Raw genomic sequence first — 46,333 nt, 5'->3', positions numbered from 1 at the left:
GGGGTTGAAGCGATGGCCCGCATCCGGCTCGTAGGGGCCGTGCACGCGGTAGCCGTAGATCGCGCCCGGTTCGAGATCGGGCAGGAAGACGTGGAAGATCTCGTCGGTGTACTCGGGCAGCTCGATGCGTTCGAGTTCGCGCAGGCCGGTCTTGTCGAACAGGCAGAGTTCGACTTTCTTCGCATTCGCCGAGAACAGCGCGAAATTCACGCCGCGCCCTGTCCAGGTCGCGCCATGCGGGAACGGCTGGCCTTCGGCGATGCGGGTGGCGGTTTTCTTGCTCATGGGGCCTCGCGGGTGGCGGGTTCGGGGCGCGCCTCGCCTGAGTGAGGCCGCCGGGGAGGCGCTGCGTCAGGCGCTGCGCCGCAGATCGGCTAGCGCGCGGCGATGGCGCTGCGCCGCAGATCGGCTAGCGCGCGGCGATGGCGCTGCGCCGTGCTCGTGCGGCGCGCCTGGGGCGCGGCATTCGCGTGACGCGGCGCGCGCGCGGGTGGTGCGCTCGGCGCGCCGGTCAGCGCGCGGTAGAGATCGTGGTAGCGCGCGGCTGGCGCGTCCCAGCTCGAATCGCGCAGCATCGCGTTGCGCTGGAGCACACGCCAGCACGGTGGATGCGCGAAGGCGTCGAACGCACGGCCCAGCGCATGGAAGAGGTCGCTTGCGCGTTCGCCGTCGAACAGGAAACCGGTCGCGTGGCCAACCGCATGGCCCTGCGCGAACGGCGCGCCGATCGACTGGCAATCGACGATGGTGTCGGCAAGGCCGCCCACGCGCGAGGCCACCGGAATCGTGCCGTAACGCATTGCGTAGAGCTGCGTGAGGCCGCACGGCTCGAAGCGGCTGGCATGCAGCAGGATATCGGCGCCTGCGTGCAACTGGTGCGCGCGCGCTTCGTCATAGCCGATATGCACGCCCAGTCGTCCCGGCCAGGCGGCGGCAAGCGCGCGCAAGGTCTGCTCGATGGCGGCGTCGCCCTGGCCGAGCACGGCGAACTGCACACGCGGCCAGCGCGCGAGCGCGGCAGGCAGCGCTTCGCAGACCACGTCGGCGAGCTTCTGCGTGCTCAGGCGGCTGCCGATTGCCACGAGCGGCGCGAACGGATCGCTATGCAGTCCGTAGCTTTGCTGGAGCGCCTTCTTGCAGGCATGCTTGCCCGCGAGATCGTCGGGGCCGTAGGGCTGCGCGATCATCGGGTCGTCCTGCGGGTTCCACAACGCATCGTCGATGCCGTTGACGATGCCCGTGAGCTTGTGTGCGTGCGCGGCCAGCACGCCTTCCATGCGATTGCCGAAGTGCGGCGTAAGGATCTCGCGCGCGTAGCGCTCGCTCACGGCATTCAGGCTGTCGGCATGGACGATGGCGGCTTTCATGAAGCTGAGCGTGTCGTAGAACTCGATGCTGCGCGGCTCGCGAGGCGCGGGCGCGAGGAGCTCGGACGGGATGCCCGCATAGGGCGCGAGGCCGAGCGGATAGTTGCCCTGGAACGCCAGGTTGTGGATCGTGAACACGCTGCGCGCCGACGCGCCCGCGAGCTTCATCAGCAGCGGCGTGAGCCCGGCGTGCCAGTCGTGCGCGTGGACGATGCGCGGACGCTTCACGCCGCGCACGCCGATGGCGATTCTTGCCGCCGCCGCGGAAAGCGAGGCGAAGCGCGCGAAGTTGTCGATATAGTCGCGCCCGCACTCGTCCTGATAGAGCCCGCTGCCGCGCCCGGCAAACAGATGATCCATTTGCAGCAGCAGAATCGGCACGTCCGAATCGGGCATGGCGGCGCGCCATAGCCGCGCGTCGCCGCCCGGCAGGTCGCGGATATAGCCAAGCGGCGTGGGCGCGATCACGCGCTCGAACGCACACTCGTACCCCGGCAGCAGAATGGAAGCATCGACGCCACGGCGGCGCAGCGCCGTCGCCTGGGCGCTGACCATGTCGCCGAGACCGCCGCTCTTGGCGAGGGGGGCCGCTTCGGCGGCGACCATCAAAACGTTGAGAACGCTGGGCGACAAGGTGACTCCCCCGGTGAGTGCAGGTGAACAACGCTTGATGCGGGTGCTGGACGGCGCGCGGGAGGCGAAGCGGCTGACGTGACGGCTGATGTGACAGCTGACGTAGCGGTGGCTGCCCGGCGCAGCCCCTTGTCTGATTGAGCAAGGTTCGGGCCAGCGCGGCAGATGAGCGGGGAAATTCAGCGGCTGAGATGTTGCGGCGCGGCGAAACGCCGGTGGCGCAAGGCGTTCGCGGATCGATACAGCGGCGGGGGAAGGGCGCGCGCGGCGGCGCGAGGAACCCGCGCGCCGCGCAGCGTGTAGCTTTGGCGTGGCGCGCGTGCAGTTTTCACTACGGCGGCGCGCTTACTTGACGGTCTGCACGACCTCGAAGCCTTCGAATTCCGGATGGCTCAGGTAGAGCGGGCGGCTTTGTCCTGCATTGCCCGCGTTGCGGTGCGCGGCGCGGAACGCGTCGGAGCGCGTCCAGGCCTCGAAGGCCGCGTGGTTCGCCCAGATCGTGTGGCTCGCGTAGAGCACGTGATCCTCGCGCTGCGGGCCCTTGAGCAGATGGAATTCGACGAAGCCGGGCACTTCCTTGAGATGCGTGTCGCGGCTCGCCCAGACTTCCTCGAACGCGGCTTCCGAGCCGAGGGCGACCTTGAAACGATTCATGGCGATGTACATGCGCTGTTCCTGTGCGGTGATCCTGCTGGGACTATCGGATGGCGGGAGGCCGCGCGCCCGGACTGCGAGGCGCGCGGCGCCCATCGATTATAGGAGCGCGGCGGCTCACTCCACCGGCAGCGCGGCAGGCAGCGAGCGCATGCGATAGAACGACATGGCCTGGATCGCGAGCGTGCAGAGAATCGCGCTGCCGTAAGCGACCACCAGATGCGTGTGCGTGAGCAGGAGGCTCAGCACGAAGAAGAACGCCGCGAAGCCGATCAGCCCCGTCGCCATGCCGCGCATCACCTGCTGCGCGGCGGCCGCGCCGCTGGCGCGATGCGCGAACACCGCGAGGATGATCGCCATGAACGGAAACGATGCGATCACACCGGCTGCGCTTGCGCCCACATAAGGCGCGATCAGCGTCACGCTCACGATCAGGGCGGCGATCAGCACCATGCGCAGCGGCAAGTCCCACCAGGGCGCGTCGATCTTCGCGCTGGCGGCTGCCGTGTTCGGCATGACATTCAGCGCGAGCGTGATGGCGATGAGCGCGAGCAGGAACAGCAGCATCTCGGGCAATGCGCTCCATTGCAGCAGCGCCGCCACGACCACGAACGCACCGGCTGCGCCTGTCAACGCGAGACGCCAGCCCTGAGCCGCCAGGCGGCAATAGACCACGCAAAACGCCACTTGCGCGATGGTCGCGACGAGTGAACCCGCCGTTGCCTGGGTGGCGAAGGCCGGGCCATGCTCCAGCGCGAGAAACACGGACACGGGCCCCGACGTGAGCGGCATGCCGACCAGCAGGCCACCGACTGCCTCGCCCCAGCGGCGAACGGCAAGCGATGCGAGGAGCAGCAACGACGGCGTGACGAACAGCTTGAAAAGCAGGAGATCCATGATGGCGGGACGGCTGATGATGATTGCGATGAGTGTGGCCAGGCACCCATCCTGGCCATCGGCTCGCGAGCTGACAAACCATTTATCGTCATATAATGCGTGAGTTAAACTCACACATGACGCGACCGTGTTCGACCGGCTCCCCCCTCTACAGACACTGCGCGCCTTCGAGGCGACCGGCCGGCACCTGAGCATGACGCTCGCCGCTGAAGAACTGCACGTCACGCATGGCGCGGTGAGCCGGCACATCAAGACGCTTGAGGAGCATCTGGGCGTGGCGCTGTTTCAGCGACTCACGCGTCGCATCGTGTTGACCGAAGCGGGTGCGGAATTCCTGCTGGCCGTCACGCGCATTCTGGGCGAACTCACGAAAGAAGCCGATCGCGTGCGCGGCCATGATGGCGTCGAGCGCTTCAAGATCAACGCGAGCGTATCGTTCGCGAATAAATGGCTTGCGCCCAGGCTGCATCGCTTCAAGACGCGCTATCCGCATCTGGACGTTCACCTGGACGTCACCGATAAATTCGTCGATTTGAATGAAGGCGAAGCCGATGTTGCGATTCGCTACGGGAGTGGACGTTATCCGCGCCTGCTGGCCGAGCGCATTCTGGAAGAAACGGTGACACCGGTTTGCAGTCCGGAATATCGCGAGAAGATGCGTGGTTTGCGTGCGGTCGCGAGTCTGGCGGGATGTACGTTGCTGCACGAAGGCGGGATGCTGGCGAACTGGGAACAGTGGTTCGCGCTGGCGGGCGTCGAGCGTGTGCGCAGCGACCGTGGCCCGGCTTATAGCCACGGGAGTCTCGCGATCGAAGCCGCGATTCGTGGTGAAGGCGTGGCGCTTGGGCGCAGCGTGATTGTTGCGGACGATATTGCGGCGGGGAGGCTGGTCGCGCCGTTCGCGCAGATACGGCTGAAGTCGGAGCGCGGGCATGACCTGGTGTATCGGATTGGTAGCTGTGATGATCCCAAGGTGAGGGCTTTGCGGACGTGGCTCGCCGATGAGATCAGGGTGTTTTGGGAGCAGGTGGAGTGATTCGGGATCGCGCAAAAAGTACGAGTCGTTGCGTGCGCATCTGATTCAAGAATATAAATTCCGGGTGGGTGGTTGAGTCAAATTTTGGGCAGTCTGCTTTGAGGCGGCCGCGCTCATCATGATAGTAAAGAGGATCTTTCTATCTGGAGTGCGAAGAAGTGAAGCGGCTCATTCTCAAACGCTTCGTTATTTTCATCGTGGTCATGGTCGCCGGATTGAGCGTTCTTCAATACGTCTGCGACGCGAGTGCACGAGCCCGTGCGCATGAGTGCATTGCGGTGACTTCGCACAGCGGTCTTTACCGCGCGCAATCGTGCGTGACCGGCATGGACGGCAATGTCGCGTTTTACGTCGGCAAACTCTACGACGCGCATAGCGGCAAAGTTTTCGCGCGAACCGACTTTGATTCGATGGACGGTGGTGATCCGGAATTCACGCCGGATGAAAGCGCGATTTTGTTCCGCGGGTCAGGGGAATCGGGAGAGATTCATATTCCCCCTGATTGGCGCGAGCGTCTGAAAGCCAGAATTCCTTGAAGCATTCGCAAAACCAAAAGGGGACGACTGAAACCAGCCGCCCCCTCAAGCACTTACCGCTTCGCCTCAATCCCCAACTGCGCGCGCACGCGCTTCACATCGGCAGCAGTGACAGCGCTCGCATCATTACCCCACGCCGAACGCACGAAAGTCGCCAGTTGCGCGATTTCATCGTCGTCGTAGCGCCATGCGAACGGCGGCATGGCCAGCGGCGCAGGCGCCGAAGCCGTCGACGGCAGACGCGAGCCCGCCAGGATCACCGCGATCAGCGAATCCGGATGCCCGGCCAGCACAGACGGATTGTTGGCGAGCGACGGAAACACCCGCGCCGCGCCTTCGCCGTTCTGGCGATGGCAGGCCGCGCAGCTATCGATATAGATGCGCGCGCCCACCTCGTTGGCATGCCCCGTCATGATCGTCGTCAGCGTCGCATCGTCGGCCTTGTAAGCAGGCGCGGCCGCATCGTCCGAAAGCGGCGTGAGGCTCTTCAGGAACACCGCAATCGCATGGAGGTCGGCATCGCTCAGGTACTGCGTGCTGTGCTCGACCACTTCGCCCATCGGCCCCGTGACCGCCGAATGCGCCGTGCGGCCCGTCTTCAGCAGCGTGGCGATATCGGCTTCGTTCCACTCGCCCAGCCCCGTGCCCTTGTCGCCGCGCAGATTGACGGGCGAGCTGCCGTCGATGCGCGCACCCGACAGGAAACGCGCGCTGGAGCCGTCCAGGTCGACTTCCTGGAAGCCCACGCCACGCGGCGTGTGGCAAGTGCCGCAGTGCGCGAGACCTTGCACCAGGTACGCGCCGCGATTCCATTCGACGCTATGCGCGCTGTCCTGCTTGAAGCGCGAATCGTCGTGGAAAAGGCGGTTCCAGTAAGCCAGCGGCCAGCGTGTGTCGAGCGGCCACGGAATATCGGCCGGCTCGTTCGGCTGGGCCGACGCATCCACGCGCGTCGTGAAGTACGCGTAGAGGTCGCGCAGGTCGGTGTCGCTGACCTTGGCATAGGCCGTGTAGGGCATGGCCGGATACAGGTGGCGGCCGTCCGGCGTCACGCCTTCGCGCATGGCCAGCGCGAAGTCCTCGAAGCTCCAGTTGCCGATGCCGTGCGTCCTGTCGGGCGTGATGTTGGTCGAATAGACCGCGCCCAGCGGCGTGGCGAGCGGCACGCCGCCCGCGAACGGCGTACCGCCCTTCGACGTGTGGCAGGCCATGCAGTCGCCCGCGCGCGCGAGATATTCGCCGTGTGCGGCGTTGCCCGGCGCGGTGAGCGCCTGGGCGTCGATGGTCAGGGACGGCTTCACCAGGCTGCCGGCCCACAGGCCGCCCACGACCACGACGGCCGCGCCGATTGCTACGGAAAGTTTGCGCATGTCGTGTGGCTCCTCAAACCTGGACCATCGGGCCGGGGTTCTTCAAGTAACGCTCGCGGATATTCGCGGCGGCCCAATAGGCGAGACCGCCGACAAGGCCGGTCGGGTTGTAGCCGATGCCATGTGCGAACACGCTCGCGCCCAGCACGAACACGTTCGACACGTCCCAGCTTTGCAGGTACTTGTTGACCACCGAGGTCTTCGGATCGGCGCCCATCGACGTGCCGCCGTTCACGTGCGTGCTCTGGTATGCGCGCGTGTCCCAGTGCGCGCCCGGTTTCAGGATGCGGCCCGAGATGCTCTTCGGGTTCATCTGCTTGCCGATCTCCATCATCTTGCCGGCTACGTATTCCGAGGCGCGCAGGTCGTTGTCCTGCCAGTCGAGCGTGATGCGCAGCAGCGGCTCGCCATAGGCGTCCTTGTAGGTCGGGTCGAGGTCGGCGAAACAGCCGCGATACGCCATGTTGCTGATCTGCGATTCGATGCGGCCCGTGTGCAGGAAGTTGTCGGCCACGGCCTGCTTCCATTCGCTGCCCCATTTGGGCGTGCCCTTGGGCAGCGGAATGCCGCGCACCGGGCCATTGCCGGTCTGGCGGCCCCAGATAATGCCGCCGCCGATAAAGCCGAGCGCGCCGTGGTCGAAGTTGTCCGCGTTGAACTCTTCGATCGCCTGGCCGCCGCCGCCCGCGCCCATGAACTGGTTGATGTAGACGTCCTTGTCCCAGAACATGTTGACGCTGTTGAGCACCTGGTAGCAGAAGTTGCGGCCCACGGTGCCTTCGCCGGTATCGACGTTGTACGGCTTGCCGATCTTCGACGACAGCATCAGGCGGATGTTGTGCAACTGGAACGCGCCGAGCACGACCATGTTGGCCGGCTGGAATACTTCGTTACCCTGAGCATCGATGTAGGTGACGCCGGTGGCCTGCTTGCCGTCCTTGTCCAGCTCGACGCGCAGCACGTGCGAATTCACGCGCAGCTCGAAATTGCGCTTGCGCAGCAGGGCCGGAATGATGGCCGTCTGCGGCGAGGCCTTCGAGTAGTTCAGGCAGCCATAGTCGCTGCAGAAGCCGCAGAAGTTGCACGGCCCAAGCTGGCAGCCGTATTCGTTCATGTAGGCGCCCGAGGCGTTGCCTGCCGGCAGCGCGAACGGCTTGTAGCCGAGTTCGCGCGCGGCCTTGGCGAACAGGCGCCCGGTCGGGTGATCGGGCAGCGGCGGCAGCGGGAATTCGCGCGAGCGATATGCTTCGAACGGATTGCCACCTTCCTGCGGCTTGCCCTTGATGTTGCCCGCGCGGCCCGAGGTGCCGCACACATATTCCCAGCGGTCGAAGTGCGGTTCGAGTTCGTCGTAGGTCACGCCCCAGTCCTGCAACTGCATGCCCTCGGGGATGAACTTCTCGCCGTAACGCTCTTTCACGCGGCTATGGAGGCGCAGTTCCTCCGGCATCACGCGCGATTGCACGCCCGACCAGTGCGTGCCCGCGCCGCCCACGCCTTCGCCCGGCTTGAACGAGCCGATCTGGCGATAGGGCAGGGCCGTATCGTCCTTCGTGTGGCGCGTGGTGACGGTGGTTTTCGCGAGGTTCTGCAGCAGCGCATTGCGCGCCGAGTATTTGATTTCGTCGACGATCTGCGGATACGCGAAATTCGGGATCGTGTCGCGGCCGTCGCCGCGTTCGAGCGCGACCACTTCAAGGCCCGCGCTGCACAGTTCCATCGCCATGATCGAGCCCGTCCAGCCGAAGCCGACGATCACCGCGTCAACGGATTTTTTTCTGATTGTTGCCATGCTGCTTAACCCCGCTTGCCGTACTGGCTGACCGGACCGTACGGATACGGTTTCGATTCGCTGACCCACTCGACGTAGTCCGCGCGCGCGCCCGGATAGCCGATCATCTTCCACGACCCCATGTCCTTGTTGCCGCCGTACATCGGGTCGCCGAAATAGCCTTCCATGGTGTTCTTGAGCAGGAAGCCGCTGAAGAACGATTTCATGTTGAAGTCGTCCTGCACCTTGCCGCCTTCGACATCCTTCAGGAATGCGATCTGTTTTGCCTTCTCCAGCTGCGCAAAGGTCTTGCCGCCAAAGTGCGCCTTGCAGTACGCATCGATGGCGCGAATGCCGAGGCGGTATTGCTCTTTCGGCGTGAGCTTCGACTGGTAGCCGAACTCCGGTGCGCCCTTCTGGAACGGCCCATGCATGTACCAGCGCGAGGCGTCGCCGTAGCCGGTCTGCAACTGGCGGTCGATGTATTGCGGCACGCCCAGCTCGACGGCGCCGGGGCCGACCTGGTCCTTCGGGATCAGGCAGTCGCACGCGGCGTTCACGAAAGCCCATTCGTCGGGCGTGAAATAGCCGGGCTGATAGTGCTCCTGGGCGGGCGTGTCGGGCGGCGGCGCGGAGCGCTTGATCTCGTCCGCGGTGGGACGCAGCACGGCGGACGCCGTGCCGACGGCGGCAACGGGCACAATCGCGATCGATCCTTTGAGGAACGAGCGACGGCCCGCCTTGTCTGGCGATGTCATGAGGAAGGGGACTCCAGCGAGTGGCGCTGATGCGCTTGTGATACATAGGGCAGGCGCGCGCCTCGCCATGCGGCGAAGGCGCGCGCGCCCGGAGAGCGGGGACGCTGAAACGCCGTGGAGGCGTCAGGCCACCCGGAAAACCTGCACGGTGCTGCTGAGCTTGCTCGACTGCGTGTCGAGCGCCTGTGCTGCGGCCGTGACCTGTTCGACGAGCGCGGCGTTCTGCTGCGTGACCTCGTCCATCTGCGTGACAGCGGTGTCGACCTGCTCGATGCCGCTTTGCTGTTGTTCGGATGCCGAAGCGATTTCGTTCATGATCGCCGTGACCCGCTCGACGGCGGTGTGCAGCTCGGACATCGTCGTGCCCGCCGACGACACCAGCTCCGTGCCGTGCGAGACGGTCTCGACGGAATTCGCGATCAGATCCTTGATCTCCTTGGCCGCCGCCGCGGAACGCTGCGCGAGCGAACGCACTTCGCTGGCGACCACGGCGAAGCCCCGGCCTTGCTCGCCTGCGCGCGCCGCTTCGACGGCGGCGTTGAGCGCGAGGATATTGGTCTGGAAGGCGATGCCTTCGATCATGGCGGTAATGTCGGAAATCTTGCGCGAGCTGCCTTCGATCTCGCTCATGGTGTCCACCACACGCTGAACCATTTCGCTGCCGCGCGTGGCGACGTTAGCCGCCGTGTGCGCAAGATCGCTGCCGGTGCGGGCGTTGTCGGTGTTCTGCTTCACGGCCGAGGTCAGCTCGTTCATGCTGGCCGCCGTTTCCTGCAGCGACGCGGCCTGTTCCTCGGTGCGCGCCGACAGGTCGATCATGCCCGCCGCGATCTGGCGCGTGGCGACCGACACCGATTCGCTGCCCGAGCGCACCGAACCCGTCACGTTGCCCAGTTCCTTGCGAGTCTTTTCGATGCTTTCCAGCAGCAGGCCCATTTCGTCGTTTCGTTGCGCGCGCACCGTTTGGCTCAGGTTGCCCGACGAGATCTGCTGAAGGCTGTCGAGCGCATAGTTGAGCGGGTTCATGATCGCGCGGCGCAGCATGACCCAGCCGAGACCGGCGGCCACGAGGCCCAGTACGACCATCACGGCGCTCACGGTCGAGAACAGATAGAAGTTCGATTCGGCTTCTTCGTAGCGCGTCTTCGCGTTCTCGTAGAGGTGCTTCTTGACCTCGTTATTGGCCGCGCTCATCTTGCTGTAGAGGTCGGAGAGCTGCGTCATCGCGATGTTGTCGGCCGTCTCCTTGTCGCCCGCCTGGAGCGCCCTGGTGAACGCGGACACGGCGTCGCGCATGGCGGTGCGGCGCTCGGTGGTCTTCGCGATCAGCGGCAGTTCGTCCGGCTCGTGCGGCATCTGCTGGAATTTCGTCCACCACTCGTCGGAGTTCTTGAAGAAGCCCGAGGCGCGGTCGAGCTGGTCGGGCACACTGGAAGCTTCCGGATGCAGCGCCACGCGGTCGAGCACGAGGCGCGTGCGCGCGATGTAGATCTCGGCGTTGTCGATCGCCGTGGACTCGGCCAGCTTGTTGCGATAGGTGTCGCGGTTGGCGCTGTTGGCCTTTTCCGTGCTGATGAAGCCGAGCACGCCGGACACGGTGAGCAGGGCGGCGAGAAGGGCGAAGGTGAGTGCGATACGCGCTCGAATAGTGAGTGTCATGCGTCTGTACCGATTTGACCAAGGGTGCGCAGCGCAGTTAACGGCTTCTTGCGGCGGTAGATGGCTGCGGGCGTTCCTCCTTCATATCGTCATTCGTCTGACTATATTTAGGGTGCATATCGAAATTTTTAAGAGACTACTGAATTTCTTCTTTGAAATCAGTCTGTAAGGACGCGAAATTTTTTTCGAAGTGCCGGCGGGCCTTGCCAGGCGGGGAAGTTGAGGTAAGGAAACGTTTGCTATCGCAGATGGCAATCTTTCTGTCTGGTTTGAAGATCATTCAATTTGCAGGGCAATTCTCAAGCAGGACGGCGGGTCGCAGAATGCACTCACACGCACTGCCTGACCCACTCACCGCTCTTGAGGAACCGCCATGAACACGCAAACCGTCCTTTCCGCCGCCGCCCTGACGCTCGCCCTGGGCACCACGTTCGCCGCGGCGCTGCCCGCTAGCGCCGCCGAAGCCACCGCTGCCACCGCTGCCACCGCTGCCGCTGTTGTCGACGCCAGCCTCGTCCAACCGCGCGAACTGATCGTCGATAAAAGCTTGCCCGCGCAACAAGTTCAGCAGCAGATCCGCGCGGCGCGCCTTTACGACACGTTCTGGAGCACAGGCAACGAGGCCCAGGCGCGCGCCGCGCTCGCGCCGGACTTCACGGATCGCACGTTGCCCGCTGGCCGTGCGCAAGGCATGGCTGGGCCGCTGGCCGCGTCGAAGGGCTTTCACGCCGCCGTGCCCGACGTTCACGCCGATGTCGAGCAGATGATCGTCACCGGCGATCGTGTAATCACGCATCTGCACTTCACGGGGCATTTCACTGGCACGTTTAATGGCGTGCAGGGCAAGGGCCAGGCAGTGGATTTCATCGCCACCGATATCTATCGCATTCGCGATGGCCAGATTACCGATAACTGGCATCTGGAAGATAACCTGACGTTTCTGCAGCAATTGGGTGTCGTCGCGAAGTAAGCGGATCCACGCCGAATCAGCCGCAACTTAACGCCCGCTTTCTATACTGTCATGCACGCCATTTAAATGCGGTTCGACGATTATTCAAATCGCATTTAGAGGAGCGGCTTGCCCGGAAAGGGCCGTGCACCGTCCATCAGGTCAGCAAAATATGCCTTCCACGAAGGCATGAAACCTTGCGCTTGAATAGCGGGTAAAAAATGCCTTTAAATATCTCCCATGCATCGCGCGCGGAATAGATTGCTGGAGTTATTCAGGGTGGATTGGTTATCTGTAACAAGATGTAATTGGCCTAAACGTAATGTGACATTGTTCGTATAAATAAAGTGTCGATTCATTTGATGAATTGATTGCGTTCTCTTCCCCGTTTTTTGCAGCCGTTCGCGAGAGTGAATCCGTATGCAGGAGCAAGGTCGATGAAACGAAACCACCTCATAGCTGCCGCCGTTGCCGTACAGATCGCGTTCATGCCGGTTGGCCCGCTCGTTCCGCAGGCAGAAGCGGCGGTGTACTCGAACGGTACCGCCACCGCGACCTTCAATGTCACGCTCACGCTCCAGGCGAATTGCGCGATCACCGCGAATCCGCTGGCTTTCGGGACGAATGGCGTGCTGGGCACGGCCATCAACCAGCAGACCACGCTCAGCGTCACCTGCACGAACACCACGCCATATAACGTGGGGCTCGACGGCGGCAACGTCACTGGGTCGTCGGTCACCAGCCGCCTGATGGCGGGCACGGCCACCGGCAACACCACCACGACCGTCGGCTTCCAGCTCTACCAGGATTCGGGCCGCACGACGATCTGGGGCAATACCCAGGGCACCAATACGGTGGCCGGCACGGGCTCCGGTTCGGCGCAGACGCTCACGGTCTATGGCCAGGTGCCGGCACAAGCGACGCCCAAGCCGGATACCTACCAGACGACGGTCACTGCGACGGTCTACTTTTGAAGCGCGGTCTTGCGGCACGCGCCGCGCCGGGGGCAGCATGGGCCGCCGCGGCGGCTTTGCTGTGGCCGCTCGCCGTTGACGATGCCGCCGCCGCGACGCTGCAGATATCGCCGGTCACGATCGAGTTTTCCGCCGCCGAAGTCGCGACCGGCCTCACGCTGCGCAATCCCGGCGAGACGCCGCTCTATGGCCAGGTGCGCGTGTTCCAGTGGAACGAGGCGCTAGGCGAGGACGTGCTCACGCCCACGGGCGACGTGATCGCGAGTCCGCCGCTCATCGAGATCGCGCCGCACAGCGACCAGCTCGTGCGGCTCGTGCGCGCGAATGCGCCGGGCGCGTCGCCGCCTCAGGGCGCGAGTGCGGCGGCAGTGGCCGAGCAGAGCTATCGCATCCTGATCGACGAGCTGCCCGCGCCGGGCACGCCGGGCGCCGAGGGCGTGACGATCCGGCTGCGCTATTCGGTGCCGGTGTTCGTCGATGCGCCAGGCGCGGGCGTGGCGCGGCCAGTGCTCGCGTGGCGTCTCGTGCATGGGCCGCAAGGCTATGCGCTGCGCGCCGACAACTCCGGCACGAAGCGCGCGCAGATCGCTGCGGTGTCGTTGTTCGACGACGCGGGCCATCGCTGGGACGTGACGCAGGGGCTGCTTGGCTATGCGCTTGCGCGGCAGAGCCGCCAGTGGAGCGTGCCGGTGCCCGCCGATGCGAAGTTCAGCGGCCAGCTCAAGGTGCGGGCGACGGTCAACACACAGCCGCTGGAGGACACGGTGTCGGTCGGGCAGGGAGGCTGAGAGCGCGAGGCTGAAACGCGAGACTGGATCGCGAAACCCAGGCGCGGTGACTCGTCGGCGCAAGCGTCATGAACGCGGCGCGCGCCGGAGGACAGCATGAAACGAACGACGAAGAATGAAACGAACTCGGAGCGCTGTGCGACGTGGCCGGGCGAGGCGCATGCGGTGCGTGAGGCGCGTGATATCGGCGGCGGCGCTGCTGTCGTTCATCGCCGCCGGGGCGCATGCGCAAGGGCAGTTGATCAACGCGGGCGCGATGGATACGCGTGACCTGTATCTCGAAGTCGATGTGAACGGCCAGCGTACTGCCCAGATCGTGCACTTCCGCCAGTTGGGCGGCCACCTCTTCGGGACTGGCGAAGACCTCTCGCAAGTGGGCGTGGCGACGGCGAAGCTCGGCATAGCCGATGACGCGAGCGTCGATCTCGATACGCTGCCGGGCCTCCATTACCGCTACGACGCGCAGCACCAGACCCTGGAGCTGCAGGTGCCGGACGCGATCCGCAAGCCGTTTGCGTTCGATACGCGCGCGGTGACGGCGGTGCCCCCGGCGACCTCGGCGCGCGGCCTCGTGTTCAATTACGATGCCTTCGCGCAGGGCGGATCGGCCTCGGAATTCGCGTTGTGGAGCGAGGAACGCTACTTCGATCCAAAGGGAGTGCTAAGCAATACCGGGGTGGCGTACCTGTACCACGAGCGCAATGAGTACGTGCGCTACGACAGTTCGTGGAGCATGTCGAATCCGTCGAACCTGAGCACCACGCAGATCGGCGACACGATTACTTCCTCGCTGGCGTGGACGCGCTCGATCCGCCTGGGCGGCTTGCAGTACCGCAGCAACTTCGCGCTGCGCCCCGATCTGGTGACGTTCCCGGTGCCCGCGTTGCCGGGCAGCGCGGTGGTGCCCAGCTCGGTCGATCTCTACATCAATAGCATTCGCCAGTATTCGGGCAACGTGCCGAGCGGCCCGTTCATCATCAATGACGTGCCGGGCATTACCGGCGCGGGACAGGCGACTGTCATCACGCACGATGCGCTGGGCCGCACGATTTCAGCTTCGGTGCCGCTGTATGTCGATACGCGCTTGATGGCGCCGGGCCTGTCGAGCTATTCGTTCGAAGCGGGCTTTTTGCGCCGCAATTACGGGCTCGATTCATTCGACTACGATACGCGGCCCGCGGTCAGCGCATCGTGGCGGCATGGCGTGAACGACCATTTCACGCTCGAAGCGCATGGCGAAGCGACGGGCGGGCTCGTCAACGCAGGTGGCGGCGTGCTGTTCGGGCTGGGAACGGCGGGCGTGATCAACGGATCGGTGTCGGGCAGCGGCGGCAAGCTCAACGGCGCGCAGTTGAGCATCGGCTATCAATATGTGTCGCAACGTTTTTCGGTGGATGCGCAGACGATCCGCGCGTACGGCAATTACGGCGACCTGGCGGCGCGCGACGGCTCGCCGGTGCCGGATATCACCGATCGCGTCACGCTGGCGATACCGTTCCTGCGCAACCAGACCTTTTCGCTGAGTTATATCGGCTACAAGATTCCCTCTGCGCCGGTGTCGCAGATCGGCTCGGTGGCGTGGACGTTCAACTTCGGCAACCTGGTGTCGCTGAACCTGAGCGCGTACCAGGATTTTCGCCAGCACAATTCGCGCGGCGTGCTGCTGTCGGCAAGCATCGGGCTGGGCGGCAATGCGTCGATCAATGCAACGGTGGGCCGCCAGGACGGCGCGTCGACATGGAACGTCAACGCCTTGCGCCCGCCCGATTATTCGGGCGGCTGGGGTTGGGGCGTGCAGTCGGGCGGCACCGGCTCGACGCCGTCGCGCCAGGGCCAGTTGCAATACCTGGGCCGCTACGGCGAGGCTACGGCATCGGTGCAATCGGTGGCCGGGCAGACCATCGGCTCGCTCGACCTGACCGGCGCGGTCGTGCTGATGGACGGCACGGTGCAGCCCGCACGGCGCATCGACGACGGCTTCGCGCTGGTCTCCACCGACGGCGTCAAGGGCATTCCGGTGCTGCACGAAAACCGCGTGATCGGCGTGACCGATGGCGGCGGCCATCTGCTGATTCCCGATCTCAACGCGTACCAGCACAACCAGGTGGCGATCGACGCGATGCACCTGCCCGCCGATGCACGCATCGCCGATACGTCGATGGACATGGTGCCGCAGGCCCAGTCCGGCGTGCTCGCGCACTTCGGCGTGACGCGCTATCACGCGGCCTCGATCATCGTGCGCGACGCCGATGGGCAGCCGCTGGCTGCCGGCGCGCGCGTGCATCACGTGGAAAGCGGACACGACACGATCGTCGGCTATGACGGGCTGACGTTTGTCGATGGACTCGCGCCGGAGAACCACCTGCAGATCGAGTCAGGTGACAAGCACTGCGAACTGGTTTTTTCGTGGCACGAGGACAAGGACAATACCTTGCAGACCATCGGGCCGCTGGTGTGCCGCTTGCAGGGCGCCAAGCAAGGGCAGCAAAGCCAGGGAGCGCAGCCTTGAAAGCGATCGTGCGCGCGTTATGGATGCTCGGCGTCACGCTCGTGCTGCTGTTTTCGGCGCGCGGCGCGCACGCGCAGAGCTGCCAGGCGGTCGTGACGCCGGTGGTGTTCGGCTCGGTGAGCCCGATCGCGAACACCACGTTCACAACCACGACGACGATCAGCGTGACCTGCACATGGCCCGCCGTGTCGCTGACACCCGATGTGCTCGTGTGCCTCAACCTCGGCGGCACGAGTCCACGCTCGCTCACCAACGGCACTAATTCGCTGAGCTATGACCTCTTTCGCGACAGCGGGCACACGCAGGCCTGGGGCTCGACCTATTCGGGCTCGACACCCATCTCGCTCACGATGACCAAGCCGAGCGGCACGACGCTCACCACCAGCGTGACGGTCTACGGGCAGGTGAGCGCCTCGCAGACCACGGTGCCGACCGTGAATAACGCGAGCACCGTTTATTCGCAGAGTTTTGGCGGCAATACCACGTCGATCAATTACGGCTTTTATCTGCTGATCGCGCCTACGTGTGGAACGCTTCCCAGCGGCGGGACATTCCCGTTCACGGTGAACGCAACGGTCGTCAACAACTGCAATATCACTGCGACCAACGTGGCTTTTGGATCGGCTGGCGTGTTGAGTTCGGCGCTCAATGCAACGGGGACGATTACCACGGTCTGCACGAATGGCGACGCCTTCAAGATTGCCCTTAACGGCGGCGCAAGCGGCAACGTGGCCGCGCGCGCGATGCAGCGCTCCGGCGGGGGCGGCAGCGTGAACTATCAGCTTTACCTCGATTCCGGGTACACCAGCGCATGGGGCGACGGCACTGGCAGCACGGCCACGCAGGCCAACACCGGCACGGGATTGCAGCAGGTTTTCACGGTCTATGGCCGCGTGCCTGTACAGACCACGCCCGCGCCCGGCAATTACAGCGACACCATTACCGCGACAATTTATTTCTGAGTCGCCCTCATCTTGCGCATCAAAAATGGAAACTTACCATTGCGCAGAATGCGCTTAATTATTCACGATGGGCTTTCTAAACTTGATATGGACTGGCGGGTAATGCATCGCCACGTAGAAATATGAAAGGATCGTTTAGATCCAGATTCCATTTAAAAAGGAGGAGCACATCATGATCAAGGCAACCAGCACCCTGATTGCGGCCGTGGCCGCATTGACGCTGTCGGGTGGCGCGTTCGCGCAGAACAACACGCTCGCGACGCCGTCCGTAAAGTCGCCTGTGGCCGCAACGGACACCAATAGCGGCTATGGCACGCCTGCCGCTGCAAATTCGGAAAGCGGCATGAGCGCGGGCGCGATGAATCCGAACACAGCGAATGGCGCGAATGCAGCCGCAACCGCGCCGACCAATGCCTACGGCGTCAACAACACGCTGGCCAGGCCGTCGGTGACGTCGCCGGTCGGGCAATAAGCGCGGTTAGATTGCACGATAAAACGGGTAACGCAGGCGCCGGTTCGCGTACGCTGGATGCGCGAGCGGCGCCTGAATTATTTGCAGCGGTCGCATTCGTTGTAGCGTTTGTTGAGTGCACAACGATCAAGGTTTCTTCGCTGAGCGTTGCCGGATTGGCGGCTGCATGGCGCGAAGCTCGGATTCGTCTAGAAAAAAATTGCGGTTGTCCGCCATGCGTTCGACCATGAAGTCGATGAAAGTACGCACGCGCAGCGGCTGTTCAGTCCGGTGCCGGTAATAAATGTAGATCGTCCCGTATTCGGTGACGTGCTGCGTCAATAGCGGCACGAGTCGCCCGCTTCGAATATGGCGCGTCGCATTGAAGCTGCCCAGTTGCCCGATGCCAAGGCCCGATAGCACCGCTTGCGTTTCCAGCTCCGTATCGTTGACGCACACGACGGCGGGCAGGTCGCGATAAACGATTTCATCGCCGACACGGAACTGCCACTGCGCAAGCTTCCCCGTATTCGCGCGCCGATAGCCCGTGCAACGATGTTGCGCCAGTTCGTCGATGGTGCGTGGTGCGCCGTTGCGCTCGATGTAATCGGGCGACGCACAGACGATCAACTGGATCGGCACCAGCCGCCGTGCGATTGCGCCGCCCGCAGGCGGCGGGCCGCCTCGAAAGCCCACATCGGCGCGATCGGCCACCAGATCCGTGAACTGATCGTCGAATTGCACTTCAAGCTGCACGTCTGGGTAGCGCTGCTGGAATTCCTCGAAATACGGCCACAGCACCGGCAGCCCGAATGCGCGCGGGGCGCTCACGCGCAACACGCCGCCCACTTCTTCCTTTGAGCGCCGCGCGTCGTCGAGCGCGGACGACAGCATCGTCAGCGCCGGCTGCACGCTCTCCAATAGCCGTTGCCCTTCCTCCGTCAAGCTCAGCTTGCGGGTGGTGCGATGAAAGAGCCGCACGCCCAGTTCCTTCTCCAGTTGCATCACCGCCTGGCTCGCGGCCTGCGGCGAGATACCCTGGTCGACCGCCGCGCCGCGCAGGCTGCCAAGCATCGCGGCGCGCACGAAGGTGTTGATCGCACGGATTCCGTTCATGTTGCAGGCCCCAGATTCGCAAGAAAAAGTTGATTATCACTCCAGTAATGTACGGCTAGTTCATGTCAATCGCCAGGCCTACTATTGGCATCAGTTCAACACACACACACGTAGGAGAAACATCATGGCTGACGTCCAACAGGGTGGTTTCAAGCGCGTCTGGTTCATCACGGGCGCATCGCGCGGCATTGGCGCATTGATCGCCGAAGCCGCGCTGGCCGACGGCAACGCGGTCGTGGCTGCTGGGCGCAACGCCCAGGCCATCGTCGAGCGTCTTGGTGACTCGCCCGCACTGCTGGCGGTCGCGCTGGACGTGACCGACGAAGCCCAGGCGAAGGCCGCCGTGCAGGCCGCGATCGACAAGTTCGGCCGCATCGACGTGCTGGTGAACAACGCGGGCTTCGGCCTGCTGGGTGCGATCGAGGAGTCCGCCGACAAGGATGTGCGCCGGATGTACGACACGAACGTGTTCGGCCTGCTCAACGTCACGCGCGCGGTGTTGCCGACGCTGCGCGCGCACCGTTCGGGCCACGTGATCAATATTTCGTCGGTAGGCGGTTACCGGGCGGCGGCGGGATTTGGCGCGTACTCGTCGACGAAGTTTGCCGTCGAGGGCATCACGGAGGCGCTCCATGCCGAACTGAAGCCGCTGGGCATCCACGCGACCGTGGTGGAGCCGGGCTATTTCCGCACCGATTTTCTGGATGCGTCGTCGCTGGTCGTGGCCGAAAACGTGATCGACGATTACGACGAGACCTCGGGCGCGGTGCGCCGCCGTGCGGTGCAGATCAACCACAACCAGCCTGGCGACCCGAAGAAGCTCGCGGCCGCCATGATTACGCTGGTCGATGCGGCGAATCCCCCGCTGCGCCTGCCGCTGGGCACCGACACGCTCGCGGCGATCGCAGCGAAAAACGCTTACGTCACGCAGGAAACGGATGCGTGGAAGGACTTGTCGGCTTCGACGGACTTCGATGCGTAAGCAACGCAATGACGGCTAGAACGTCACCGTCCAGAGCGCGTTGGCGGTGCGTTGCGAGCCGAAATTGACGGCCGAGGTGATGCGCAGCGCCGAAGCATCGGCATGCGAAACGAGGTAGGGCTCGCCGTGCAGGCAACTCACGGCGGGCGCAATGCTGTCGTCGGCGGCGCTGACCAGGCAGCTTTGCTGGACGACGAGACTCACGACCATGGAGGCCGGAGCGGGTTCGGCGGCGTCGCCGGTGGCGAGAACCGAGAGGCTGAGGGCGAGCCCGAAGGCCAGCGCCAGCCAGTGGCGGAAAGGGCGGGACATGTTCGGAAACGATTCTTCTGTGTTGCGCGATGCAGGGATCGGTGATTGGGAACGGCGTCTATCCAGTTGTCGGCAGCGCTGGGCAAAAGTTGAGCGCTGCAGCCGCTGCAGCAATGCACAGCGGTTTCAGGTCGGGCGCTGCTCCATGGGGCGCGATCCCGTCGAATCCGGCGATCCACGCGACGACCTTCGCGGCGTCAGTGCGGCCAGCACGGCGGCGATGATGAAAAGCGCGGGCACGTCGCCGAGCAGGTGGCCGCGATGGCCGGGCGTCGCGAACGATTGCGCGGTCATGATCGCGCCGTGCACCACGCTAGACCATACGGTGAACCAGATCAGGCTCAGATGGGCGAGCGGATCGCGCGCTGCCCGCATCAGGAACACGCCGAGCGTCGCATAGATGCCGACGATCATCAGCGGGTAATCCGAGTGGCCCGTGTGCCACGTCCAGCCGGCCGGCCAGAGCACCATCAGCGGATAAACGGCGAACGTTGCAATTGCGCCAATGACGACGAGCGCGATGCGTAGCGTCCGAAGGCGTGCCGGTTCGTGCAGAGCGTCCATAACGTCCGTTGCGTCCATAGCGTTTGCCCTCGCGATGCATCGCGCGCCCGCGCGTGCGGGCCAATGTCGCGAATATGCGCGTGTGCGCGTCCTCTTGCAAGACTCCCGAAAGTTTTTTCGTTTGCGCCCCAAAGCCCCGCCCGATGGGGCTTTCAGCGTTTTCCCAGCGGCTTTGCGTGGCAAGCCAACTGAAAATTTTCTTCACAATTGGAAATGTTATAACGTAACATTCGCGTCGACGCTCCTGGCCGGATAGCGGCCAGCAACGTACAGCGCAGCGTGCGCAGCGCGCATGGGCCAGGGGAACCGCCCGTGCGCCGCGCCTCACTCCAACGACGCAAATCAAGAACCAACAACGACCACCGTGGCGACTTCAACCCAGCCTCAACCTTCATCGATACGACGCGCCCTCGCAGCCCGTTCGACGCTCCGGCGTCTCACCCCGGTTTCGCTCGCGCTCGTGAGCGCGCTCGTCCATGCGCAATCCGCGACCGGCGTCATGAGCAGCACCACAAGCAGCACCACAAGCAGCGGCACGAACACCGGCGCGAGCGCGAGCAGCGTTGCCGCGGAGACCACCCTCGCGCCGGTCTTCGTGACCGCGAATCCGCTTGGCGACGCCGACCTGATTGCGCCCGCAACGGCGCTCGACGGCAATGCGCTGACGCTGCGCGCCGCCAATTCCATCGGCGAAACGCTTAACGGCCTGCCGGGCGTCTCGACGACGACCTACGGCCCGATGGTCGGCCGCCCGATCATTCGCGGCATGGACGGCGACCGCATCCGTATGCTGCAAAACGGCGTCGCGGCCTGGGATGCGTCCTCGCTCTCGTACGACCATGCCGTGCCGCAAGACCCGCTCACGGTCGAGCGCGTCGAAATCGTGCGCGGCCCGGCGGCGCTGCTCTACGGCGGCAACGCAATCGGCGGCGTCGTCAACACGATCGACAACCGCATTCCGCGCGAGCCGATCCAGGGCGTAACCGGTGCCGTCGACGCCAGCTACGGCGGCGCGAACGATGCGCGCGCGGGCGCGGCGCAGGTGGAGGGCGGCAACGGCCAGTTCGCCTTCCACGTCGATGCCTTCGACCGCGACACCAGCAACGAACGCATCCCCGGCTACGCACACTCGACGCGCCAGCGCGCGCTAGACGGCACGGACGCCAGCGAGCCTTACGGCAGCATTCCGAACAGCGACGGGCGCTGGCACGGCGGCGCGGTCGGCACGTCGTACACCTGGGCCGACGGCTACGCGGGCGTGTCGTACAACGGCTTCCAGAGCGACTACGGCTCGGTGGCCGAGGACGACGTGCGTCTGCGCATGCACCAGGATCACGTGGCCGTGGCGTCCGAAGTGCGCAACCTGCCTGGGCCGTTCAGCCAGTTGAAATTCGACTTCGGCTACACCGACTACGAGCACCGCGAAATCGACAACGGCACCGTGGGCACGACGTTCCGCAATCACGGCTACGAAGCGCGGCTCGAAGCGCGCCACAAGAAAATCGGCCCGTTCGAGGGCGCGATTGGCGTGCAGGTGAGCCAGAACACGTTCTCGGCGCTTGGCGACGAAGCACTCGTGCCGACCACGCAAACCACCAACGTCGCGCTATTCGGCCTCGAAGAATGGAACGTCACGCCAGCGCTCAAGCTGAGCGTGGGGGCGCGCTACGAGCACGTGAAGCTCGACCCGACGCCCAACGGCAACGACAAGTTCGCGGCGGCGCAAGGACGCGACTTCAATGCGGGCAGCCTGTCGGCGGGCGCGCTCTACAAGCTGGCGCCTGCGTGGTCGGTGGTAGGCAACGTCGCTTACACGGAACGCGCGCCCACGTTCTACGAGCTCTACGCGAACGGCCCGCACGACGCGACGGGGCAATATCTGATCGGCAATCCGGACGCGCAGAAGGAAAAGGCGATTTCGACCGATCTTTCGCTGCGTTTCGAGCGCGGCCCGAACAAGGCGAGCGCTGGCGTGTTCTACAGCCGCTTCCGCAATTACCTGACCGAGTACAACACCGGCCGGCTCGTCAACGACGATGACGAAGTCGTCCCCGCCGGAACCGACGACGCGCTCAACGAAGCGGTCTATCGCGGCGTGCGCGCGGAGTTCTACGGTGTGGAAATCGACGGCAAATGGCGGGTGTTCGAGAAGGGCGCGCATCGTGTCGATGTGTCGTTGACGGCCGACTACACCCATGCCCGCAACGTCGATACGGGCGCGCCGTTGCCGCGCATTGCACCGCTGCGCGCGACGCTGGCGGGCGATTACGGTTACGGCCCGTTCGGTGCGCGCGCGGAGCTGGTGCACGCCTGGGCGCAACATCGCGTGCCTGAAGACGACCTGCCGACCGACGGCTACACGACGCTCGCGCTGATCCTGACGTACAAGTTCCATGTGGGATCGACGAACTGGCTCGCCTATGTTCGCGGCGACAACCTCACGAATCAGGACGTGCGCTACGCGAGTTCGGTGGTGCGCGATATTGCGCCCGAAGGCGGGAGAAGCGTGATGGTCGGGTTAAGGACGACATTCTAGGAACGTGCTGCATTTTCAGGCCTGTCGATGACGGCGGCTTGAATAGCATTCCTTATCGATGAGCAAGGAAAAATGGGCGGCAGACAATTGCCGCCCAGTATTAAACGTGCGCTTTCGCTTCCGTTTCTGCCTGCGCCGAAAGCCCGCGCACCGAAGCCGTCAAGCCCTTGCCGCCCGGATTGTTGCGCAACACCAGCGTCAGGCCATGCCGTTGCGCAATGCGCATCGCAATCGACAGTCCCAGCCCGCTGCCGGTGCCCGGCACATGATTGGCCCGATAAAAGCGATCCAGCACGCGCTCCAGATGTTCTTCGGGAATGCCAGGCCCGTTGTCCACCACGTCGAAGCCAACGTGGCCGTTCGAGCGCGTCAGCACGAGATCGATCTTGCCGCCGGGCGGCGTGTAGCGGATCGCGTTGTCGAGCAGGTTGCTGAGCAGCGTGGCAAGGCCGTGCGCGTCGGCGGCCACGTTGCAGGCGTCGTCTTCGGTGACGGGCGGGCGCAGTTCCAGGCCGAGATCGATGTTCTTTTCTTCGGCGAGCAGCGAGAGATCGCCGATGGCCTGCTCGCCCAGGCGGCGCAGGCTCAACGCGGCGATGGGCAGTTCCGCCTGGGCGTCCTCGCGTGCGAGCGTGAGCAACTGCTGCACCAGCCGGATCAGGCGGTTCAGGCGCGTTTCGATGCGCTCCGTGGTATGCGGCTCGCCGCTGAGCGTGCCGTCGCGGAACGCGGCCTGCAATTGCAGCTTGAGCGCGGCAAGCGGCGAGCGCAGTTCATGCGCGGCATCGGCGATAAACGTGCGCTGCGCCTGCGAGGCCGTATTCAAGCGCGCGAGCAGATCGTTGAGCGCTTCCACGAGCGGACGCAACTCGATCGGCACCGAGCCGTCGAGCTTGAGCGGCCCGAGCGTGTTGTGCGAGCGCGCGGCCAGCAGCGCCGAGAGCGCGCCGACGGGCGCCAGCCCGCGCGCCACCACCAGCAGCACGAGCACGATGGCCACCGGCACGAACAGCGCGAGCGGCCAGACCGTGTGCAGCGCGAGCCGCAGCGCCAGCGCTTCGCGCACGGAAATCGGCTGCGCGACCTGCACGAAGCGATCGGGCTGCTGCACGCCAAAGGTGCGCCAGTGCGATTCCTCGTGCTCGAAGGTATGGAAGCCTGCGGGATTGCGCGGCAGCGGTTCGGCCTGCGACGAGTGATAGATGGCCGTGCCGTTGCGATCCCAGATCTCGATGAGGATGCGGTCGTCGGCAATGCCCTGCATGTCGGGCTCATGCGGATCGCTGCCGTGGCCGGCGTGCAAACTGGAAGGCAGCGAGAGCGCGACCGCGCGCAGCTCGTAGTCGAACAGTTCGCTCGCTTCGTTGCGCGCGGTGTGGAAAATGCCGAAGCCCGCCACCGCCGACCCCACGGCGAAGCCGCAGATCAGCCAGCCCAGCAGGCGGCGCTTGATCGACCTCATTGCGCCCTCTTGAGCCGATAGCCCACGCCGCGCACCGTCACGATCTGTTCCGCGCCGATCTTGCGGCGCAGGCTGTGCACATGCACTTCGATGGTGTTGCTGCCCACTTCCTCGCCCCAGCCATAGAGCCGCTCTTCCAGTTCGGCCTTGGTGAAGACGCGTGCGGGTTCCTCGATCAGCACGTGCAGCAGCGCGAATTCGCGCGGCACCAGCGCAATGGGCGCGCCGTCCATCGTGACCTCGTGCGCGGCCGGGTCGAGTGTGAGATTGCTATGCGCGTAGACGGGCTGCTTGCGGCCCGTGCGCCGGCGCAGCAGCGCGCGGGCGCGTGCAGCCAGCTCGTCCAGGTCGAAGGGCTTGACGAGGTAGTCGTCCGCGCCCGCATCGAGTCCGGCCACGCGGTCTGTCACGCTGTCGCGCGCGGTGAGGATGAGGATCGGCGCTTCGCCGCCGCGCCGCCGGTAGGCGGACAGCACGGTCACGCCGTCTTTTTTCGGCAGGCCCAGGTCGAGCAGCACGAGGTCGTACACGTCATTGGCGAGCGAGAGTTCGGCCTCGCGTCCGTCCTTCGCCCAGTCGACGGCATAGCCTTCGCGGCGCAGCCCGTCGAGCACGGGCTCGGCGATCATCTCGTCGTCTTCCACCAGTAGGAGGCGCATCGTGGTGCTCCAGTTTGCATCGTTCGATGATTGTTGCTCAGATTGTCGCTCATTCGTGACCATGGCTCATGCCTTTCGGGCCTCGTTGCGGCCCAGCAGCAGACGCAGCAGGGCGGGCAGCACCAGCAGCACAAGCGGCATCTGCACGATCAGCCCTGAAATGATCGCGACCGCCAAAGGCTGCTGCATCGCCGAACCCTGGCCGAGCGCGAACGCCAGCGGCAGCAGCGCAAGGATCGCGGCGATGGTGGTCATCGCGATCGGGCGCAGGCGGTTACGGCCCGCAGCCTGGAGCGCTTCGTGCAGCGGCAGGCCTTCGTCGCGCACCAGCGCCTGGAATTCGGAGACGTAGAAAATGGCCACTTCCGTGACAATGCCGATGATCATCGTCATGCCCATCATCGCGGAGATATTCAGCTCGATCCCCGTGACCCACAGGCCGATGAAGACCGCGCCCGTCGCGCACAGCGGCATCGCCATCACGGCCAGCGCCACGCGAAAGCGTTCGTAGAGGAACAGCAGCAGCCCGAACACCAGCGCCACCGCCGCGCCGAACACGGCCATGAGGCCCTTGAACGCGATCTGTTGCTGCTGGTAGAGACCGCCCAGCTCGTAATAGACGCCGCTCGGCAAGAGGCTCGGATCGGCGAGCGCATGCTGCACATCGGCGATGGTCGAGCCCAGATCGCGTCCGTCGATGCGCGCCGTCACCGCCACCATGCGCTTGAGATTGTCGCGGCTGATCTCGGGCTGGCCGCTCACCGTCACGCGGTCGGCCACGCGCGCGAGCGCGAACACATGGCCGTCGGGTGCGCGAACCGGCAACTGGCCCAGCGCCGTATCCGTCATGTGCAGTGCGCCTTGCGCCCGCACGCGCACGCCGACGCTCTTGGGCCCGCTCTGGTACTGCGTGGCCACGTTGCCGTCGAGCAGGTCGTTGACCTGCTGCGCGATGGCCTGCGGATCCATGCCTTCGGCGGCCGCGGCGTCGGGGCGGATATGCAGATCGATGGCGTCGCCTGCCGGATTGATCCCGTCGTTCACGTCGACAATGCCCGCGATCTTGCCGATGCGTGCGGCGACGCGCTGCGCGGTGTCGTCGAGCTGTTTCGTATCGTCGGAATAGATCTTGATCTGCACTGGCTGAGGCACGGCGGTCAGGTCGCCGATCAGGTCTTCCATCAACTGCGCGAGTTCGACGCTCACGCCGGGCACCTGGGAGTCGATCTTTGAACGGATCTCCTCCATCACCGTGTCGATGGGCTCGCGCGAGCCCGATTTCAGGCGCACGAAGAAGTCGCCCTTGTTCGGCTCGTTGAGGTCGCCGCCCAGTCCCGCGCCGGTGCGCCGCGAATAGGTCGCGACGTTCGGATTGGCGCGGATGATGGCTTCCACCTGCTGCATGAGGCGATCGGTTTCGGTGATCGAGGTGCCGGGGCGCGTGTGATAGTCGAGCACGAAGCCGCCTTCGTCCATCGACGGCATGAAGCCGCTGCCCACACGCGTGAAGGCGAACGCGGCGGCCAGCAGCAGCGGCACGAGCAGCGCGAGCGCCCACACCGGGCGGGCGCTCACACGGGCGACGAGCCTGGCGTAGCCGCGATTGAGCCACGCGGCGAAACGCGTTTCGCGATGTTCCTCGGCGTCTTTCGCGGTGAGCCAGCGGTCGCACAGAATCGGGATCGCCAGCCACGTGACGAGGAACGAGATGAAGAGGGCGCTGGCCATCGTCACCGAAAGGGCCTTGAAAAAGGCTCCTGTGACGCCCGAAAGAAACGCGAGCGGCACGAAGATGATGAGCGTCGCCGCCGAAGACCCCGCGAGCGGTCGCGTGAATTCAAGCGCCGCGCTCATCACGCGGCCATGGAACGCGTGCGAGCCGGCCTCGCGCATCCGCCGTGCGATGTGCTCGATCATGACGATCGCGTCGTCGATCACGAGCCCCACGGCCGCCGCCATGCCGCCGAGCGTCATGATGTTGAAGCCCATGCCGAACACGTCGAGCAGCAGGATGGTCGCGGCCATCACGATGGGCACGAGCGCCACGGCGATCAGCGTGATCTTGAGGTTGCGCAGGAACACGAAGAGCGTGAGCGCGGCCAGCACCACGCCGATCATGATGGCGTCGCGCACGCTGGTGGCCGACGCGATCACCAGTTCGCTCTGGTCGTACCAGTTGGACAGGTGCACGCCAGGCGGCATCTGCTTGCCGAAGGTGGCAAGCCGCGTGCGGATCGCTTGCGCCATCGCCACGCTGTTCGCGCCGGGCTGCTGATAGACGTTGATCAGTACGGCATCCTTACCGTCTGCCGTCACGCGGATCCACTGCGGCACCGTGCCCTGCGAAACCGTGGCGATATCGCCAAGGCGCACCTGGTTCGCGCCCGATGTGGAGACGACCACGTTCTTCAGCGCGTCCAGGCCGTTGACAGCCGCGTTGGCGACGACGAGGTAGAGCTTGTCGTGGTCTTCGATGCGGCCGGTGGCCATCAGCACGTTGCCCGCGCCGATCGCACGCGAAACATCGGCGACCGAAAGCTTGTATGCAGCCAGGCGCGCGGGATCGACGGCGACTTCCAGCTCGTCGCGCGCGCCGCCCGTGATGTCCACACGCGCCACGCCGGCAACCGACGAGAGCAGCGGACGCAACTGGAACTGCGCGAGATCGTAAAGCTGGGACAGCGAGCGCTGCGAGGACGTCAGGCTGTACGCGATCACCGGGAACACGGTCGGATCCATGCGGCGCACCTGCATGGACGTGCCGGGCGGCAGCGTCGCGAGGATCTCGGCGATGGCCGATTGCGCCTGCAGGGTCGCCTGGGACATGTCGGTGCCCCAGTCGAAATTCAGCGAGATTTCCGCCGCGCCACGGCTCGTGCGCGATTCGACGTCGCGCACGTTGGGCACGCGTCGCAGCGCTTCCTCGACGGGCATCGTGACGAGCGTGGCCATCTGCTCGGCGGGGCGGTCGCCCGCATCGAGCGAGACCACGGCGCGCGGAAACGACACGTTCGGGAACAGCGAGATCGGCAGCTTCATCGCCGTGAGCGCGCCCGCGACGGCGGCCAGCGCGATCACGAACAGCAGCGAGCGCCGGTGGCGCTGCATCCATTGGCCAAAAGTCATTGCGCGCCGCCCGGGTTGTTCAGGCGCACGGCCATGCCTTCCTCAAGTTCGTAGTTGCCGCTCACGACAAGCGGGCGCGCCGCGTCGAGCGCGCCGTCCACGCCATAGACATCGCCGTGTTCGACCTTGACGGTCACGGCCACGCGATGTGCCTTGTTGCCTGGGACAACCTGGTAAACGTACGATCCGTGCGTGTCCTGCAGCACGGCCGCGCGCGGCACGCTCCACCAGGTGCCCGGCTGCGCGTCGATCTCGGCGCGCACGCGCGTGCCGGGCAGGAACGCGGTGCCTGCCAGCGGCACGCTCGCGCCGACGTCGACAAGCTGGCTTTGCGCATCGACGGACGCGCCCACCATCGCGATCTGGCCTGGCGCCTGCATCGACTGCTGCGAGGCGGCGAGCGCATGCAGCACGACGCGCTCGCCCGGGTGGATCAGCGCGGCGTCGGCGGCTTCGACGCCTAGCGAGACGTTGGGCGTTTTCGCGTCGCCGGCGTTCGCGCCGACCAGTTGCGCGAGCGCGCTGCCCGCCTGCACCTGGTCGCCGGGCGCGGCGCTGACCTGCGCGACGACGCCCGCAGCGGGCGCGGTGACGGTCTTGGCCCCGGCGGCAATGCCCGAGGCGCTTTGCGCGGCGATGGCCTGATTGGCGTCGTCAAGCGCCTTTTGCGCAGCGGCAAGCTGCGATTGCGTGGCGAGGTTGTCGCGATAGAGCGCCTGGGTGCGTGCGAGTTCGCCGCGCGCGAGCGTCGCGCTGCTTTGCGCCTGCGTGAGCGCGACCACGGCGGCGGGGTCGGCCTGCACGATGAAAAGTGCCGCGCCGCGCGCAACGCGCTGGCCCGGTTGCACCAGCACGCGCGTGACGCGCGCGACGTAAGGCAGGCTCACGGTGGCGGCATTCGCGCCCGCCGTGGCGACGACGCCGTAGGCCACGATCTGTTGCGAGACGCTTTCGCGCACGGCTTTCGCGGTCTGCACGGCGACGGAGGGGGCGGCATCGGCGTTAGCGCCGTTGGCGGGCGCATCGGCATGCGCCGTGCCGACGGCCAGGAACGCGCCGCCCGCAGCGAGCGCACCAACGGCGCACAGGGCGTACGCGGCGGTACGCAGGGGAAAATTGCGGTTGGACATGAGTATCAGCGAGTGGCGGAAGTGGGCGCAAAGGCCGACGTGTTGTTGTTCGCCGCGCCGTAGGGCTCGGCAATCGTGCTGCCCAGCAGCGCTTGCAGGGCGATGCGCTGTTCCGCGAGCGCTTCGCGCGCGGTGGCGGCATCGACGCGGCGGGAAACCGCCGCGCTTTGCGCATCGACGTACTGGCCGATGGCGATGTCATGCGCGGCGTAGGCACTGCGCGCACTGGCCGCCGCGCGGTCGAGTTCGGGCAGCGCCGCTTCGTCTTCGTCGAGTTGATGCGACGCCAGCGCGCCGTCGGCCTGCAAGTGCGCGATATCGGCGCGGGTGGTGTTCAGGCGGCCTTGGTACTCGTCGGCGAGACGCTGGCGCGTGGCCTGTTCGATGGCGATGTTGCCGCGATTGCGGTTGAACACCGGCAGCGTGAGGTTGATCGCGAAGCCGCTCGTGTAGATCTCCGACGTATCGCGCTGGCGCGTGAAGCCCACGGAGAGGCTCGGGAACTGGTTGAGAATGGCAGCGCGATACTTCTGCTCCTGCGCGTCATAGCCCGCCTGCAAGGCGATCAGGTCGGGGCGGCGTTGCGGCAGCGCATCGAGTGCTGCTGAGAGCGTGGCGGCATCGATCGGGGCGACTTGCGCGTCGCCAGTCAACGGCAGGTCGACGTCGGGCGCGATGCCGAGCAGCGCATTCAGGTCGTGGTGCGATTGCTCGCGGGCGCGCTGCATATCGACATATTGTTTGCGCGCGTCCTGCGCGGCGGTGAGCGCCGCCGTTGCCGCGTCGACGGTGACGTTGTGCTCGCTGGCGGCGTGCGCGATGCGCGCGTAGCGCTGCTGCGCGAGGTCGGCTTGTTGCGCGAGCAACGGCAGCGTCTCGTCCTGGAAGCGCGTCTTGACGTACAACTGGCGCGCCTGCGCGACGACCTGCCATTCCTGCCAGAGCAGGCCCAGGTCGGTCTTGCGCACGGTGGCGTCGGCGGAGCGCTGGTTGGCGCCGCGCGTGACGAGCGCCATCACGTCCATGCTCAAGCCGTAGCTGAACGCACGCGACAGGCCCGCCGCACCAGGATAGTCGCTCGATATGCCCACCTGCGGATCGGGAAGCAGTCCTGCGGAAAACGCCTGCGCCTGTGCAATGTGCAGATCGTCGCGCGCGAGCCGCAGATCCGGATTGTTGACGACGGCCAGCATCGCGACTTCGTCGATATCGAAACCATCGGACGGATCGAAGCGATGCGCCGCGAGGGCGGGCAGGGGCATCTTCGCCGGGTCGATCTGCACGCGCCCGAGCGCATCCTGCGTGAGCAGCGAATCGTTCGACGGCAGCGGCTTCGCGTGATAGACGGCACAGCCGCCCAGCAACAGGGCAGCGACCGGCAACGCGCGAAATGGCATACGGAAAAACAGGCAGGACAACGGACGTTCCTCGATGAATGCAGGCGCTGCAAGCGATGGGCGGCAGCATTGCGAGGCATTCTGCGGGGTAAACGCTTATGTGTCCCTTAAGGGATGCCGAGTGTCGATGTGCCGGTGTGCGGCATGGCGCGCCATGAAAAAGCGGGAGGGGCGATTTCGCTCAAGCTTCTGTCGCGTTGTGGGCGGGATTCAGGCCGCGATTACGTAGTGCCCCGATATGCTTTTTCGTCTCGATCGAGAGTGGTCATGCCCCATCAACACGCTAGCTGCGAGGGTTCGGGACGGAACCTTGTGGTATGCATATTTTATGCATATAATGACTCAGACCAACATCGTATGGAATGAAGACAAGCGTCTTAGGAACATCCAGGATCACGATGTCGATTTTGTCGATGTCGACGACACGTTCTTCATGGACTATTACGCCTTGACGCTGCCCGACAATCGCCATAGTGAACAGCGCTTCGTTACCGTGGCAATGAACGGTGTCGGGGCGATTCTTTTTGTGTGCTATGCGTACGAGGAGAATGGCGATATTGCCTTGATCTCCGCACGGCGGGCAGACGCATCGGAACGAACGCAATACGAGGCACAGCGATGAGCGAAACCTTCGATTTCTCACAGGCGAAGCGCGGCCCGGTTCTCGACCCCAAGGGCAAAACGCGCATTACGATCATGCTGGACGACGATGTCCTTCAGGCATTTCGCGAGCGCGCCGCGAATGAAGGAAAGGGCTACCAGACGCTGATCAACGAAGCGCTCAGAGGCGTGCTGAAGGCCGGGCAGGAGCCGGATATTGCGTTGTCGCTAAAGCAGATCGCCGAATCCCTGGCAGTCGAAAAGGCAATCCGGGAACGCGAGAACGCCGTATTTATCAATACGATTGCGGACGCGTCCGACGCTTTCGACAAGGTGCTTCACACGGTTGAACACGCGAACAGGCATTCGGACTTCTCGCGCCAGGAGTTGGACAATCTGCGTCGCGCTGTGTCGGCCGTGGATGTCGTCAAGGAGTGCATCAAGGCCGCCCGGCCGGTCAAGCTGGTCAAGGAACTCACTGCCCAGGTCAGAGCTTCTGGAAGTGAACAGGAGACCGGCGCCATCGTGAAGCGCGCTTCCAGGAAGCGCCCAGCGCATCCCTAGCAAAACCGCCCTCGGGCGGTTTTTTTACGTGCAAGGAAACCCGGCCGACTCAACGAATCGAATGCTCACGGCGAAGTCATCCGTATGGAAAATGTAAGAATCAAGATTGCCGATTTTCGATAACACGTCGATTAATGACTCTCTAGCATGGTTCCCATCCCCGCCTGGCTTGCCGTCGAGCGCATTCGCCGATTCGCAGCCGGCCACGCGGGCCTTTATCGAGGAGAAAACACCATGCACGCAGAGTCGAAAGGCCATTCCGCGCCTGCGCTTCAGCAGACGCTCGGCACATGGCAACTGTGGGGCATTGCCGTCGGGCTCGTGATTTCCGGGGAATACTTCGGCTGGAGCTACGGCTGGGCGAGCGCCGGCACGCTGGGTTTCGTCGTCACGGCGCTGTTCGTGGCGGCCATGTACACCACGTTTATTTTCAGCTTCACCGAGCTCACGACGTCGATTCCCCATGCGGGCGGCCCGTTCGCCTACGCGCGCCGCGCGTTCGGCCCCGTCGGCGGCTATCTCGCGGGCGCGGCCACGCTCGTCGAATTCGTGTTCGCGCCGCCTGCGATCGCGCTCGCCATCGGCGCCTATCTGCATGTGCAGTTTCCGGGGCTGGAGCCCAAGCACGCTGCGATGGGCGCTTACCTCGTGTTCATGGCGCTCAATATCGTAGGCGTGCAGATCGCCGCCACGTTCGAACTGGTCGTCACGCTGTTCGCGATCTTCGAATTGCTCGTGTTCATGGGCGTGGTGTCGCCAGGCTTCTCGTGGGATCACTTCACGAAGGGCGGCTGGTCGGGCGCCGATCACTTTTCGCTGGGCGCGTTCAACGGCATGTTCGCGGCGATTCCGTTCGCGATCTGGTTCTTCCTCGCCATCGAAGGCGTGGCCATGGCCGCCGAGGAAGCGAAGAACCCCAAGCGCTCGATTCCGATTGCGTATGTCGCCGGCATCCTGACGCTGGTGGCGCTTGCCGTGGGCGTGATGGTGTTCGCGGGCGGCGCGGGCGACTGGACGAAGCTCGCGAACATCAACGACCCGCTGCCGCAAGCGATGAAATACATCGTCGGCGAGCACAGTGGCTGGATGCATATGCTCGTATGGCTCGGCCTGTTCGGTCTGGTCGCGTCGTTCCACGGCATTATCCTGGGCTACTCGCGCCAGATCTTCGCGCTCGCCCGCGAAGGCTATCTGCCCGCGTGGCTCGCCAAGGTGCACCCGCGCTTCAAGACGCCTTATCGCGCGATCATCGCGGGCGGCGTGGTCGGCATTGCGGCCATCTATAGCGACGAGCTGATCCAGTTCGGCGGCCAGACGCTCACGGCGAATATCGTCACGATGTCGGTGTTCGGCGCCATCGTCATGTATATCGTCAGCATGGCCGCGCTGTTCAAACTGCGCCGCACGCAGCCGCGCCTGGAACGGCCGTTCCGCGCGCCGCTCTATCCGTTCTTCCCGGCATTTGCGCTGCTGGCCGCGCTGGTTTGCCTCGGCACGATGGTGTATTTCAATGCGCTCGTCGCCGTGATCTTCGTGGGCTTCCTCGCGCTGGGCTATGCTTATTTCCTCGCGACCCGCTCGCAACGCGAAGCCGCCGCGCAAGCCGCGCAGCCGCTGGAAACGTCCGGCGCGCTGCTGGAGGAATGAGCGCACAATGAACGTCTGCACCATGCCAGAGCGCAGGAGTTGAACCGATGGCCTATACGGAGACGATCGGCCCGCGAACCTACCGTTTCGCTGACCTCAAGACCCTGCTCGCGAAGGCGAGTCCGCTGCGCAGCGGCGACCAGCTAGCGGGTGTCGCGGCGGCCAGCGAGGAGGAGCGCGTTGCCGCGAAGATGGCGCTGGCCGACGTGCCGCTCAAGACCTTCCTGAACGAGGCGCTGGTTCCTTACGAGAGCGACGAAGTCACGCGCCTGATCGTCGATACGCATGACGCGCAGGCGTTCGCGATGGTTTCGCACCTGACCGTGGGCGACTTCCGCAACTGGCTGCTTTCGCCCGCAGCGGACAGCGTGGCGCTCGCGCGCGTGGGGCCGGGTCTCACGCCCGAGATGGTGGCAGCGGTCTCCAAGATCATGCGCAACCAGGACTTGATCGCGGTGGCGCGCAAGCGTCCGGTGATCACGCGCTTTCGCAACACAGTGGGCTTGCCGGGGCGCATGTCGGTGCGCCTGCAGCCCAACCATCCCACCGACGATGTGAAGGGGATCGCCGCATCGATGCTCGACGGCCTGATGTACGGCTGCGGCGACGCGATGATCGGCATCAATCCCGCCACGGACAGCCTCGCGGCCATCGTCAAGCTGCTTACGATGATCGACGGTTTTCGCGAGCGTTACCGCGTGCCCACGCAATCGTGCGTGCTCACGCACGTCACCAACACGATCGCGGCGATTGAAAAAGGCGCGCCCGTCGACCTCGTCTTCCAGTCGATTGCAGGCACCGAAAAAGCCAACGCGAGCTTCGGTATTTCGCTTGCACTGCTGGGCGAGGCGCACGAAGCAGCGCTGTCGCTCAAGCGCGGCACCGTTGGCAATAACCTCATGTATTTCGAAACGGGACAGGGCAGCGCGCTGTCCGCGAACGCGCACTTCGGCGTCGACCAGCAGACCTGCGAAGTGCGTGCCTACGCGGTCGCGCGCCACTTCGATCCGTTCCTCGTCAACACGGTGGTGGGCTTTATCGGCCCGGAATATCTCTACGACGGCAAGCAGATCATTCGCGCCGGGCTGGAAGACCATTTCTGCGGCAAGTTGTTAGGGGTGCCGATGGGTTGCGATATCTGCTACACCAATCACGCCGAAGCCGATTCGGACGACATGGACACGCTGCTCACGCTGCTGGGCACGGCGGGTATCAACTTCATCATGGGCATTCCCGGCGCCGACGACGTGATGCTCAATTACCAGAGCACTTCGTTCCATGACGCGCTTTATGTGCGTGAAGTGCTGGGTCTGCGCCGCGCGCCCGAGTTCGAGGAATGGCTGGAAACCATGGAAATCGCCGATGCCAAAGGCGCGCTGCTGCCGGGCTCCACGCGCGTTCCGCTGCTCGCGGGCGCGAACGAATGGATGGGTATAGGCCAGGGAGCGAACGCATGAGCGATGCCGTCGAAAAGAATCCCTGGGCCGGGCTGAAGGCGTTTACGAATGCGCGCATTGCGCTGGGCCGCGCGGGCAATGGGCTGCCGACCGCACCGCTGCTGGCGTTCAACCTCTCGCACGCACAGGCGCGCGACGCAGTGCATCAGCCGCTCGATGCGCAAACGTTGCGCGCGCAACTTGAAGCCGAAGGATTTGCGACGCTCGGTGCCGAAAGCGCGGCCAGCGACCGGCAGCATTATTTGCGTCGGCCCGATCTGGGGCGCCGGTTGAGCGACGAGAGCCGCGAGGCGCTGGCGCAAGTGGGCGCGAGTGCCACGCACGAAGCGCCCGATGTGGTGTTCGTGGTCGGCGACGGGCTGTCGGCGTTTGCGGCGGCGAAGCAGGCGTTGCCGCTGCTGCAGGCGGTGCGCAGGCGGCTCCAGGACGACGCGGGCACGAACGAATGGCGCATTGGCCCGGTGGTCGTGGCGCGTCAGGCGCGCGTGGCGCTCGGCGACGAAATCGGCGAATTGCTGGGTGCGAAGCTTGTCGCCATGTTGATCGGCGAGCGGCCTGGCCTGAGCTCGCCCGATAGCCTGGGCGTCTATCTCACGTGGGCGCCGAAGGTGGGCTGTCACGACGCGCTGCGCAACTGCATTTCGAACGTGCGGCCCGAGGGCCTGCCGTACGAAGCGGCGGCACACAAGCTGCATTACCTGCTCACGCACGCGCGGCGTCTTGGGCTCACTGGCGTGGGCCTGAAGGACGATAGCGACGCGACCTTGCCGCAAGCGCCTGACGTGGCGCGGGTCGAGGCCGTATAAAGCGTCGCCTGGCCTGCGCACCCTTTTGGGGCGTGTGCCACGGCGCATCTCGCCAGGATGCGCCGATTTTGAACATCGATAAACCGCGCCACGGGCGCGAAAGTGTGCCGCCACGGCACATGACAGACACGCAACGGTCATACATACGCCTTCAACTCCCCGCCGCATTTGCCTCGCACATACCTGGCGCGAATTTTGCATCGAAACCCGATCGTTTCGACCTACTCATGCGCAAGGAGTCCCCCATGAATCAAGCGGCCACGCGCATCGAACAGACCGCGGAAGACACCCGCCTCAACGCCCAGGGCGCGCATGTCCCGGCAGGCCGCGCGGTCGTGAGCGTCGCGCATGACGCCGATGAACAGGCGCGCAACCTGGTCGGCTGGCGGCAGACTTACGACCAGCTCGCGGCGGGGCGCTTCGTCGGCACCTTGACGGAGATCCCGCTCGACACCATGAAGATTTTCTGCGAGACCACGAGCCACACACTGCGTCAGGCGTGCGAGGTGCGTGGCGACGCGTACTGGTTCGGCATTCCCGCAGCGGCCGACGCGCAGGCGCGCATCGATTCGCAGCCGTTTGGCGAGCACGCTATTGCCGTGCGGCCCGGCAATGTCGAATTCGAGCTGCTCACGCCCGCGCAGTTCTCGATTTACGGCGTGGTGGTGCGCGGCGACGTGCTGCGCCACTATGCGCAGACGGTGGAGCGCGTGCCGCTCGACGCGCGCCTGCCGTCCGCGCCCACGGTGCGCGCGGGTGCGGCGCGCCTCGCGCAACTCTGCGCGCTGCTTGCGCAGCGCCTGGGCAACACCCATGAAAGCGACGAAGGCGACGACAGCAGCGCGATGCTCTCCGATATCGAGCGCGACGACGTGCAGGCGGAACTGCTGGCGGCGCTCTTCGATGCCTGCACGGCGCACGACGACGAGCCGGGCGACACGCTTGCCGATGCGCCTTCGCGCCGCCGCTGGATCGTGGCGCAGGCGCGCGATTATGTGCTCGCGCACCGCACGCGTCCGGTCGGCGTGCCCGAACTCTGCGAGCAACTGCATGTGAGCCGGCGCACCTTGCAATACTGCTTCCAGGATGTGCTGGGCATGGCGCCCGCCACGTATCTGCGCGCGCTGCGCCTGAACGGCGCGCGCCGCGACCTGTGCGGGCGCGCGGCAGGTTCCGTGCAGGACGTGGCGGCGGCATGGGGCTTCTGGCACTTGAGCCAGTTCGCGACGGATTACCGGCGCATGTTCGGCATGCGGCCTTCGGAAGCGTTGCGCGCGGCGTAACCTCGCCGCACAACGCCAATCATCCGGACACCTGATGATTGGCGGGCCGGGCGATGAACTTGCCGGGACTCGTGCCCGTCAAGCGCCTGAACATCGCGATAAATGCCGACGAAGTCGCATAACCCAGGTCGAGTGCCACCGATTCCACGCTGCGCCCCGCCTGGAGCAGCGGCAGCGCGCTCACCAGCCGCAGGCGCGCGCGCCATTCCGTCAACGACATCCCCAGTTCGCGCTGCGCGTGGCGCATCAGCGTGCGCTCGCTCATATGGAACGCCGAGGCGAGTTCAGCCAGCGGGCGGCTATCGGCGGGATTGTCGTGGAACACCTTGAGTACGGCGTCCAGTTCCGGATCGTCCGCGTGCGGCAGGTAGCTGCCCGTCGTCGCGCAGGTGCTCAACTGGTCGACCAGCACGCGTAGCAGGCGCGAGCGCGTGGGCGACTCCAGACCATCGTGGCCCTCGGGCGGCAGCGCGCGCAGATGTTCGAGCATCGCGCGCACGAGCGGCGACACCATCACCGCGCAGGTCTGCGCGGGCAGCGCGCCGCACAGGTCGCGCTCGATATAGACCGAGCAATGCACGGTCTCGGCGTGATTGAAACCCACGTGCTCGGTGCCGGGCGCGATCCATAAGGCCATGTGCGGCGGGGCGAGAAGGTAGTCCTCGCGCGTGGTGACCTCGGTGATGCCGCTGAACGAATAGACGAACTCGCCCCACGGATGGCACATCGACGGATAGGTCGCGTGCGAAGGCATGTGCTCGGTGCGAAAGTAGACGGGCACCGGCAGCGTGTCGATGAAGGGCGGCTGGCGCAGGTGCTGCGCGTTGCGCTGGCGGCTGGATTTCGAGCGGGACTTCGGCATGGCGCGGCTTCAGGTGGGTTGCGCCGGCTGGGCGCTGGTTTCGACGCAGTCGGCGCGATCGGCGGATCCGGCGCACTCAATCGCGAATTCGACGAAACGCAGTGCGCAGCGCGACGCGCCCTGCGCGCGCCACAGCAGCGTCTGTTCGAGCGGCGTTTCGCCCGCGAGCGGCACGTAGCGCACGCCGGGCATGTGCAACGCGGCCACGGAGGCGGGCACGATCGCCACGCCGCGCTCGGCGGCGACGAGCGCCACGAGGGTCGCGACCTGCGTCGCGGTCGGCCCCAGATGCGGCGTGAGGCCCGCCTTCGCGCACAGCCGGTTGAGCGCCGCATTGAGCGCCGAACCCTGGCCCGGTGGGTAGGTGATGAACGCTTCGTGCGCGAGCGCGGCGAAGTCGATCGCGTCATGCGCGGCGTGATCGCTGCTGCTGGGGACGGCGGCGACCAGCGGCTCGCTGGCCAGCACGCGCTGAGTGAGTGCCGGCGGCAACGGTTCCGTCGCTGCCCAGCCAAATGCGATATCGAGCACGCCCGCCGCAATCTGCCGATGGTGCTCGACGCTGGCCACTTCGCGAAAGCTCAGTTCCACTTCGGGCGCACGGCGGCCGAATGCGCGCACGATTTCGCTGAATACGCGCGACATCGGAATGGAACTCGTGTAGCCGATCGCCAGCCGTCCCGCCGCGCCGCTCGCGAGCCGTTGCGCCGAGGTCTGTGCACTCAGGGCCGCGTCGATGACCTGGCGCGCGTGATCGAGGAACTGCACGCCTTCGGGCGTGAGCGTGACGTTGCGCGTCGAGCGCTCGAACAGGCGCAGGCCCAGCTCTGTTTCGAGCGCGGCGATCTGGCGCGTGAGCGGCGGCTGGGCGATGTGCAGGCGTTCGGCGGCGCGGCCGAAGTGCAGTTCGTCGGCGACAGTCACGAAGTAGCGCAGGCGGCGCAGGTCGAGCATGTGAGGCTTCCGGTATCAATGACGACAAATTCGGTATTGGCCCGCGGCGCGCGCGCCTGGCAGACTGAAGGGACGCATATCGTCACGGAAACCCTTCATGTCAGGCAAGCCCTTGCGCGCGGCGTTTTTTCTCTGCGGCTGCGCGGCGTTTCTCAATCTCTACGCCACGCAGGGCATCCTGCGCGAACTGGCGGCGGCGTTCGGCATCAGCGCCGAACAGGCGGGGCAGGGCGTGAGCGCGACCACGCTGGCCGTCGCCATTATCGCGCCATTCGTCGGCGCAATCGCGGCGCGGCTGGCTCGCCGCACGGTCATCGCGGGTGCGGCGATGGCGTCCGCGTTGCCCGCGCTGTGGGCCGCGCATGCGGACGGCTTCGCGTCGTTTCTCGCGGCGCGCTTTGCCGTCGGCTTGCTGATGCCGTTTATCTTCGCGATCGCGGTGTCGTTTATCGGCGAGTGCTTTTCGCGCGAGGAAATCGCGGAGGTCAGCGCGCTGTTCGTCGCGGGAACCACGCTGGGCGGTTTTGCGGGGCGCTTCGTGACCAATGCGTGCGTGGCGGCGCTGGGCTGGCGTCATGCGCTCGATGCGGTCGCGCTGTTGAGCCTCGCGGCGGGCGTGGCGATATACGCGTGGCTGCCGCACAAGCCGCCGATGCTTGCTGAAACGCGTGTGGACGACCTGCCGACACCTTCACGTCTGCAACTTTTCACGCGGCCTTCACTGCTGGCGGCGTTCGGCTTCGGTGCGTGCGTGCTTGCCTCGCAGGTGGCGACGTTCACGTTCGCGGGGCTGCGACTCGCGCAGCCGCCGTATGGCTTTGGCACCGCGCAGATCGGTGCGATTTACGCGGTGTTCCTGCTCGCGATGGTGGTCACGCCGATCGCAGGACGCATCGCGCGTCATCGCTCTCCGCGCGATCTTGCGATCTGGGCGGCGTGGCTCGCGCTGGCGGGGGCGCTGCTCACGCTCGCACATGGTCTGGTGCCGATCCTGCTGGGACTCGCGCTCGGCTCGACCGCCGTGTTCGTCGAGCAGGCGGCGGCCAATGCCTTCATCTCGCAGAGCGCCGGGGCGGCGCGGCCCACGGCCATCGGCCTTTATCTGTCGTTCTATTACCTGGGCGGCAGCCTGGGATCGATACTGCCCGTACCCGCCTGGCGGCTATGGGGTTGGGGCGGCTGTGTGGCGTTCGTGATGGGCGCCCAGGCGCTGGCCGGGCTGCTCGCGTGGCGCTTCTGGCGCGAGGGTGCGCGCCACGGCGCGTCGTCAGGCCAGGCGCGGGCGTTAGTGCGCTAACCGCCGCCAACTGGTGTCAGTGCTTCGAAGCGTAGCGTGCAAGGAACATATCGGCGGCAGATTCGGCGATCCGCACTTGCGCGGCCGCATCCAGCGGCGGCTGGCCCATCGTCACCTGCGGCCAGAACGCGAATCCCTTCACCATCCCCTGCAGTTCCTGCGCCGCAAAGAGCGGATCGTCGATGCGCAGGCGCCCGTCGGCGGCGGCCGCGCGGATCCATACAGTCACGTCTTCCTCGCGCTCGCCTAGCCGCGCGACCATGTCGCGGGCGCGCTCGGGCGAGTGGATGCCTGCCGCGATCGCCACGCGCGCGAGCGCCAGGAACGATTCGTCGGCCATCAGGCGCAGCTTGCGCGCGAGCAGCGCGAGTAGTTGCGCCCGCAACGGTTCGGCGGCGCGGTAGGCGGGCGGCGCGCCGGTCTGGCTCGCGTCCCACAGGCGCATGAGGATCGCCGCGAACAGCGCCTCCTTGCTCGGGAAGTGGTTATAGACCGTGCGCTTGGAGACGCTCGCCCGTGCGGCGATGCGATCCATGCTGGTGGCGTCGTAACCGGCGGCGAGAAATTCCTCGATGGCCGCTTCCAGAATGGCGGCGCGCTTGCGGTCGGTCAGGCGTTGCGGGGTGGCGGTCGAATCCATGACGCGATTTTACTGGTTCGCCCCGTCGTCGCGTGGTGACTCCCGTGCCGGTTTCGCTTCTCAACCGGACATTTCTGGCCGATTTATGCCGATTCGGGCCGTTTTCGAGCCAAATACCCATACGGCATAAAGGGACTTGCCGCTTTCGGTGCTGCGCGAAACATACATACGCGACTGTTTCTATCGAGACCGCGTGTTAGCAACTAACTGCCTGATAAATCGGCGATTTTCGAGTTTGAAGGCTAGATGCAAGGTCTTGCTTTCAGGTTGCCTTCAAGTCACCGAACCTAACCGCATTTTAAAAAGTAAATGAGAATTGTTTGCATCCAGGATAAGATCGAGCCCGCTTTCGGTTCGTAAGAAGCCGGAAAGCCTGGATTCTGACTACGGGGTAGATTTGATGCAACTTAAGCAAAGACTGGTGCGGCGCGTGCTGCCGGCGCTCATCGCCGAAGCCTGCGCGCTTTACGCCAGCAACGCACTGGCCGCTCAAGCGGCCACGCCCGACGCGACTGCGAGCACCGCCGCCACCGCGACCACGACCGACGCGTCCTCCGCCAAACCCATGCGCGCCGACGCGCTGCGCCGCGAGCAGGCGCTCAAGGCCGTCACGGTCACGGCCACGCGCGGCGGCAGCGCTGACCCGAACCGCACGGCGGCCACGGTCTCGGTCATCACGAGCGACGATATCGACGAGAACAACGCGAAGGACGTCAAGGACGCGCTCAAGTACGAGCCTGGCGTCGAAGTGCGCCATTCGGCGTATCGGCCGTCGGGGATCACGGGGTCGTCGGGGCGTGCGGGCAACGAGGGCATCAATATTCGCGGCCTCGAAGGCAACCAGGTGCTGCTGCTCGAAGACGGTGTGCCGCTGCCGCAGTCCTATGCGTTCGGTTCGGGCTCGGCGGGTCGCGCCGACTACCTGAACACCGACCTCTATCAGCGCATCGAAGTGCTGCGCGGCCCGACTTCGGCGCTGTACGGCAGCGACGGCCTGACCGGCGCGGTCAACTTCGTGACCAAGGATCCGAGCGACCTGCTGTCGATCTACAACAAGCCGACTTACTTCTCGTTGAAGGCAGGCTACGACTCGACCGACCGGAGCTGGGGCTCGACGGCCACGGCCGCATTCGGTGGCGACGTGGTGCAGGGCATGGTGGCGCTGTCCGGGCGCCACGGCCACGAGACCGACAACAAGGGCGACAGCAACACGCTGGGCGCGACGCGCTCGGAAGCCGACCCGCTCACGTACAACAACCGCAGCGCGCTCGGCAAGATCGTTTTTAAATTGACGCCGCAGGACACGCTAAAAATTACTGCTGAAACAATTAGTAATGCGAACTCAAGCGACGGTCTTTCGCAACTGGGCGGCGCGTACACGTGGAGCGGCTACACGGCCAACAGCTACGTGACCGGCAACGAGGTGAACAGCAACCGCGTGCAGCTGGACTACGACCATCGCGATGTGACGAATCCGTACTTCCAGCAACTTCACACTTCGTTGTACTACCGGAATGCGTCCACGCGGCAGACGCTCGACATTGGCGGCACGAACTCCAGTGGCGCTAGCTCGTCGCGCACGCGCACCAACGATTACGGCGACAACATTCTGGGCGGCAGCGTCGTGGCCGACAGCGCCTTCGCGACCGGGCCGCTGCAGCACAAGCTGACCTACGGTTTCGACGCGAGCGTCTCGCACTACAGCACCGCAAGCTCGGCGGGATCGGAATGGACAAGCGCTTCGGACGGCTATCCGGAAGCGTTCCCGAAGACCACGCAGACCGCATTCGGCGCGTTCGTGCAGGACGAGATCCGCTGGAACAAGCTGAGCGTGGTGCCGGGCGTGCGCTTCGACTGGTACAACATGACGCCGCATCCGGACGCGACCTACGAGTCCATGTCGGCGACCTCGACCAAGCCGACTACGTCGTCCACGGGCAACGCGATCTCGCCACGCCTCGCGGTGCTCTACGAAGTCTCGCCCGCGTTCGTGCCTTATGTGCAGTACGCGCATGGATTCCGCGCGCCGTCCGCGTACCAGGTCAACAGCTTCTATAACCCGGCGGGTTCGTACGGCCTCTATTACCAGCAGGTCGGCAATCCGAACCTGAAGCCCGAAACCAGCAATTCGGTCGAACTGGGCCTGCGCGGCAAGCTGGGCGTCGGTCATGGCCAGGTGAACTACAGCGCCGCTGCGTTCGCGGGCCGCTACAGCAACTTCATCGATACGAAGGTGATTGGCGGCAGCGTGACCTCCGCGACCAATCCGTACACGGTGCAGTACGTGAACTACTCGAAGGCCTCGATTCAGGGCCTCGAAGGCAAGGCCGACTGGTACGTGAACGACAGCCTGGAAGTGAAGGGCGGCTTCGCGTGGATCCACGGCACCGAGACCAAGGACGGCGTGACGTCGGGTCTGGATACGGTGCCGCCGCTCGCGGTCGTGCTCGGCGTGAAATACGCGCCCACGGAGCGCTGGTTCGCAAGCGCCGACCTCACCTACAACTCGCGCAAGAGCAAGTCGACGATGTCCACCGCGTCGTATTACTCGACGCCGTCGTACACGATTCTCGACCTGCACGCGGGCTACAACATCACGCGCCATGTGAGCGTGACGGCGGGCATCGACAACGTATTCGACCGCAAGTACTGGATCTGGAACGACGTGCGCGGTCTCTCGGACAGCGACAGCGCGGCGAAGATCGACGCGTACACCGCGCCGGGCCGCAACTTCAACGTGGGCATGAAGATCGACTTCTGAGCGACGTATTCAACTGTTCAATGCAATCAGGCAAGACCAACATGACGCAAATTTCTACCCAGACTCCCGTGAACCCGGCTTCGCTCGCGCTGCTGCGCGAAGCCTTCACCGAACTGCGCACGACCCGCAAGCTGCGCCATCGCGAAGCGGCGGCGGAACTGGGCGTCAGCGAAGGCGAAGCGCTGGCCGCTTTCGTCGGCGAACATGTCGTGCGGCTCGACGCGAACGACGCCGCGCAATTCGCTGCCATCTTCGAGACCATGCCGCTGCTCGGCGAAGTCATGGTGCTCACGCGCAACGACGCAGTCGTGCATGAAAAGATCGGCACGTTCGGCAAGATGAGCCGCAACGGCCCGGTGGGCCTGACCGTGGGACGCGCCATCGACCTGCGCATTTTCTACGCAAAGTGGGCATCGGCGTTTGCCGTGAGCGAAGCGTATGACGACGGCGTGCGCAAGAGCCTGCAGTTCTTCGACGCGCAAGGCGTGGCGATCACCAAGGTCTACCTGCGCGATGCGAGCGATTACGCGGCGTTCGACGCACTGGTCGAGCGTCACGCTGCGCCGGTGCAGCAGGCCGGGCTGACGGTGGAGCCGGCTCAGCCGCGTGCGCCGCAGCGCGACGACGCGCAGGTCGACGTGACGGGCTTTCGCGCGGCGTGGGCGGCGATGAAGGATACGCACGAATTCTTCGATATCCTGCGTAAATTCGGCGTGGGCCGCTTGCAGGCGTTGCGCCTGGCCGACCCCGCTTACGCGGAGCCTATCGCGCTCGACGCCATCGATGCGCTGCTGAATGACGCCGCGAGCACGCAACTGCCGATCATGGTGTTCGTCGGCAATCCCGGCATGATCCAGATTCATACCGGCCCGGTGCAGACGATCCGCACGATGGGGCCGTGGCTCAACGTGCTGGACGCCGATTTCAACCTGCATCTGCGCACCAGCCTGGTTGCGCATGCATGGGTCGTGCGCAAGCCGACGAGCGACGGCATCGTCACCTCGGTCGAACTCTTCGACGCGGCGGGCGAAAACATCACCATGCTGTTCGGTGCGCGCAAGCCGGGACAGGCCGAGCTTGAGGACTGGCGCGCGGCGCTCGCGCGGCTGCCGCGCGTCGAACGCGTCGCCGATGGAGCCAGCGCATGAGCGACGACCGCTTCGATGGCAGTCGGCGACGGCTGCTGATCGGCACGGGCGGGCTGCTGCTCGCAGCGGCGGGCGCGAGCCTGGCCGACCTGGCCGTTGCCGCTGCACCGTCCGCGCCATCTGCGCCATCTGCGCCAGGCGATGCGGCGCGCGTCGTCGTGATCGGCGGCGCGCTCGCGGAGATCGTCTACGCGCTGGGCCGTGCCGATTCCCTCGTGGGCGCCGATACGACCTGCACGTATCCGCAGCAGGCCCAGGCGTTGCCTAAAGTCGGCTACCAGCGCGCGCTGTCCGCCGAAGGCCTGCTGTCGTTGCGGCCCACGCTGATTCTCGCTTCGGCCGAAGCGGGGCCGCCTTCGGTGTTGCAACGCGTCGCCGATGCGGGCGTGAAGCTCGCGAGCTTCGGCGAAGGTCATGACGTGGCCTCGGTGCGCGAGAAGATCGTGGGCGTGGCGCGTGCGCTGGACGCTGACAACGCGGGGCAGACGCTGCTTGCGCGCTTCGACCGCGCGTGGGCCGAGACGTCCGCTCGCGTGGCGGCAGCGCCCAAACCTGTGCCCGAGCCGCGCGTGCTGTTCCTCATGAGCCCGGCGGGCAACCAGCCGATGGTGGCGGGCCAGCACACCGCCGCCGACGCCATGCTCGCCTACGCGGGCGCACGCAATGCGATGCAGGGGTTCTCGGGTTACCGCGCGCTCACTCCGGAGGCGCTCGTCGCCGCGCAGCCCGATATCGTGCTGACCACCGACGACGCGCTCAAGGCCGCGGGCAGCAAGCGGCATCTGCTGGATTCGGCGGGCTTCGCGCTGACGCCCGCGGGCCGCTCGACGCGCGTGGTCGCGCTCGATGCGCTGTTCCTGCTCGGCTTCGGGCCGCGCCTGCCCGAGGCCGTGAGCGCGCTCAACCGCAGTCTCGCGAAAGCGTGACCTCACGCGCAAGCTAAGTGTCGTTTCATCATGAACAGGCAGACTCTTCGACTCGCGCGGCCTTCGCTGGCTGCGCCTTCTTTCGCCCGCACGCCGCGCTCGCGCGTGCCGATGGTGTTCGCCGCGCTCGCCGCGTTGCTTGCGCTGGCGGTGCTCGCGGGCGTGTGCATGGGCGCGTACCCGGTGTCGCCTGCGGCGCTCTGGCAAGCACTCGTTGCAGGCGACCTGCATGCTGGTGCGCAGGCCGACCGCTCCGCGCTCGTGCTGCTCGAACTGCGCGTGCCGCGCGTGGTGCTCGCGTTGCTGGTCGGGGCGGGTTTTGGCGCGGCGGGCAGTGCGTTGCAGGCGTTGCTGCGCAATCCGCTCGCGGATCCCGGCTTGATCGGCGTATCGAGCGGCGCGGCGCTGGGCGCGTCGCTGCTGATCGTGTTCGGCTCCGTCCTGCTGCCGCATCTCGCGGCTGTGTGGCCCGCTGTCTTCGCGGGCGGCTTCGCGCCGGGATCGGGACAACTCACGGCGATTGCGGCGTTTATCGGCGCGCTGGGTGTGACGCTGGGCGTTTATCGCATCTCGTCGTCGAATGGCCGCGTGGTGCTGCCGATCCTGCTGCTTGCAGGCGTCGCCGCCAATGCCCTCGCCGGTGCGGTAATAGGGACGCTCTCCTATGTGGCGACCGATGCGCAACTGCGCTCGCTGACGTTCTGGAGCCTGGGCAGCCTCGCCGATGCCAAGTGGTCGACGCTCGGCGCGATTGCGCCTTTCGTGCTCGTGGGCATTGCGACGATCGCCG

General features: G+C 65.4%; 39 protein-coding genes and 1 pseudogene (1 of these 40 running past the window's edge). 21 read left to right on the top strand and 19 right to left on the bottom strand.

What is annotated here, in order from left to right; genetic code table 11:
- The 4 genes and pseudogenes from BBA01S_RS32275 to BBA01S_RS32260 all read right to left on the bottom strand — a co-directional run.
- Positions 1 to 285, bottom strand: a pseudogene (locus BBA01S_RS32275) (glycogen debranching protein GlgX); the annotation flags it as partial.
- Positions 286 to 374: 89 nt separating this feature from the next.
- Complete coding sequence (gene glgA, locus BBA01S_RS32270; protein WP_042298267.1) at positions 375 to 1,973, bottom strand: glycogen synthase GlgA; 1,599 nt, start codon at positions 1,971 to 1,973, stop codon at positions 375 to 377.
- Between the two features lie 372 nt (positions 1,974 to 2,345).
- Entirely contained in the window at positions 2,346 to 2,666 is a 321-nt protein-coding gene (locus BBA01S_RS32265) for an antibiotic biosynthesis monooxygenase family protein (RefSeq protein WP_027820040.1), read from the bottom strand.
- A 105-nt stretch (positions 2,667 to 2,771) separates the two neighbouring features.
- Entirely contained in the window at positions 2,772 to 3,551 is a 780-nt protein-coding gene (locus BBA01S_RS32260) for a hypothetical protein (RefSeq protein WP_027820039.1), read from the bottom strand.
- A gap of 127 nt (positions 3,552 to 3,678) precedes the next feature.
- Here BBA01S_RS32260 and gcvA point away from each other — a divergent pair, with 127 nt between their 5' ends.
- Positions 3,679 to 4,587 carry a transcriptional regulator GcvA gene (gene gcvA / locus BBA01S_RS32255; protein ID WP_027820038.1) on the top strand — a complete coding sequence of 303 codons (909 nt, stop codon included), beginning with the start codon at positions 3,679 to 3,681 and terminating at the stop codon, positions 4,585 to 4,587.
- Positions 4,588 to 4,745: 158 nt separating this feature from the next.
- The gene (locus BBA01S_RS32250) at positions 4,746 to 5,123 is read left to right on the top strand and encodes a hypothetical protein (RefSeq protein ID WP_027820037.1); all 378 of its coding nucleotides are present in this window, start codon (positions 4,746 to 4,748) and stop codon (positions 5,121 to 5,123) included.
- A gap of 53 nt (positions 5,124 to 5,176) precedes the next feature.
- Here the strand turns inward: BBA01S_RS32250 and BBA01S_RS32245 are convergent, their stop codons facing one another.
- From BBA01S_RS32245 to BBA01S_RS48500, 4 genes are all read right to left on the bottom strand, one after another.
- A complete protein-coding gene (locus BBA01S_RS32245; protein WP_027820036.1) occupies positions 5,177 to 6,493 on the bottom strand; it encodes a c-type cytochrome in 1,317 nt (438 codons plus the stop codon).
- Positions 6,494 to 6,506: 13 nt separating this feature from the next.
- Complete coding sequence (locus BBA01S_RS32240) at positions 6,507 to 8,285, bottom strand: GMC family oxidoreductase (RefSeq protein WP_027820035.1); 1,779 nt, start codon at positions 8,283 to 8,285, stop codon at positions 6,507 to 6,509.
- A gap of 5 nt (positions 8,286 to 8,290) precedes the next feature.
- Positions 8,291 to 9,022 carry a gluconate 2-dehydrogenase subunit 3 family protein gene (locus tag BBA01S_RS32235; protein WP_027820034.1) on the bottom strand — a complete coding sequence of 244 codons (732 nt, stop codon included), beginning with the start codon at positions 9,020 to 9,022 and terminating at the stop codon, positions 8,291 to 8,293.
- A 123-nt stretch (positions 9,023 to 9,145) separates the two neighbouring features.
- Positions 9,146 to 10,681: a methyl-accepting chemotaxis protein gene (locus BBA01S_RS48500; RefSeq protein WP_027820033.1), complete on the bottom strand. Its 1,536-nt coding sequence runs from the start codon at positions 10,679 to 10,681 to the stop codon at positions 9,146 to 9,148.
- A gap of 373 nt (positions 10,682 to 11,054) precedes the next feature.
- Between BBA01S_RS48500 and BBA01S_RS32225 the strand changes: the two genes are divergently transcribed.
- The 6 genes from BBA01S_RS32225 to BBA01S_RS32200 all read left to right on the top strand — a co-directional run bounded on the left by BBA01S_RS32225 (position 11,055) and on the right by BBA01S_RS32200 (position 17,335).
- The gene (locus BBA01S_RS32225) at positions 11,055 to 11,651 is read left to right on the top strand and encodes an ester cyclase (protein ID WP_084162683.1); all 597 of its coding nucleotides are present in this window, start codon (positions 11,055 to 11,057) and stop codon (positions 11,649 to 11,651) included.
- A gap of 467 nt (positions 11,652 to 12,118) precedes the next feature.
- Complete coding sequence (locus BBA01S_RS32220) at positions 12,119 to 12,604, top strand: Csu type fimbrial protein (protein ID WP_042298281.1); 486 nt, start codon at positions 12,119 to 12,121, stop codon at positions 12,602 to 12,604.
- Positions 12,601 to 13,392, top strand: coding sequence for a fimbrial biogenesis chaperone (locus tag BBA01S_RS32215; protein ID WP_407668351.1), 792 nt, complete (start codon positions 12,601 to 12,603; stop codon positions 13,390 to 13,392). Before BBA01S_RS32220 ends, BBA01S_RS32215 begins: the two co-directional genes overlap by 4 nt.
- Positions 13,393 to 13,552: 160 nt before the next feature.
- Positions 13,553 to 15,901, top strand: coding sequence for a fimbria/pilus outer membrane usher protein (locus BBA01S_RS43770; RefSeq protein WP_084162682.1), 2,349 nt, complete (start codon positions 13,553 to 13,555; stop codon positions 15,899 to 15,901).
- Between the two features lie 23 nt (positions 15,902 to 15,924).
- Positions 15,925 to 16,863, top strand: a complete 939-nt coding sequence (locus BBA01S_RS32205) for a Csu type fimbrial protein (RefSeq protein ID WP_052391998.1) — start codon at positions 15,925 to 15,927, stop codon at positions 16,861 to 16,863.
- A gap of 172 nt (positions 16,864 to 17,035) precedes the next feature.
- The gene (locus tag BBA01S_RS32200; RefSeq protein ID WP_027820028.1) at positions 17,036 to 17,335 is read left to right on the top strand and encodes a hypothetical protein; all 300 of its coding nucleotides are present in this window, start codon (positions 17,036 to 17,038) and stop codon (positions 17,333 to 17,335) included.
- A 126-nt stretch (positions 17,336 to 17,461) separates the two neighbouring features.
- On the opposite strand, the gene BBA01S_RS32195 is transcribed toward BBA01S_RS32200, so the two are convergent.
- On the bottom strand, positions 17,462 to 18,430 hold the full coding sequence (locus tag BBA01S_RS32195; RefSeq protein WP_027820027.1) for a LysR family transcriptional regulator: 969 nt from the start codon (positions 18,428 to 18,430) through the stop codon (positions 17,462 to 17,464).
- A gap of 124 nt (positions 18,431 to 18,554) precedes the next feature.
- Between BBA01S_RS32195 and BBA01S_RS32190 the strand changes: the two genes are divergently transcribed.
- On the top strand, positions 18,555 to 19,412 hold the full coding sequence (locus BBA01S_RS32190; protein ID WP_027820026.1) for an oxidoreductase: 858 nt from the start codon (positions 18,555 to 18,557) through the stop codon (positions 19,410 to 19,412).
- A gap of 15 nt (positions 19,413 to 19,427) precedes the next feature.
- Here the strand turns inward: BBA01S_RS32190 and BBA01S_RS32185 are convergent, their stop codons facing one another.
- Positions 19,428 to 19,724, bottom strand: coding sequence for a hypothetical protein (locus tag BBA01S_RS32185; protein WP_027820025.1), 297 nt, complete (start codon positions 19,722 to 19,724; stop codon positions 19,428 to 19,430).
- Between the two features lie 126 nt (positions 19,725 to 19,850).
- A complete protein-coding gene (locus tag BBA01S_RS32180; RefSeq protein ID WP_156966152.1) occupies positions 19,851 to 20,288 on the bottom strand; it encodes a DUF6632 domain-containing protein in 438 nt (145 codons plus the stop codon).
- Between the two features lie 499 nt (positions 20,289 to 20,787).
- Between BBA01S_RS32180 and BBA01S_RS32175 the strand changes: the two genes are divergently transcribed.
- Positions 20,788 to 22,824 carry a TonB-dependent receptor gene (locus BBA01S_RS32175; RefSeq protein ID WP_027820023.1) on the top strand — a complete coding sequence of 679 codons (2,037 nt, stop codon included), beginning with the start codon at positions 20,788 to 20,790 and terminating at the stop codon, positions 22,822 to 22,824.
- 100 nt (positions 22,825 to 22,924) lie between these two features.
- Here the strand turns inward: BBA01S_RS32175 and BBA01S_RS32170 are convergent, their stop codons facing one another.
- The 5 genes from BBA01S_RS32170 to BBA01S_RS43765 form a co-directional block, all read right to left on the bottom strand.
- A complete protein-coding gene (locus BBA01S_RS32170) occupies positions 22,925 to 24,286 on the bottom strand; it encodes an ATP-binding protein (protein ID WP_027820022.1) in 1,362 nt (453 codons plus the stop codon).
- Positions 24,283 to 24,945 (bottom strand): response regulator, encoded by a 663-nt coding sequence (locus tag BBA01S_RS32165; RefSeq protein ID WP_027820021.1) that lies wholly within the window; start codon positions 24,943 to 24,945, stop codon positions 24,283 to 24,285. Before BBA01S_RS32165 ends, BBA01S_RS32170 begins: the two co-directional genes overlap by 4 nt.
- A 66-nt stretch (positions 24,946 to 25,011) precedes the next feature.
- On the bottom strand, positions 25,012 to 28,071 hold the full coding sequence (locus BBA01S_RS32160; protein WP_027820020.1) for an efflux RND transporter permease subunit: 3,060 nt from the start codon (positions 28,069 to 28,071) through the stop codon (positions 25,012 to 25,014).
- Positions 28,068 to 29,201: an efflux RND transporter periplasmic adaptor subunit gene (locus BBA01S_RS32155; protein WP_027820019.1), complete on the bottom strand. Its 1,134-nt coding sequence runs from the start codon at positions 29,199 to 29,201 to the stop codon at positions 28,068 to 28,070. Before BBA01S_RS32155 ends, BBA01S_RS32160 begins: the two co-directional genes overlap by 4 nt.
- Before the next feature lie 5 nt (positions 29,202 to 29,206).
- Positions 29,207 to 30,619, bottom strand: a complete 1,413-nt coding sequence (locus BBA01S_RS43765) for a TolC family protein (protein ID WP_245641645.1) — start codon at positions 30,617 to 30,619, stop codon at positions 29,207 to 29,209.
- Between the two features lie 316 nt (positions 30,620 to 30,935).
- On the opposite strand from BBA01S_RS43765, the gene BBA01S_RS32145 reads away from it, so the two are divergent.
- The 6 genes from BBA01S_RS32145 (at position 30,936) to BBA01S_RS32120 (ending at position 36,955) form a co-directional block, all read left to right on the top strand.
- A complete protein-coding gene (locus tag BBA01S_RS32145; RefSeq protein ID WP_042298277.1) occupies positions 30,936 to 31,220 on the top strand; it encodes a BrnT family toxin in 285 nt (94 codons plus the stop codon).
- Positions 31,217 to 31,762: a BrnA antitoxin family protein gene (locus BBA01S_RS45595; RefSeq protein WP_063750580.1), complete on the top strand. Its 546-nt coding sequence runs from the start codon at positions 31,217 to 31,219 to the stop codon at positions 31,760 to 31,762. Before BBA01S_RS32145 ends, BBA01S_RS45595 begins: the two co-directional genes overlap by 4 nt.
- Positions 31,763 to 31,996: 234 nt before the next feature.
- On the top strand, positions 31,997 to 33,409 hold the full coding sequence (eat, locus tag BBA01S_RS32135; RefSeq protein WP_027820017.1) for an ethanolamine permease: 1,413 nt from the start codon (positions 31,997 to 31,999) through the stop codon (positions 33,407 to 33,409).
- Positions 33,410 to 33,456: 47 nt separating this feature from the next.
- Entirely contained in the window at positions 33,457 to 34,866 is a 1,410-nt protein-coding gene (locus tag BBA01S_RS32130; protein ID WP_027820016.1) for an ethanolamine ammonia-lyase subunit EutB, read from the top strand.
- Positions 34,863 to 35,672 (top strand): ethanolamine ammonia-lyase subunit EutC, encoded by an 810-nt coding sequence (gene eutC / locus BBA01S_RS32125; protein ID WP_027820015.1) that lies wholly within the window; start codon positions 34,863 to 34,865, stop codon positions 35,670 to 35,672. Before BBA01S_RS32130 ends, eutC begins: the two co-directional genes overlap by 4 nt.
- Positions 35,673 to 35,917: 245 nt before the next feature.
- Entirely contained in the window at positions 35,918 to 36,955 is a 1,038-nt protein-coding gene (locus tag BBA01S_RS32120) for a helix-turn-helix domain-containing protein (protein WP_027820014.1), read from the top strand.
- A gap of 19 nt (positions 36,956 to 36,974) precedes the next feature.
- Here BBA01S_RS32120 and BBA01S_RS43755 read toward each other — a convergent pair whose 3' ends face one another.
- Both BBA01S_RS43755 and BBA01S_RS43750 read right to left on the bottom strand, forming a co-directional pair.
- Positions 36,975 to 37,817 carry an AraC family transcriptional regulator gene (locus BBA01S_RS43755; protein ID WP_042298265.1) on the bottom strand — a complete coding sequence of 281 codons (843 nt, stop codon included), beginning with the start codon at positions 37,815 to 37,817 and terminating at the stop codon, positions 36,975 to 36,977.
- Positions 37,818 to 37,826: 9 nt separating this feature from the next.
- Complete coding sequence (locus tag BBA01S_RS43750; RefSeq protein ID WP_063750579.1) at positions 37,827 to 38,771, bottom strand: LysR substrate-binding domain-containing protein; 945 nt, start codon at positions 38,769 to 38,771, stop codon at positions 37,827 to 37,829.
- 97 nt (positions 38,772 to 38,868) lie between these two features.
- On the opposite strand from BBA01S_RS43750, the gene BBA01S_RS32105 reads away from it, so the two are divergent.
- Complete coding sequence (locus BBA01S_RS32105; protein ID WP_027820013.1) at positions 38,869 to 40,068, top strand: MFS transporter; 1,200 nt, start codon at positions 38,869 to 38,871, stop codon at positions 40,066 to 40,068.
- Positions 40,069 to 40,084: 16 nt separating this feature from the next.
- On the opposite strand, the gene BBA01S_RS32100 is transcribed toward BBA01S_RS32105, so the two are convergent.
- The gene (locus tag BBA01S_RS32100) at positions 40,085 to 40,708 is read right to left on the bottom strand and encodes a TetR/AcrR family transcriptional regulator (RefSeq protein ID WP_027820012.1); all 624 of its coding nucleotides are present in this window, start codon (positions 40,706 to 40,708) and stop codon (positions 40,085 to 40,087) included.
- Between the two features lie 400 nt (positions 40,709 to 41,108).
- Between BBA01S_RS32100 and BBA01S_RS32095 the strand changes: the two genes are divergently transcribed.
- The 4 genes in view from BBA01S_RS32095 to BBA01S_RS32080 are tightly spaced (at most 41 nt apart) and all read left to right on the top strand, a layout consistent with a single transcriptional unit that may run on beyond the window.
- On the top strand, positions 41,109 to 43,469 hold the full coding sequence (locus BBA01S_RS32095; protein ID WP_027820011.1) for a TonB-dependent hemoglobin/transferrin/lactoferrin family receptor: 2,361 nt from the start codon (positions 41,109 to 41,111) through the stop codon (positions 43,467 to 43,469).
- Between the two features lie 41 nt (positions 43,470 to 43,510).
- Positions 43,511 to 44,617, top strand: coding sequence for a hemin-degrading factor (locus BBA01S_RS32090; RefSeq protein WP_156966151.1), 1,107 nt, complete (start codon positions 43,511 to 43,513; stop codon positions 44,615 to 44,617).
- Complete coding sequence (locus tag BBA01S_RS32085) at positions 44,614 to 45,543, top strand: heme/hemin ABC transporter substrate-binding protein (RefSeq protein ID WP_027820009.1); 930 nt, start codon at positions 44,614 to 44,616, stop codon at positions 45,541 to 45,543. The genes BBA01S_RS32090 and BBA01S_RS32085 overlap by 4 nt, the downstream gene beginning before the upstream one ends.
- 30 nt (positions 45,544 to 45,573) lie before the next feature.
- On the top strand, positions 45,574 to 46,333 hold the 5' portion of the coding sequence (locus BBA01S_RS32080; protein ID WP_042298263.1) for a FecCD family ABC transporter permease. Its footprint extends 377 nt past the window's final position; only the first 760 of its 1,137 coding nucleotides appear in the window; its start codon is at positions 45,574 to 45,576; its stop codon lies beyond the right edge, outside the window.

The sequence above is a fragment of the Paraburkholderia bannensis NBRC 103871 genome (genome assembly GCF_000685015.1).
Lineage (GTDB): Bacteria > Pseudomonadota > Gammaproteobacteria > Burkholderiales > Burkholderiaceae > Paraburkholderia > Paraburkholderia bannensis.
Note: the sequence above shows the minus strand (reverse complement) of the source record. Positions and strands in the feature narration are given on the sequence as shown.

Bases quoted from the DNA above. Each gene is read 5' to 3' on its own strand.
- BBA01S_RS32245 (WP_027820036.1), bottom strand. From the start codon at position 6,493: ATGCGCAAACTTTCCGTAGCAATCGGCGCGGCCGTCGTGGTCGTGGGC.
- BBA01S_RS32090 (WP_156966151.1), top strand. From the start codon at position 43,511: ATGACGCAAATTTCTACCCAGACTCCCGTGAACCCGGCTTCGCTCGCG.
- BBA01S_RS32085 (WP_027820009.1), top strand. From the start codon at position 44,614: ATGAGCGACGACCGCTTCGATGGCAGTCGGCGACGGCTGCTGATCGGC.
- BBA01S_RS45595 (WP_063750580.1), top strand. From the start codon at position 31,217: ATGAGCGAAACCTTCGATTTCTCACAGGCGAAGCGCGGCCCGGTTCTC.
- BBA01S_RS32105 (WP_027820013.1), top strand. From the start codon at position 38,869: ATGTCAGGCAAGCCCTTGCGCGCGGCGTTTTTTCTCTGCGGCTGCGCG.
- BBA01S_RS48500 (WP_027820033.1), bottom strand. From the start codon at position 10,681: ATGACACTCACTATTCGAGCGCGTATCGCACTCACCTTCGCCCTTCTC.
- BBA01S_RS32120 (WP_027820014.1), top strand. From the start codon at position 35,918: ATGAATCAAGCGGCCACGCGCATCGAACAGACCGCGGAAGACACCCGC.
- BBA01S_RS32160 (WP_027820020.1), bottom strand. From the start codon at position 28,071: ATGACTTTTGGCCAATGGATGCAGCGCCACCGGCGCTCGCTGCTGTTC.
- BBA01S_RS32095 (WP_027820011.1), top strand. From the start codon at position 41,109: ATGCAACTTAAGCAAAGACTGGTGCGGCGCGTGCTGCCGGCGCTCATC.
- BBA01S_RS32195 (WP_027820027.1), bottom strand. From the start codon at position 18,430: ATGAACGGAATCCGTGCGATCAACACCTTCGTGCGCGCCGCGATGCTT.
- BBA01S_RS32225 (WP_084162683.1), top strand. From the start codon at position 11,055: ATGAACACGCAAACCGTCCTTTCCGCCGCCGCCCTGACGCTCGCCCTG.
- BBA01S_RS32265 (WP_027820040.1), bottom strand. From the start codon at position 2,666: ATGTACATCGCCATGAATCGTTTCAAGGTCGCCCTCGGCTCGGAAGCC.
- BBA01S_RS43770 (WP_084162682.1), top strand. From the start codon at position 13,553: ATGCGGTGCGTGAGGCGCGTGATATCGGCGGCGGCGCTGCTGTCGTTC.
- BBA01S_RS43750 (WP_063750579.1), bottom strand. From the start codon at position 38,771: ATGCTCGACCTGCGCCGCCTGCGCTACTTCGTGACTGTCGCCGACGAA.
- BBA01S_RS32130 (WP_027820016.1), top strand. From the start codon at position 33,457: ATGGCCTATACGGAGACGATCGGCCCGCGAACCTACCGTTTCGCTGAC.
- glgA (WP_042298267.1), bottom strand. From the start codon at position 1,973: ATGGTCGCCGCCGAAGCGGCCCCCCTCGCCAAGAGCGGCGGTCTCGGC.
- BBA01S_RS32205 (WP_052391998.1), top strand. From the start codon at position 15,925: ATGCTCGGCGTCACGCTCGTGCTGCTGTTTTCGGCGCGCGGCGCGCAC.
- BBA01S_RS32155 (WP_027820019.1), bottom strand. From the start codon at position 29,201: ATGTCCAACCGCAATTTTCCCCTGCGTACCGCCGCGTACGCCCTGTGC.
- BBA01S_RS32145 (WP_042298277.1), top strand. From the start codon at position 30,936: ATGACTCAGACCAACATCGTATGGAATGAAGACAAGCGTCTTAGGAAC.
- BBA01S_RS32260 (WP_027820039.1), bottom strand. From the start codon at position 3,551: ATGGATCTCCTGCTTTTCAAGCTGTTCGTCACGCCGTCGTTGCTGCTC.
- BBA01S_RS43755 (WP_042298265.1), bottom strand. From the start codon at position 37,817: ATGCCGAAGTCCCGCTCGAAATCCAGCCGCCAGCGCAACGCGCAGCAC.
- BBA01S_RS32235 (WP_027820034.1), bottom strand. From the start codon at position 9,022: ATGACATCGCCAGACAAGGCGGGCCGTCGCTCGTTCCTCAAAGGATCG.
- BBA01S_RS32240 (WP_027820035.1), bottom strand. From the start codon at position 8,285: ATGGCAACAATCAGAAAAAAATCCGTTGACGCGGTGATCGTCGGCTTC.
- BBA01S_RS32180 (WP_156966152.1), bottom strand. From the start codon at position 20,288: ATGGACGCTCTGCACGAACCGGCACGCCTTCGGACGCTACGCATCGCG.
- BBA01S_RS32165 (WP_027820021.1), bottom strand. From the start codon at position 24,945: ATGCGCCTCCTACTGGTGGAAGACGACGAGATGATCGCCGAGCCCGTG.
- eutC (WP_027820015.1), top strand. From the start codon at position 34,863: ATGAGCGATGCCGTCGAAAAGAATCCCTGGGCCGGGCTGAAGGCGTTT.
- BBA01S_RS32185 (WP_027820025.1), bottom strand. From the start codon at position 19,724: ATGTCCCGCCCTTTCCGCCACTGGCTGGCGCTGGCCTTCGGGCTCGCC.
- BBA01S_RS32175 (WP_027820023.1), top strand. From the start codon at position 20,788: ATGAGCAGCACCACAAGCAGCACCACAAGCAGCGGCACGAACACCGGC.
- BBA01S_RS32170 (WP_027820022.1), bottom strand. From the start codon at position 24,286: ATGAGGTCGATCAAGCGCCGCCTGCTGGGCTGGCTGATCTGCGGCTTC.
- BBA01S_RS32220 (WP_042298281.1), top strand. From the start codon at position 12,119: ATGCCGGTTGGCCCGCTCGTTCCGCAGGCAGAAGCGGCGGTGTACTCG.
- eat (WP_027820017.1), top strand. From the start codon at position 31,997: ATGCACGCAGAGTCGAAAGGCCATTCCGCGCCTGCGCTTCAGCAGACG.
- BBA01S_RS32100 (WP_027820012.1), bottom strand. From the start codon at position 40,708: ATGGATTCGACCGCCACCCCGCAACGCCTGACCGACCGCAAGCGCGCC.
- BBA01S_RS32200 (WP_027820028.1), top strand. From the start codon at position 17,036: ATGATCAAGGCAACCAGCACCCTGATTGCGGCCGTGGCCGCATTGACG.
- BBA01S_RS32190 (WP_027820026.1), top strand. From the start codon at position 18,555: ATGGCTGACGTCCAACAGGGTGGTTTCAAGCGCGTCTGGTTCATCACG.